Raw genomic sequence first — 55,119 nt, 5'->3', positions numbered from 1 at the left:
CCCGCCTGATTATCAGCGCTGGTCAGATAACTGCCCGTGCCAAAATAGACCATGACAGCGTTTTCCATCTTACCGTTGATGCCGAGTGTCGGTGTCGAAGTAATCGGCTGGACTGCACCGCTCGGGTCCCGGGCGATAAACAGCGGATAGCGGTCCTGCCCCTGCGTATAAGCCAGTCCCCAGTTGTTGCCCTCGAGATCGAACTTCCACATATTGCCGTACAGGTCGCCGGCGTAGGCCGAGGTTACTTCCCCGCTAGCGTCGGTGAGCAGAGCCGGCCCGGCCAAGCCATTAGCGGTGATGGTTTCTTCGGTCTCGATAGTCTCGATGTTGCTCGGATCGGCGAGGTCGACAACCACAAGTCGCGCCTGGCCACTGGTGGAGTTATAGCCATTGCCAAAAATGATTTTCCAGCCAGCACTCGTGGGCGCCACCAGCGGCTGCCCCATGACGTTGCCGATATAGTCGTTGGTGCCATCGAGCTCAAACAGCACACTCGGGGCGGCCGGATTGGTGACATCCAGGACAAAGAGTCCCTTGCCGCCGGCGCCATAGGTTCCAACGAGCACATTCACCCACTCATCGGTCCCGTCGCCATTTTTATCGAAAAAGGCATCCCCCACAAACAAAGGCCCATCGACGATGTACTCATGTGGATTTTCCGAAGTGCCGTAATCAAGTTGCGTCAGCTCTTTCAGCTTGGGGTAGGCCCCGGCGGGCACATAGGCGAAGAGCTCATTACCATTGCTCGCATCAATTGCATGTAGCATACCGTCATTGGCACTGACATAAAGCACTTCAGTCCGTGTTTTCTTTGCACTCGTATAGTACGCACTGTACGCGAGCCCGCCCAGCGCCTCTGACAGCCGTTCGAACCTGTAGTCCTTGCGCCCGGCGAACACCGGGCTCGCGTTGACGACATCACCGAGCAGCACCGAGCGCGTGCGCATCCCGTCGACGGCGTTCCCCCGAACCCAGTTGAGCCGCTGCTCTCCGACAGTGGCATTATCATCGCCAATCAGGGCTGCCTTCTGTAACGCAGTCAGGTTGGCCCACTGGAAATCGACTGTTGTCGAGCCGTTAAAGGTAATTACCTTGCGGTTGGTCGGTGAGATTTTCCCCGCATCCGATGTGCTCCACTTAACGGAGGTACTAAGTGTGCCGTCCGGCAGCATCGGGATGGCCTGAACTTCCCCGCTCCAGTCACCGGTCCTGAACAATGCCTGGTAGATAACTGTATCCGTGCCAAGGCGCGTGGAGTTCGCTGCTACCGAGGAAGCAGAACCGGTCTGGCGGTCGGAAATTTCTTCCAGAATATCCGCCAGCCCACTGGCGAATGCCTCGGAATTGGCAGCATTGAAGAAACCGCCGCGGCCGTTAACCGCAGCGTGCAGCAAGTCGTCGAGCTTGGCGGAATCCCCGCCCGTTCTCGGATTGGGCCAGTCCACGGTGGCCTGCGAGCCGATAGCGGCAAAGGCGTCCTCGGCGTTGATACTCCCGGTGACGCCATAGCCGACGCCGAAGGTCACCATATGCTGCCAGGTAGCCTTGTCGATCTCGTTGGTCTGGACACTGTTTGCCAGCGTTTCGTGCAGGTCATTTTCATAGTAATGCATGGCGATATCGCCGAGCGTATTACTGTACGCATCGCTGAATGGCGCCCCGTCGGTGCCATCGGCGTTGCCGATGGCATTATCCGCATAATCGTCGTAGTCGCTGCCGTAACCGTCAGTCATCAGGATGGTATAGCTGGCCCTGCAGGCGAGCTGGGAATCATCGCTACCCGGTCCCGGAAGCTTACTCCAGGGTCCCTTGTTATCCTCACGGCTGTAGTATTGCCCCGCGTTGTCGAGTGCTGCGAGCAACGGGGTACCGGCCTTGGGCACGTCGCGGTCGTAGAGATTGTCGAAGAAGTTTACGCGGTTGCTGCCACTGAAGGTGCGCACGCCACTGACAATCGTCTCGGTCGAGACGGAGTCGATATTCTCGGCGCCCTTATTCAGGGTGCCGAATCCCACTCGCATTCCCTCGCCCTGTGCGGCAAAGGCGCGGCCTACGCCGGCGCGCGCAAGCAGGAGCCGCGAGCGGTAGTAGCTGTACCAGTTGGCGAAGTTCTGGATTTCCTCCTGGTAGGTACAGGCCGTCGAATCGGCACAGTCTGTGCGCGCGGGCCCACCGGCGTAAGTCGTGCCGTTGTTCCGGATTTCCACCCGGGTATAGCTGGAAGCCAGTTTTACATCACCAGTACCTTTGTACTTGAAATAGGTAGCCGGATAAAAAGTCAGGCTCTTTGCCCTGGACCCGTCCTCACAGAGCTCCCAACCGTTCGTACCGTCATTGTCATAGGTTTCCGTGAAGGCTGTTGCCGTGTCCTTGATCCAGCAGGCGGTCTGGGTATTGTCCACCGTCAGGTTGCGGTAGCCTTTGCTCGTGATTGCGGGGTTGTGGTAGGCCTGGGTTGCAGTGGCATTGTCCCAGTAAGTGCCGTCCTCCTTGACCCACGGGCGGTAGCGCACCGTAGGATCATAATAGGTAGCATTATTGTGCGCGGAACGGAAGTAGGCTGCCCAGCGATTGTCGGCATCAAAGTGCGGCATCAGGTTGCCATACAGGAGATCACTGTCGGTAAGGTTTTGCTCCCAGTAGTCGCAACTACCGGAACCACTGCTTTCATAGATACAGTAATCCAGAGTGCCGCCATTCTCCGAGGTAAGCGCACTGTTGGGATACATATAGTAAACCGCACGGAAGGGGCGCTGGTCGGTGTAACTACCCACGAAGAGATCCACATTCTCCGCCGGTGTGACCTCGAAATGCATTGAGCCCGAGTCATCGAGGATAAACATGACGTTGGGGTCCGCACCGGTACGCAGGAATAGAGGTGTCTGCGACAGGCTCAGTGACATCGCACTGTGTGCCGTGCACAGGCTGAGCAGTGCCGCGGACAGTACGAGCCCGAATTTTGCCTTTCTTATTCTGCCAAACATATCGTGCTATCTCCCGCCCGTATCAACGCTTGAAAGTAGACTGGACTATGACTACGGAATTATTGGTACCACCCACACCCCGACTTGTGACCCGGTAGTAGATAATATCTTCGGACTTTAAGCTGCTGGCGAAATCGATACCACTACCGTCAGCGCCAGCATTGACGATGGTGCTGCTAACTTCCTCGATCACAAAGCGCGGCTGCTCAGCCACCCGGTCCAAGCCCATTTGGGTAAGCACCGATCCGGCCGCCCAGTTGTAAGTGCTCCAGAAGCCGGTGGCCTTCGAACCATTAATATCCTGGGCATAACCGACCTGCGAGCCGTCAAAGGCCGGCAGGGTCGCGCCGTTCAGGACCTGTTCCGCAGCGCGCAAGCCTGCTTCCGCTGACTGGAAGGCCAGGTTGCGATCGCGCATATTGCCCGCCATGAGTTCCTGCATGCCACTGCCGCGCATGGCAGCCAGGCCGATCAGGGTCATCAGCAACAGCATGACCAGGCCAACCAGCAGGGTGGCGCCACGCTGTCCGTGTAAACCTGAAGTTATCATCGTATTGGCTTGCATGGAGAACTCCTTTGGCTCAGGGCAGGCGGCTGCGAATGCCGACAGTACTGTTAAACACCTGGCGCAGCCGGCGGTCACCGGGGTTATTCACCGTGGTGCCGTTAAAGGTGTAGGCCTGGGCCTCCTGCAGCACATTGTCATCGGTGCTGGACACCAGCAGCTCTACACGTACGCTCAACACAGAATCCCAGTCGTTCGCGGTATTGAGCACGGCAGCGGTGACATAACTATCCGGGATGCTGTCGCCAGTGGTATCGCGCCCGTAAGTCAGTTGCATGTCCTCGACGCCCTCAAGCAATTCCAGCGGGTCCTGGGTGCCCACCCGCTGCCAGAGACTCGGGCGACCCGAAGTGCCATCAGCCACGTAGTAGCTCGTGGTCTGGATCTTGATGATCTGGGAGTCCGGGCCAAACTGCTCGGACGGATCACCGGAGGCACCGCCCCAGGAGCTGATCGCATTACCCGGCTCGAAGGTTCCTCCCGACGCGTTGCCGGAATGCACCACGTTGATGGAGATACCGCCGGTATCCTGTAAATTCGTCGCCTGGAAAATACGCGCTTTCATACAGTCCGCGACGACCAGGACATCACCGATGCAGAGGCCGCTCAGGCTCGGCTCACCGGCGCCGCAACCGTTCGGATCTGTACCGGTATCCTGGGCAAACAGCTGGGAACTGTCATTGTTCTGAGTGACACCAACACCCAGCCCGTTGGCGCTGCGCACGACAAGGATATCGGTCCCGATCCTGGCTGCCGGATAACCGGTGACTGCGCTCGCATAGTTGTCGAGTCCCTGAATACCCACATCGAAGCTGTATGCGAGGGCATTGGAGTTATTGAGGGTGTTGGTAAAGTTGAGATTCCGGCTCATGCAGCCCATATAGCCGGCCATGCGGATATCCCGGGACATGAACTCCATCGCCAGGCGGCCGGTCTCCTGGACCCGCGAGATGGCTTGTTGGGTGGTGAACGTCGCACGGCTGGAAAGGAACAGCTGCACCACACCTGTCATCAGGATGAGCCCTACGGTAATTGAGACCATCAGCTCGACAAGTGATATACCCCGCTGGTTACGCATAGCTGGACTCCCCCCTAGATCCGCGTGGAATATTGGAAGCGGCTCGCCTCCGTATCACCGTCAACGCCGACGCCATCCCGCTCCGCCCATTGGATGGTCACGGTACAGATCCGGGTTACGGCACTGCATTCAATCCCGCCGCTGCCCTCCGGCAACGCCGCTGCAAGGCTTTCCCGCCATTCACGCAAGTCGGTTGGCGCCAGCCCGGTGGCCGTCGGCGCATCATCGGTCGCGGCAAGGCTGTAGCTGGTGAGGTTTGCCCGATTAATTCGGGCCCTATCAAGAATGTCATAGGCCAGGATATTGGCCTGTGAACGCAGGTAGGCACTGTGGTTATACTGCAGCGAACGATTCTGCAAGGCCGCCAGCCCCAGGAGGGAGGTCGACAGGATCAGGACCGTTACCATTACCTCGATCAATCCCGCCCCGCGCTGAAAGGATATTGCGTTCATACTCCCCTCCCTAGCAGGCGCTGCGCGCCACATTAATCAAGCCTGCAGGGCCGATGGTAATTGTGCGTGCGGCATTGCCCGTGCAACCGCTCACGCTCGAAGTGACGGTCACCTGGTTAGCACGTCCGAGCGTGCCCAGCCGGGTATAGCGAACGAAGTTGGTGGCGGCGGTTTGGGTCACTGCGATCGCCGCGTCGCCCCCGGGCGCTTCCCAGCGCCGCAGTACCGCATTCACAACCGGCGTGGTCGCGATGTCAGTAGCGGCAGAATCGGTAAAGACTATCCAGCCCTGGCTCCAGGTCCCGGCCGCCGAACAGGTGGCGCCGTCACTGCTCGCACAGATCGAGACACGGTCGCCGCGCTTAACTGCTTCGCTGCGAGCATAATTGAACGCGCCGGCGAGCTCCTCACCAACAGCAGCTGATCGATTATTGTTGATCATGGAAGTAAAACTCGGCCCTGCAATACTGACGAGAATCGCGAGTACTGCGATGGTCACCATCAACTCGATCAGGGTGAAGCCCCGCTGCTCCCGTGCCATAACCGGGACTTTTCTCGCCTGGATGCACAGCATTATTTCTTATCCTTCCACGGCCAGCGCAGGCTGGCTTGTTTCACGTGTTCTCCCCCGCCAGAGCGGTAGATGCACAATCGATGCGGGGGTATAGTCGTCCGAAGCTTACCTAAACCGCCTCCTCAGGAACTAGAGGCATCCGACAGGCGGGCATAGAACCGGAGTGAGCGGTCGATGCTCTGATACTTTTCAGGGGGACCCAGGGAGGGGAATCATGTTGCAGCGTGGGATTACGCTGCTCGAGCTACTGGTCACGCTAGCGATACTGTCAATATTGCTTGCCCTCGGTGCGCCGGGATTTTCACGGCAGGTGCAGCAGACACGGGTAAGCGCGACGACGGAAGAACTGCAGTCTGCCATACAGTTGGCCCGCGCAACCGCCCTGTCCCGCAACCAGCGGGTGACGCTGCGAAGTCGCGGCAGCTGGGAAGCGGGATGGGAGGCATTTGCAGATATCAATAGTAACGGGCTGCGTGACGGTGCTGAGCTGCTGATATTCAGCGGACCCGCGCTGGAGTCGGTCAGCATCAGCTGGAACGACCCGGCCGGCAGCTATGTATCATTTATTGGCACCGGCGTGAGCCGCCGCGTGAACGGCGCGCTGCAGATGGGCACCTTCAGGATATGTCCGACCGAAGGCACTGGCGGCCGCGCCCTGACACTGGCACCAAGCGGGCGCCTGCGCTCGAGCAGGCTGGATGACTGTTAGCCGCCCTGTTCTCGCCGCCCATCATCAGCGTTACGCTACGGGCGTGTGGCAAGCGGGGCTATTCCTGCACGTTGGAGGTTAACGCAGCTCCCTGGGAAGGGAGAAACTGATGTTTTCCTCCCGCCCGCTCATCTCCTGCGGCAATTTCGCGCCCAGCTCCTGCAGCCGTGTTACCACGCCCTGCACCAGCACCTCGGGCGCCGATGCCCCGGCGGTAATGCCGATACGCTGCTTGCCCTCGATCCAGGCGGGATCGATATCCCCCGCGCCGTCCACCAGCTTGGCGGATGCGCCACAGCGCTCGGCCAGCTCCCGCAGGCGGTTGGAGTTGGAGCTGTTGGGGCTGCCAACTACCAGCACCAGGTCGCTCTCCAGCGCCAGCTGCCGGACGGCGTCCTGGCGGTTCTGGGTGGCATAACAGATGTCGTCCTTGCGCGGACCGCGGATTTCGGGGAATCGCACACGCAGGGCATCGATGACCTTGGCGGTGTCGTCCATGGACAGGGTCGTCTGGGTGACGAAACTCAGGTTGCTCTCGTCTTTCACCTGCAGGCGCGCCACGTCCTCTTCATCCTCGACCAGGTAGATGGCACCGCCGCCGCTGGTGTCATACTGGCCCATGGTGCCTTCCACTTCCGGGTGGCCGTTGTGGCCGATCAGGATGCACTCGCTGCCGTCGCGACTGAACTTGCTCACCTCCATGTGCACCTTGGTCACCAGCGGGCAGGTAGCGTCGAAGACCCTGAGGCCGCGCTGCTCCGCCTCGTGCTGCACCGCCCTGGAGACCCCGTGGGCACTGAAAATGACGATCACATCGTCGGGCACCTCGGACAATTCATCCACGAACACAGCGCCGCGCTCACGCAGGGTGTCGACCACGAACTTGTTGTGCACCACTTCGTGGCGCACGTAGATGGGAGCCCCGAACACGTCGAGGGCACGATTGACGATGTCGATGGCCCGGTCCACACCGGCACAGAAGCCGCGCGGATTGGCAAGGCGTATTTCAGTCATCAGTTCACCGATGCCACTTCAATGATTTTCACATGGAAGGTCAGGGTCTGCCCCGCCAGGGGATGATTGAAATCCACTTCCACCTCTTCGTCACCAACTTCCCGGATCACGCCGGGCAGTTCCCCGCTGCCGTTATCGAAGGACACCACCAGCCCGGGCTCCAGCTCAATGTCCGGGGAGAAGTGGTCCCGGCGCACTTTCTGGATATTGGCGGGGTTGCGCTGGCCAAAACCAGCCTCCGGCGGGATCTCGATTTCCGCCTCATCGCCGGCCTCCAGGCCGAACAGCGCTTTTTCGAAACCCGGCAGCAGGCTGCCGTCGCCGACCGAAAAAGAAGCGGGATCGCCCTTGAAAGTGGAATCCACTTCCGTGCCGTCATCCAGCTTCAGGCTAAAGTGCAGGGTGACGCGGCTGTGCTCGCCGATTACATTGTTACTCATGACTTCTGGGTTTCCGCGCTCTTCTTTGCGTCTTTACCGGGGTGGCCGGCCACTTGCTCGCCGTTTTCGTCGCTATCACTGAAGAACAGCAGCTCGATCACCAGCATGGCGGCACCGACACTGATTGCCATGTCGGCCACATTGAACACAGGGAAGCTCCAGGTGTTGTAGTAAACGGAAATAAAGTCCCGCACATAGCCCAACACCATCCGGTCCCAGAGATTGCCCAGCGCCCCGCCGAGGATCAGTCCGAGGGCGAAGGGCTCCCAGCGCTTGCTGGCAGGAAGCCGCCACAACCAGACGATCACCATAATACTGAAGCCTACCGCCACCACGCCGAAAAACCAGCGCTGCCAGCCGCCCGCATCGGCGAGAAAGCTGAACGCCGCACCGTAATTCTCCGCGTAAGTGAACTGGAGCAGGCCGGGAATGATCTGGAAGGGCGGCCCCGCCCGGAATTCGCCCACGGCCCAGACCTTGGTGGCAATATCCATCGCGATCACTGCCAGGGCCAGCCAGTACCAGCGCCAGGGATGGCCGGTGAGCTTATGCCCCGCGAACTTAGGCATAGTGACGCTCCTCACCGGCACCTTCCACATTCTCCACGCAGCGCCCGCAGATCTCCGGATGCCGGGGATCTGCACCCACGTCAGCGCGGTAGTGCCAGCAGCGCGCGCACTTCGGGTGCTCCACCTTGCGCACGTCGACCTTCAATCCCTCGAGTTCCGTCTCGTGGGCGCCGGCGGCGTCACTCAGGCGCTGCACCGAGGTGGAGGAACAGATCAGCACGAAACGCAGCTCGTCCTGCAGTTCCAGCAGCTTCTCGCGCAGCCCGTTGTCGGCGTAAAGGGTCACCGCTGCCTGCAGCGAGCCACCGATATTGCCCGTCCCGCGTTGCTCCTCGAGCACCTTGTTGACCGCCGTCTTCACCCGGGCAATGTCCGCCCAGTAATCCGCGCCCATCGCGGCATCCGCCGGCAGTTTCGGCAGCGGGTACCACTCCTCGGTGAACACGGTGTCGCCGCGCTCGCCCGGGATAAACTGCCACAGCTCGTCGGCGGTGAAACTCAGGATCGGGGCAATCCAGCGCACGAAGGCCTGGACGATATGGTAGAGCGCCGTCTGCGCCGAGCGGCGGGCGACACTATCTGCCCTGGTGGTGTACTGGCGATCCTTGATGATATCCAGGTAGAAACCGCCCATTTCCACCACGCAGAAGTTGTGCAGCTTCTGGTAGATCTGGTGGAACTGGTACTTGTCATAGGCCATGACGATCTCGTCCTGCAATCGCTCCGCCTTGTCCAGCGCCCAGCGGTCCAGCGCCAGCAGGTCTTCGGCCGGCAGCAGGTCATTTTCCGGGTTGAACCCAGCCAGGTTGGACAGGAAGAAACGCGCGGTATTGCGCAGGCGGCGGTAGGAGTCCGCGGTGCGCTTGAGGATCTCGTCGGAGACCGCCATCTCGCCGCTGAAATCCGTCGCTGCCACCCACAGTCGCAGCACATCGGCGCCGAGCTTGTTGATCACGTCCTGCGGCGCCACCGTGTTGCCGATGGACTTGGACATCTTGCGGCCCTGGGCGTCGACGGTGAAACCGTGGGTCAGTACCTGGCGGTAGGGCGCGCAGTCGTTGATGGCGATCGACGTCTTCAGGGACGACTGGAACCAGCCGCGGTGCTGGTCCGACCCTTCCAGGTATAGATCCGCAGGGAAGCGCAGGCCGTCGCGTCGCGCCAGCACCGCGAAATGGGTAACACCCGAGTCGAACCATACATCCAGGGTGTCAGTCACCTTCTGGTAGTGCGCGGCATCGTCACCGAGAAGCTCGGCCGGATCCAGCTCGAACCATACGTCCATCCCCTCCGCGTCCACGCGCTCCGCGACCTTTTCCATCAGCGCCGGGGTGTCCGGGTGAATCTCGTGGGTCTCCTTATGGACAAACAACGCGATGGGCACACCCCAGGTGCGCTGGCGGGAGATACACCAGTCCGGGCTGGCATCCAGCATCGCATCGATGCGCGCCTTGCCCCAGCCGGGGATCCACTCCACCGCGTCGGCGGCCTTCTGCGCATGGTCCAGCAGGTCGTTCTGTTGCATGCTGATAAACCACTGCGGAGTGGCGCGGTAGATCAGCGGCGTCTTGGTGCGCCAGCAGTGCGGATAGCTGTGGACCAGCTTGTCCTGGTGCAGCAGTACGCCCTTTTCCTTCAGCAGGTCGACGATTTTCTCGTCCACCTTGTAGACGTGGTCGCCAGCGAAGATGGGTACACTCTCGCGGAAGACGCCGTTGTCGTCCACGTAGTTCAGGGTTTCGATCCCGTAGTGCTTGCCCACCAGGAAATCGTCCGGGCCATGGTCCGGGGCGGTGTGTACGCAGCCGGTACCCGCGTCGGTGGTGACATGGTCTCCCAGCACGAGGGGCAGTTCCTTGTCGTAGAAGGGGTGCCTGACCTTCAGGTGCTCCAGGGCCGCGCCGCGGATATGCCCGACGACCTCGCCCTCGAGCCCCGCGCGACCGAGCACCGCATCTTTCAGGTCCTCGGCCACCAGCAGGCGGCGCTCGCCAACCTGCACCACCACGTACTCCAGCTCGGCATTGACCGACACCGCCTGGGAGGACGGCAGGGTCCAGGGGGTGGTGGTCCAGATCACCACCGACAGCGGGCCATCGCCGCCGTGGCCACCGGCGGCATCGGCGATCGCCAGTGCCGTCTCTTCGGTGACCGGGTAGCACACGTCGATGGAAAACGAGGTCTTGTCCTGGTACTCGACTTCGGCCTCGGCCAGGGCCGAGCCGCCCACCACGCTCCAGTAGACCGGCTTGAAGCCACGCGCCAGGTGGCCGTTTTTCACGATGCGGCCGAGGGCGCGGATGATATCGCCCTCGAACTGGTAATCCATGGTCCGGTAGGGGTTGTCCCACTCACCGAACACCCCCAGGCGGATGAAGTCTTTCTTCTGCCCCTCGACCTGTTTCGCGGCGTAATCACGGCATTTCTGCCGGAAAGTCTTGTGATCCACCTTGGCGCCGGCCTTGCCGACCTTCTTCTCCACCCGGTGCTCGATGGGCAGCCCGTGGCAGTCCCAGCCGGGCACATAGGGGGCATCGAAGCCGCTCAGGGTCTTCGACTTGACGATGATGTCCTTGAGGATCTTGTTGACCGAGTGGCCGATATGGATATCGCCATTGGCATAGGGCGGGCCGTCGTGCAGGATGAACTGCTCGCGCCCGGCGCGGGCCGCGCGGATCTTTTCGTAGAGCTTGCCCTCCTGCCACTTTTTGAGGGTTTGGGGCTCCCGCTGCGGCAGGTTGCCGCGCATGGGGAAATCCGTTGCCGGCAGGTTCAGAGTCGCTTTGTAATCGGTCATCGGGTATCTACTTCGGCTCCAGCCTTGAAAGTCGGTTGTATTGCGGTGGCGACAGCGCCACGGCCAGTGCCCATACCAGGGCAAATGGGCATATTGCAGCCCCTGTTATTCCAGCCCGCGGGGGTGCTCGGCAAACCAGGCGCGGGCATCGAGGATGTCCCGGGCTATCTGTTGTCGCAGCGCCTCCAGCGACTCGAATTTCTCCTCATCGCGCAACTTGTGGCAGAACTCCACTGCCAGCTCACGGCCATAGAGATCTCCCTCGAAATCGAACAGGTTGACCTCCAGCAGCGGCTGCGCGCCCTCGCCCTCCACGGTCGGGCGAAAGCCCACGTTGGCCACCCCGTCCAGGCGCCTGCGCCCGGGGGCGAGCTCGCCGCCATCGGTGGCAGACACCCGCACGGTGTAAACGCCCACTAACGGAGAGCGATACCGGTGCAGGCGCACATTGGCCGTCGGCGCCCCCAGCTGGCGCCCCAGCGCCCGCCCCCGCGCGACGCGCCCGGTGATCCGGTAGGGCTTGCCCAGCAAGGACTCGGCCAGGGCAAAATCCCCCTCCTGCAGCGCGCCACGGATGCGAGTGCTGCTGACCCGCTCCCCCTCGATCTCGAGTGTCGCGGTGTCTTCCACCGAGAACCCGTGCAGGGCGCCGGCCTGTTGCAGCAGCCTGTAATCGCCACTGCGATCACAGCCGAAGCGGAAATCATCGCCCACCACCAGGTGATCGATACCCAGGCCATCCACAAGAATACGCCGGATAAACGCTTCCGCGCTGAGACTGCGCAGTCGCTCGTTGAACTGCAGGCACAGGACCCGGTCCACACCGGCATCGAACAGTGCCAGCACCTTTTCCTTGAAGCGCATCAGCCGAGCCGGGGCCCTCTCACCGGAAAAGAACTCGTGCGGCTGCGGCTCGAAGATGATGGCCACCGACGGCAGGTTTCGCTCGCGCGCGCGCTGGCGCAGCTGCGCGATGATCGCCTGGTGCCCGCGGTGCACACCATCGAAAGACCCGATGGTGGCCACACAGCCCCGGTGGCGGGGAAGCAGGTTGTGCAACCCGCGGATCAGTTCGCGCTCGGCGGCCAATGCTCCACTCTCCATGGTCACAAAATCGAGCGCCGCAGTATACCGGATTCGCGGGGGCCGGTCAGTGGGCGCGGACGCCGCCAGCCGGGCCGGGATCAGTCGCTGATCGCGCGGAAGTGCCGCGGGCGCAGGCCGGACAGCAGCAGGATCACCCCGTAAGTACCGGCGCCGGCGCCGACCATGACCGCCATCCGCCAGCCCCGCTGCCACCAGCTCCAGTCTTCCCATTGCGGCCAGAAATAGAGGCCCACTGCCAGTACGGCAATCATGGCCAGGCTGGCCAGGGCCAGGCGCAGCAGGTAACCGCGCCAGCCCGGCTCCGGGCGGTAGAAATCACCCTGGCGCAGCCCCCGGTACAACAACCAGGCATTGATGGCGGCCTGGGCCGCGGTTGCCAGCGCCAGCCCCATATGACCGAGGCGGAAATAGTGATGCAGAGGCAACACGAAGGCGAGACTGAGCACCATCTTGGCACTGATCGCGATAAGGCCGAAACGCACCGGGGTGTAGGTGTCCTGGCGGGCGAAATAGCCCGGCGCCAGCACCTTGATTAACATGAAGGACAACAGGCCCAGGGCATAGGCGCGCAGCGACCAGGCCGCCATCTCCATGTCCCGCGGCTCCATGCGACCGTACTGGAAAAGCGTGGTCAGGAGCGGCTCGGCCAGCACCACAAGGGCCAGCGCCGCCGGCAGGGAGATCAGGGTGACACTGCGCAGCGCCCAGTCGAGCGTATGCCGGAACAGGCGCGGATCGCCGCCGGCATGGTGCCGCGACAACGCCGGCAGGATCACCGTCCCCACCGCCACGCCGAACACCCCCAGGGGCAACTCGGTCAGGCGATCGGAAAAATAGAGCCAGGACACGCTGCCGGTGGGCAGGAAAGAGGCCAGCACCGTATCCAGCACCAGGCTGATCTGGGTCACGGACACGCCGAATATGGCCGGGGCCATCAGCCGCAGGATCTTGCGCACCCCTGGGTAGTGCCAGTCCCAGCGCGGTCGCGGCAACAGCCCCTGCCGCGCAAGGAACGGCAGCTGGAACAGCAGCTGCACCACGCCGGCGGCCAGCACCCCCCAGGCCAGCGCCATAATGGGCGGCTCAAACCAGCCGCTCGCCACCGTGGCTGCCGCGATCAGCACCAGGTTCAGGAACACCGGCGTCAGCGCTGGCACCGCAAACCGGTCGAAACTGTTGAGAATGGCACCGGAGAAGCCGGCCAGCGAAATCAGCATCAGGTAGGGGAAAGTCACCCGCAGCATATCGCTGGCCAGGGCGAACTTTTCCCGCTCACTGCCGTCCCACCACCACCCGAACGCGAAAATCCCGGTGATCAGCGGGGCGCAGAGCACACCGAACAGGGTAAACAGCAGCAGCGCCCCGCCGAGCGCACCGGCCACGCGGTCGTTGAGCTCCCGCGCAGCAGCCAGCCCCCCCTTCTGGCGATACTCCGCCAGCACAGGCACGAACGCCTGGGCGAAGGCGCCCTCGGCGAACAGGCGGCGAAAGAAATTGGGGATCTTGAAAGCAACAAAAAAGGCATCGGCGGCGTCGCCGGCACCGGCGAACCTAGCCAGCACCATGTCGCGCGCCAGTCCCATGACCCGGGACAGCATGGTTGCACCGCCCACCACACTGCTGCCCCGCAACAGGCGGGCAGCGCCGGACTTGGGGGGCTGGTTATCGGTGCTGGACTGGGACAAGTGTCGGCTCCTGGCGTTGGCTGGGTGTCGTGGCCGGCAAGTCTACCGCAATTCATTGCGGCGCTGGGGCGGGTGGAATTGTCTGTATGTTACTACCCGTCCGGTGACGGCAAACTATACTCGAAGTGAGATTGTGGCGCGCTGCAAGGAAAAAACAGCGCGAGGAGATGACGGATGACGTTGAACGCCTTGATTATTGCTCTTGCGCTGGCAGTTTTGCTGTATGTCGCGGTAGTGCTTGGGCCCCGCCCTCCCCGCGTGCGCGTCCGCATCGAGACGCCGCGGGATCACCGCTACAAAAGACTGCATCGCTGATCCGCCGGCGCGGCCATAATTCGCCACAATTGCACCGCTATTGGCCACGTGACTGCCACGGCGGTGCCTCCTTGCGATAGTTCAATAAGTCTCGACCGGCCGCATACGGGCGCGGCCACAACCGAGACGAGACTGGACAATCGCAAGGAGAAAGGACAATGAAAAAGGCAATGATGGCTGTAACCCTGGCCTCCCTGATCGCCACTGGCGCACAGGGGCAGCCGCAGGCACCTGAGGGATCGAAGCTGACTCCGGCCAAGCAGGCCACTGTCTTTACCGGCGCCGCCGTGGCGGGCGCTGCAGTGGGCGGGCCGGTCGGGTTTATCGCCGGCGCGCTTGGCGGCGCCTGGCTCGGCGAACAGATAAGACAAGCAGAAGAGGCAGACATGCTGGCAACACAACTGAGCGCGAGCCGCGCCGAGCTGGGCGACCTGGCGCAACAACTGGACGCGGCACGAACGTCAGCCAATGACGCCAGCACGCTTGCCCTGGATTCGCTTCAATTCCAGCTGCTGTTCTCTACCGGTGAAGACCGGCTGCAGGAGAGCCAGCTGGCGCAGGTCGCCGCACTGGCTGACTTCCTGCGTCGCCACCCGGACCTGCAGGTCCAGCTCGAGGGACGTGCCGATCCCCGCGGCACGGACGGCTACAACAACGTACTGTCTGACCAGCGCGCCCTGAGCGTACAGCGGGCACTGCAGGAGCAGGGCATCGACCCGGCGCGCATCAGCCGGCGCGCCATGGGCTCGACTTACTCCCAGGCGACCCGGGGGGACACTGACGCCTACGCCATGGAGCGCCGGGTGGATATCTACTTCCAGCTGCCGGACGCCGTGGCAGGACACTTCTGAGGCCCGCGCCGCATCCGGCGCCCCGCCCTCCCGACCGACAAGCCTCTCCATACCTTGCGGGCCACGCGGCCCGCTTTTTTGGCATGTGCGCCGCTTTACGGCATGATCAGGGCCGCAACCACCATCAGCCAGCCAGCGAGCAGAAACCGCATGACAGCCACCATCGCCATTGTCGAAGACGAGCGGGCCATCGCGGAGAACTACCGCGATGCCCTGCGCCGGACCGGATACGCGGTCAACCTCTACAGCGCCCGCGCCGAGGCGATCGAGGCTTTCCGCCAGCGGCTTCCCGACCTGGCGGTGATCGACGTTGGCTTGGGACCTGAGATCGAGGGCGGCTTCGAGCTCTGCCGGGAGCTGCGCGCGATGGCGCCGACCCTGCCCATCCTGTTCCTCACTGCACGGGATTCGGAACTCGACATCATTTCGGGCCTGCGGCTGGGGGCGGACGATTACCTGACCAAGGATATATCCCTGCCGCACATGCAGGCCCGCATCAGCGCCCTGCTGCGGCGCGTCAGTGTGCTCCGCGACCAGGCCGACGAGGGCGAGCAGCTCAACCAGGGCGACCTGTCGCTGGATATTTCACGCCTGCAGTGCCACTGGAAGGGGGAGACCATCGACCTGACGGTGACCGAGTTCTGGATTATCCACGCGCTGGCCCGGCGCCCCGGCCATGTAAAGACACGCGGCCAGCTGATGGAGGCGGCCCGCGTGGTGCTCGACGACAACACCATCACTTCCCACGTCAAGCGCATCCGGCGCAAGTTCCAGGCCGTGGACCCGGCCTTTGATGCCATTGCCACCGCCTACGGCATGGGCTACCGCTGGCAGCCCTGAGCTGCTGAGCGCCCGCCACGACTGCCGCCACTGGAGCCCCGACTGTGAAACTGCGCCGCCAACTGCTGCTGGTCAGCCTGTTCGCCCTGGCACTGCCGTGGGCCGGCTGCCAGTACCTACGCCAGGTGGACAGCGCCCTGTCCCAGGGCCAGATGCAGGCCCTGGAGGCAACGGCCAGCGCCGTGGCCGCACGCCTCGCCAGCGCCCCCCGGCTGATCGCCCCGGATACCGCTCGTCCGGGCCGCCCGCCCGGGGCCCAGTTCTACCTGCACCCGCTGCCGCAGCCACCCCTGCTGGATGGGTACGGCGACGACTGGCGCGCGTGGCGACTGCCGCCGCGCGAGCTCAGCGGGGCAGACGGCCAGCCCCTGGCCCAGGTGACCATGGGCCGTGCCGGCGATCGCGTTTACCTGCTGCTCACCGTGGCCGATGACAGCCCTGCCTACCACGACCCCCGCACCGGCCTGGTAGCCAGTGGCGACGCCGTGGAGATCCATACCGGCGGGCGCCACTACACCCTGCCCGTGGCCAGCCAGGGTAACGCCAGCGCCGTGTGGCGCGACGCCCGTCGCGGGGCAGCCCGGCGCGATCTGCGCCTGCGCGGTCGCTGGACCACTTCTGCAGACGGCTACCAGCTGGAACTGGTCTTGCCCTACGGGCTCACCGACGGCGAATTCGCCATTGCCGTGATCGATCGCGCGACCAGTGACGGCGGGCCACCGGAGAGGCGCGCCAGCACGCTGCCGGCAGACGGCCGCCCGGGCCGCCTGGTGCAGCCGCTGCCCGCATTGCAGGAAGAGCTGGAACACTTCGCCCGGCCACACCTGCAGCTGGTGGTGGTCGACCAGGAGGGTTACCGCCTCGCCAGCACCGGCGCCCGGGACAGCGGCGAGGCGCTCGCGCGCCAGCACTGGCTGCGCAACTGGGTTCACCGGCAGTTGCTGGCCGGCAGCCCCCTGCCTAGCATACCTGCGGGCGGGCTGGGCCCAGCCCTGGCACGGGGCCGCGAGACCGTACAGCAGTGGTACCGCGGCCCGCGGGAGACCCGTATCGGCGCCGCCAGCGTGCCGGTAATTACCCGCGCCGACGCTATCGTCGAGCGCCCGTTACTGGGACGCGTCATCGCCCTGCAATCCGGCGATTCGCTGCAGGAACTGACACAGTCCGCCGCCTACCAGCTATGGCTGGTTTCCTCCGCCGCGGCCGGCGGCGCCCTGCTGCTGTTGCTGGGTTATGCGAGCTGGCTGTCGTGGCGGATTCGCCGCCTGCATCGCGCGGCCCGCAACGCGGTGGATGCCAGCGGACGGCTGCGGGGGGATTTCCCCAGGGCACGGATGAACGACGAGCTGGGCGCGCTGAACCGCGCCTTCGCCAGCCTGCTGCAGGAGCTGGACCAGTACCACCAGTACCTGCGCACCCTGGCCAGCAAGCTCTCGCACGAGCTGCGCACACCGCTGGCGGTGGTGCGCGGTTCGCTGGACAACCTCAGCGCCGGCGAGCTGGACCCCGACAGCCGGCGCTACGCCGAACGCGCGCTGGAGGGCAGCAGCCGGCTGTCCGGCATCCTCAACAGCCTCGCCGCCGCCAGCCACCTGGAGGCCAGCATCCGCCGTGCCGAGGAGGAGCCCGCCGAACGCAACCGGGAGGAATTCGACCTGGCGGACCTGCTGCAGGTACTGGCCGAGAGCTACCGCGACGCCCACCCGGGATACCGCTTCACCCTGGACCGCCCGCACGGGCCGCAAGCCTACTGTGGCGCACCGGAGCTGCTGGCCCAGTTGCTGGACAAGCTGGCGGACAACGCCGTCAGCTTTGCCCCCGAGGACAGCGAGATCCGGCTGCGGCTCGAACGGGTGGCGTCCGGCTATCGGATATCGGTGAGTAACGACGGCCCCCTGCTACCCCGGGGCTTCACCCACAAGCTTTTCGACTCACTGGTTTCAGTGCGGGAGGACGCTGGCCGGGCCGGACACCTGGGGCTGGGGCTACACATTGCACGGCTGATTGCCGACTTTCACGGTGGCCGGCTGGAGGCCGCCGATCGGCCCGATGGCAGCGGGGTGGTCTTTACCCTGCACCTGCCCGTGAATCCCGGCGGCGCCAGCGGCCGCCGGGAGGGGCAAAACAGCTGACGGCACAACACCCGCGGGTCGCGGAGAACCGGTTGACAAACAACCAACGGTGGGGATAATGTCGCGTCCCGATCGGGCCCCGGCCCGTTAGTAACAGATTTTCAGAGATTCCAACAGGAGCAACCGGTGGCCAACTCACCTCAAGCGAAGAAACGCGCGCGCCAGAACGACAAGCGCCGCAATCACAACGCCAGCCTGCGCTCCATGGTGCGCACCTACATCAAGAAGGTAGTTGCAGCCATCGATGCAGGTGATGCGGAAAAAGCCAAGACCGCCTACGCAGAAGCAGTGCCGGTCATCGACCGCATGGCCGACAAGGGCATTATTCACAAGAATAAGGCCGCTCGTCACAAGAGCCGCCTGAACGCCCAGATCAAGGCCCTGGCTGCCTGATCTCGCCTTCAGCGAATACAAAAAAGCCCCGCAATAGCGGGGCTTTTTTGTTTCCGGACCACACAGCCCCATGGCGACCCACCGCCGGGCAGGCCCCTACCGGCCCTGCAGGATAAGGTTGTCGCGATGAATGAGCTCATCGTCATCCCGATACCCCAGCAACTCGGCAAACCGCTCTGACGGCTGGCCGACTATCCTGGCCACCTCGGCACTGTCGTAGTTCACCAGCCCCCGCGCCACCTCTTCGCCCGCCCCATTGCGGCAGGCCACCAGCTCACCGCGATGGAAGCGCCCCTCCACGCCGGTTACCCCCACGGCCAACAGGCTCTTGCCCTGGTCCCGCAGGGCTCTCTCGGCCCCGGGGTCCAGGAACAGGCTGCCGCGCAGCTGCAGCTGGCCCGCCAGCCAGCGCTTGCGGGCAGTCATCGGGTCGGCGTCCGGCTGCAAAAGGGTACCCAGCTGCTCGCCGGCACAGACGCGCCGGATGACACCGTCCACAGCGCCGCCGGCAATGACCGTAGCCGCCCCGGAGCGGGCCGCCAGCTGTGCCGCGCGCACCTTGGTGCTCATGCCGCCGCGACCCAGGCCGCTACGGGAGCCCCCGGCCATGGCGGCCAGGGAGGGATCGGCGGCGGATGCCTCGTGGATCAGTGTCGCGGCCGGGTTATCGCGCGGATCCTCCGTGAAGAGGCCATCGGCATCGGTGAGGATCAGCAGCGCGTCCGCCTCCACCAGGTTGGCCACAAGCGCCGCCAGGGTGTCGTTGTCACCGAAGCGAATCTCGTCGGTGACCACAGTGTCGTTCTCATTGACGATGGGTACCGCCCCCAGGGAGAGCAGCGTGCGCAGGGTGCTGCGCGCATTGAGGTAGCGGGTGCGATTGGAGAGGTCGTCGTGATCGAGCAGGATCTGCGCCGTGGGGCAGCCGAAGTGGCCAAAGGCCTGCTCGTAAACCTGCACCAGGTGGCTCTGGCCGACGGCGGCGGCCGCCTGCAGCTGGTGGATGGACTCCGGCCGGCGGCGCCAGCCCAGACGATCCATGCCGGCGGCCACGGCGCCAGAGGACACCAGCAGGACCTCAATGCCCGCTTCGCGCAGCCCGGCCATCTCGGCGGCCCAGCGTGAAATTGCCTCGCGATTGACCCCACGGCCGTTGTCGGTCAACAGCGCGCTGCCTATCTTGATCACCCAGCGCCGGCTGGCGGCGAGCTTTTGCCGAGCTTGCACGGATTCCCCTCCCCCTGACACGGCCCGCAGGGGCCAGACACGCCGGTCCGGCCCAGCGGGCCGGCGAGAAGTTACAATGACCGGTGGAACCGGTCGCAGTGGTCAACGCCGGTATTCTATCTCGACGTCATGGTCATCGTCGTCCCAGTCGTCGTCATCGCCAGCCTGGCCTTTGTCGCCCCGCCGCCGCGCGCGCTGGGACTCGCGCACCTCCTCGATACGCGCACGCGCCTCGCGCTGCATCTGTCGCTGCGCCTCCAGCTCGGCCTCGGCCAGCTCCGGGTCCGCCTCCTCGGCCGCGCGACGCTCTTCCAGGTAGTCCATCAGGCGCCCGGCCAGCTCCGCAGTACCCTCGCCGCGGATGGCCGCCACCCGGAACACCGGCCCTTCCCAGCCCAGCGCATTCACAATCTCGCTACAGCGCTGCTCCAGCTCTCCTGCCGGCACCAGGTCGGTCTTGTTCAGCACCAGCCAGCGCTCGCGCCCGGCCAGGGTGGGACTGAAGGATGCCAGTTCGCCCTCGATCGCGCGGGCATTCTCCACCGGGTCGGAACCGTCAAACGGGGCCAGGTCCACCAGGTGCAGCAGCACCCGGCAACGGGTGAGGTGCTTGAGGAAGCGGATACCGAGCCCGGCCCCCTCTGCCGCACCCTCGATCAGGCCCGGGATGTCGGCGATGACGAAACTGCGGTGCTTCTGCACCTTCACCACTCCCAGGTTGGGAACCAGGGTGGTAAATGGATAGTTCGCCACCTTGGGTTTGGCAGCTGATACGGCGCGGATAAAAGTGGACTTGCCGGCATTCGGCAGGCCCAGCATGCCCACGTCCGCAAGCACCTTGAGCTCCAGCTTGAGGTTGCGCTCGTCGCCGGGGGTCCCCTTGGTGGTCTGGCGCGGCGCACGGTTGGTACTGGACTTGAAGCGGGTGTTGCCCAGGCCGTGCCAACCGCCCTGGGCCACCAGCAGGCGCTCACCAGCCGCAGTCATATCGCCCAGGGTCTCGCCGGTATCCACATCGATGATGGTTGTACCCACCGGCACCTTGAGCACCAGGTCCTCGCCCTTGGCGCCGGTACAGTTGCGGCCGCGCCCCGGCTCGCCGCTGCTCGCGCTGTAGCGGGGCTGGTAACGATAGTCCACCAGGGTATTGAGGGACTCGTCGGCCTCCAGGTAGACCGAACCGCCATCCCCGCCGTCACCGCCGTCGGGCCCGCCCTTTTCGACAAATTTTTCCCGCCGGAAACTCAGGCAGCCGTTGCCACCATTACCGGCCTTGACGTAGATGGGCGCCTCATCGACAAATTTCATGCTCTCTCCACCGCCGCAGCGGTTGCTTCTCTCAATCGCAGTGTAACCTGCGGGACGGGTTCCGGCGGCCCAGCGGCACGGGGAACCAGCCGTACAACGAAAAAGCCCCGCTCAGGGCGGGGCTTTTCGGATCGGGTCAGACAATCGCTCAGGCAGTTTCGATGGAAACGTACTTGCGGTTGTTGGGGCCCTTCACCTCGAACTTCACGACGCCGTCCGCGGTAGCGAACAGGGTGTGGTCCTTGCCCATGCCAACGTTGACACCGGCGTGGAACCTGGTGCCGCGCTGACGCACGATGATGTTGCCTGCCAGTACAGACTGGCCGCCAAAGCGCTTCACGCCCAGGCGTTTACTTTCGGAATCGCGACCGTTGCGCGTACTACCGCCAGCTTTCTTGTGTGCCATGAGTCGTTACTCCTCTGCTTATGCCTTGATGCCAGTGATTTTAACTTCGGTGTACCACTGACGGTGGCCCTGACGCTTCATGGAGTGCTTGCGACGGCGGAACTTGATGATCTTCACCTTTTCGCCGCGGCCGTGGTTTACCACTTCAGCAGTTACCTTGGCGCCGTCGACCAGCGGAGCGCCGATGTTGATGCTGTCACCGTCGACAACCATCAGCACCTTGTCAAAATCGATGGATTCGCCGGTGGCGACTTCCAGCTTCTCCAGGCGAAGAACTTCGCCCTCTTCCACGCGGTGCTGCTTACCACCGCTCTCAATAACAGCGTACATATCTCTATGCTCCGGGATGGACGACACGAAGCAGCGGGCTGACGTCCCGGATTGGTCGAAACCATCCGGTCACTGCCCCGCATTTCGGGAGCTTGCGCCGTGTATTCAATCTGAGTAAAACCTGTCCCGCCGCCGGCTACAGGGAGCCAGCCAAAGCGGGGCGCAGATTCTAATCAATTCGGGACATTGATACAATAGCTGCCCTCCTGCCGGCTGGCGGCCGCCCGCCCCTCCGGCCGGGACCTTGCGTCACCCAGACCGCCCAGCTCATTCAGAAGTATAAGGAAGCCTTGCATGTTGCCATTTCACCGGGTCGCCGCCGACGATTTCGCCGCGGTCAACCAGCGTATTCTCGACCAACTGCACTCGGACGTGCCCCTGGTGGAGAACATCGGCCACTACCTGGTCGAGGCCGGTGGCAAGCGCCTTCGCCCCCTGCTGGTCCTGCTCTGCGCCCGGGCGGCCGGCTACAGCGGTCGCGACCATATTGACCTGGCGGCGATCATCGAGTTCATCCATACCGCCACCCTGCTGCACGACGACGTGGTGGACACCTCGGAGCGGCGCCGGGGCCGGCTGACCGCCAACGCAAAGTGGGGCAATGCCCCGGCAGTACTGGTGGGAGACTTCCTGTACTCCCGCGCCTTCCAGATGATGGTCGCGCTGCAGGACATGGACATCATGGCAATCCTGTCGGAGACCACCAACACCATCGCCGAGGGTGAGGTGCAACAGCTGGTGAACGCGGGCGATCCGGCGGTCAGCGAGGAGAACTACCTGACCGTGATCCACAAGAAGACCGGCGCCCTGTTCGAGGCCGCCTGCGAGACAGCAGCGGTGCTTGCGCAGTGTGCACCGGCGGAGCGGACTGCCCTGAAACTCTACGGTCGCCACCTGGGCCTGGCCTTCCAGCTGGTGGACGACGCGCTGGATTACCGCGGCAATGCGGAGGAACTGGGCAAGAATGTCGGCGATGACCTGGCAGAGGGCAAGCCCACCCTGCCGCTGATCCACGCCATGGCCAACGGCACCGCCGGGCAGGCAGCACTGGTGCGCGGCGCTATCGAGCAACGCAGTGCAGAGCGCCTGGAGGAAATTGTGGCGGCAATCGAATCCTGCGGCTCCCTCGACTACACCATGGACCGCGCGCGCGCGGCCGTGGATGAGGCCCGCGAGCAACTGGCCTTCCTCCCGGAGGGCGAGCACAAGACCGCCCTGCAGCAACTGGCCAGTTTTGCCATCGAGCGCTCGGTCTAGGCAGGCGGGGCGGCTTCCGGGCACAAAAAAGCGGCGCACTGCGCCGCTTTTTTTATGGTCGCCCGCGGTTGTGGCAACCGGGAGGTCAGCCGCGAATCAGCTGCAACAGTTCTTCGGTCTTTTCCTGCATCAGGCCTGTGTCACCGCGGGATTCCACATTCAGCCGCACCACCGGCTCGGTATTGGACATGCGCAGGTTGAAGCGCCAGTCGGCAAAGGCAACGCTCAGGCCATCCACGTGCTCCACGCTCTCCGCGCCCGGGGCGTACTTCTCCTCGGCCGCTTCCAGCAGGACCGCCGGGTCGTCCACCCTGGAATTGATCTCGCCGGAGCAGGGGAAGGCGGCCATCCGCTCACCCACCAGCTGCGACAGGGGCTTGCCGCTGCGGCTGACCAGCTCCGCCACCAGCAGCCACGGGATCATGCCACTGTCGCAGTAGGCGAAATCGCGGAAATAGTGGTGCGCACTCATTTCCCCGCCATAAACGGCATCTTCCTTGCGCATGCGCTCCTTGATAAAGGCGTGGCCGGTCTTGCTCTGTACCGGTTCGCCACCGGCTGCCCGCACGATATCCACGGTATTCCAGGTCAGGCGCGGGTCGTGCACGATTTTTGTCTTCTCGCCGCCGGCAGCCTCCCCACGCTCTTTCAGGAGGAAGGCTTCCGCCAACAGGCCCACCACGTAGTAACCCTCGATGAATTCGCCATTCTCGTCAAAGAAGAAACAGCGATCGAAATCGCCGTCCCAGGCGATACCGAAATCCGCCCCGCTTTCCTTCACGGCACGGGATGTGGACTCCCGGTTTTCCGGCAACAGCGGATTCGGTATACCGTTGGGGAAGTTGCCATCCGGATCGTGGTGCACCCGCACGAACTCGAACGGCAGGTGAGGGGCCAGGGCATCCACGACTGCGCCCGCACCACCGTTGCCGGCATTGACCACCAGCTTGAGCGGCTTGAGCTCAGCGGTGTCAACATAGCCCAGCAGGTGCTTAACGAAGTCGGCGCGGTGCTCGTAGCGCTGCAGCTCGCCGCGACTGCCCGCCGGGGCAAAATCATTTTCCTCGGCCAGCCGCTTGATGTCCTTGAGACCGGTGTCACCGCTGATCGGGCGGCTGCCGGAGCGCACAAACTTCATGCCGTTGTAGTCCATGGGGTTGTGGCTGGCGGTGACACAGATACCACCGTCGAAGTCCCCGTGAAACGTGGCGAAGTACACCTCTTCGGTCCCACACTCGCCGATATGGAAGACATCGGCCCCGGCATCGCGCAGGCCGTTTGTGAGCGCGTCGGTAAGCTCGCCGCTGGTCAGGCGAATATCGTGCCCCACTACTACCCGGCGCGCACCGAGGAACTGCGCAAAGGCGCGCCCCACCCGGTAAGCCACATCGGTATTAAGCTCATCCGGCACACGGCCGCGCAAGTCGTAAGCCTTGAAGCAGGTCAGTTCGGTCATGGATAAATCTCTTACTGGTTAACTCTTGTTGTTCTTTGGGGGGGAATCACCCCTCATTTTCCTGCGCGGGCAGGTAAATGTGCTCGTATACGTGGTTAGTTGCCTCGACGAACCCGTCGACAGAACCGCAGTCAAAGCGACGCCCCTTGAAGCGATAGGCGAGCACACAGCCGCGCTGTGCCTGGGCGAGGAGGGCGTCGGTGATCTGGACTTCGCCATTCTTGCCCGGCGGTGTCTCGCGCAGCCGGTCGAAGATATCGGGAGTGAGGATATAGCGACCGATAATGGCCAGGTTGCTGGGGGCGTCTTCCGCCGCGGGCTTCTCGACCATATCCGTCACCTGGTACAGGCCGGGCTTGATCTCGTTACCGGCAATCACGCCGAACTTGTGGATCTGTTCCCGTGGCACCTCCTCCACGGCAATGATGCTGCAGCGAAACTGCTGGTACAGCTGCACCATCTGCCCCATCACACCGAGGTCGTCGTTCAGGCACAGGTCGTCCGCGAGAACCACGCCAAATGCTGCATCGCCGACCAGGCGTTCGCCCTGGAGAATGGCATCGCCCAGGCCGCGCATCTCGCCCTGGCGGGTATAGGAGAAGCTGGCCCGGTCGATCACGTTGCGCACCGAGTCCAGGTAGCGCTCCTTGCCAGTCCCGGCAACCTGGTGCTCCAGCTCGAAATTGGTATCGAAGTGATCCTCTATGGCCCGCTTTCCCCTGCCGGTCACAAAACCGATCTCGGTCAGGCCCGCCTCGATCGCCTCTTCCACGCCGTACTGGACCAGCGGCTTGTTGACCAGGGGCAGCATCTCCTTGGGCATTGCCTTGGTGGCCGGCAGAAACCGGGTGCCGTAACCGGCCACCGGGAAGAGACATTTTTTCAGCATCCTGACCCCAACTATCTGACCCCAAAGATGTGCTTGCTCTCACTCGCGTCCCCGCGCGGGGGGGCAAGTTACCATATTATGGTTACACACTTCACTCGCCAACCGCCGCCGTGAGACTGCCCCGGGCACCGCAGGGCCGGGCATTTGCGGCGTTCGCCCCCTGCAATCTAGTCAGCAACTCGAGCGATGGTCACAAAAAGACCACTGACTGACTGGACAACCTGTCCCCAGACTTTAGAATGCCCGCTCTTGCAAAAACGCTCACTCCGAGTGGCGTGAACACCCAAACACGGGGACCAAATGAGTAACTTCGTTCAGAAAAGCAGCTATTCCCGCGAAGAATTGCTGGCCTGCTCCCGCGGGGAGATGTTCGGCCCGGGCAACGCACAACTGCCCGCTCCCAACATGCTGATGCTCGATCGCATCACGCATATCTCCAAGGACGGCGGTGCCTACGGCAAGGGCGAGCTGATCGCCGAACTCGATATCCAGCCCGACCTGTGGTTTTTTGACTGCCACTTCCCCGGCGATCCCGTTATGCCGGGATGCCTCGGCCTGGATGCAATGTGGCAGCTGCTGGGCTATTTCCTCGCCTGGAAAGGCAATCCCGGCCGGGGCCGCGCACTGGGTTGTGGCGAGGTGAAGTTTACCGGCCAGATCCTGCCGACCGCCAAGAAAGTCACTTACCATATCGAGCTGAGCCGCCTGGTGGAGCGCAAGCTCGTGATGGGTATTGGCGACGGTTCCGTATCTGTGGACGGCCGGCAGATCTACACTGCCAAGGACCTTCGGGTCGGGCTGTTTACCCGCACGGACAATTTTTAAGTCCGGCCAGGACCAAACCGGACACCGATAACAGCGTACACTGCCGGAAAGTATTACTGGAGACCACTTATGCGACGGGTAGCCATCACCGGACTGGGCATCACTTCCTGCATCGGGACTGATCTCGAGTCAGTAACCGCCTCACTGAAGGCGGGCCGCAGCGGCATCCGTGCCAACGAGGAATACCGTGAACTGGGGCTGCGCAGCCAGGTAGCCGGGCCGGTGGATATCGACTTCAAGGATCATATCGACCGCAAGCACCTGCGCTTCATGGGCGACTCGGCGGCCTACGCCTACATCGCCATGCAGGAGGCGATCCGCACCTCGGGCCTCGAGGACAAGGATATTTCCAACCCGCGCACCGGTATCGTAATGGGCTCCGGCGGCACCTCCACGGCCGCGATTATCGACGCGGCGCAGACCCTCAAGGAGAAAGGGGTGCGCCGGGTCGGAGCATTCCGCGTGCCACAGGTGATGGGCAGCACGGTGTCCGCCTGCCTGGCGACCCCCTTCAAGATCAAGGGTGTCAACTACAGCATCTCCTCGGCCTGTGCCACCAGTGCGCACTGCATCGGCAACGGCGCTGAACTGATCCAGATGGGCAAGCAGGACATCGTCTTCGCCGGTGGGGGCGAGGAACTCGCCTGGAGCCTGACTCACCTGTTTGACGCCATGGGCGCCCTTTCCAGCAAGTACAACGACACTCCCGAGCGTGCGTCGCGCCCCTATGATGCCGATCGCGATGGTTTCGTGATCGCCGGCGGCGGCGGCTGCCTGGTGCTCGAGGAGATGGAACATGCGAAGGCTCGCGGTGCCACCATCTACGCGGAGCTGACCGGCTACGGCGCCACCTCCGATGGCTATGACATGGTCGCCCCCAGCGGCGAGGGCGCGGTGCGCTGCATGCAGCAGGCGCTGGGCGGCATGGACGGCAAGGGGCTGGAGGGCAAGGTCGACTACATCAATACCCACGGCACCTCCACCCCGGTCGGTGACGTCGCCGAACTGAGGGCCATGCGCGAAGTATTCGGGGAATCCGTACCGGCCTTCTCCTCCACCAAGTCCCTGACCGGCCACTCCCTCGGTGCTGCCGGAGTCCAGGAGGCGATCTACTGCCTGCTGATGATGCAGAACGACTTTATCGCCGCTTCCGCCAACGTGGAGAACCGCGATGAACAGGCCGAGGGCATGGATCTGGTCACGGAACTGCGCAATACCGGCTTGCAGCGCGTACTGTCCAACAGCTTCGGCTTCGGCGGCACCAACGCCAGCCTGATGTTCGACAAGGTCTGAGACCAAAGCAGTTCACCCCGCTCCGGCGGCCACAAAAAAGGGCGATCCACCGGATCGCCCTTTTTTGGTTGCCCGCCCGGCAGGCTGGCTGGCGCTATCGCCTCACTGTCCATTGCCCAGGCGCTCCAGCCAGAGTTCCACCTGGCGGGTGAGCCCCTGGCGCCAGCTGCGCTGCTGGATCCCGAACACATCCCGCAACTTGCCAGAGGCCAGCACCGCACTGCGGTTGCCACTGGGTTCCGGCAGGGGCTCGGGCTCCACCGGGCTGCCCTCATCGAGAAAGGACTGGGCCCGTTCAATTGCCTCCCGGGCAAACTCCAGTGCCGTGCAGCTGTCGGCGGCACCGTAATGGTAGGTACCGGCCGGCGGGGCCCCGCTGGCCAGCTGCTGCACCACCGCCACCATCACCCGCACCATATCGGCGACGGTTACCGGGCTGCCGCGGCTCTCGTCGTCCACCGCAATGGACTGTTGACTGAGCAGGGCCCGCAGTACGCGCGCCAGAAGGGCATTCTCGCTGCGATCCACCATCCAGCCAAAGCGCAGGATGGTAAGGTTCCTGCAGCCTGCCAGGGCCTCCTCGCAGGCCAGCCAGTGCCGGCCAGTGTCCGAATCGGCATTGGGCTCGTCGTCCTCGTCGTAGCGCTTGCGCGCTCCGCCGGCGAATACCTGATAAGAGGAAATATGCACCAGGTGGCTGTAATCGTCGCGAGCGGCCAGGTCCCGACAGACCTGGAGGGCCTGCGCCGCGGTATCACTGCCGGCACAGCAGGCTGCATTGATCACGATGGCGCCGGTGCGCAGCTGGTCGAGCTCAGAAGGTGCGAGCAGCTGTACGCGGAAACCGACCCGCTGCAGGCGTTTCTGCAGCGGCCCGTCGATGAAGTTCCCGGCACCGATAACCGCAACCGAGTCCGGCTGGTAACCCGTGTGATAGTCAGGCACGCAGGGCTCTCGGATCAGAAGGGAATATCGTCATCGAAACTGTTGTCGAATCCACCCGCCGGAGCCGGGCTTGAAGGCTGCTGGGCCGGCTGCTGGCTGGACGGCGCCATCGACGAGGGTGCGGAACGCCCCTGGTTGCCCTGGGCATAGGGATCGCCCCCCTGCTGGAAACCGCCACCCTGGTTCTGCTGGCCGTAACCGCCCTGGTTGCCCATGCCCTGGCCGCCCATACCCTGGCCATAGCCACCCTGGTCGCCACGGCCGTCCAGCATCTGCATCTCGTTCGCGACGATTTCGGTGGTATAGCGGTCCTGGCCGGTATTCTTGTCCTGCCACTTGCGGGTGCGCAGGGAGCCCTCGATATAAACCTTGGAGCCCTTGCGCAGGTATTCACCGGCGATCTCTGCCAGGCGGTTGAAGAACACCACCCGGTGCCACTCGGTGCGCTCCTGCTGCTGGCCGGTCTGCTTGTCTTTCCAGGTCTCGGAAGTCGCCAGGTTGACATTGGTGACCGCACCGCCACTCGGCATATAGCGGGTCTCCGGGTCTGCCCCCAGGTTGCCGATCAGAATTACTTTGTTGATACCCTTGGCCATGGCCCTCTCCTGTTTCGCCCGGCATTTCCCGGGCGGCAATCGTCAAATAATCAAAAATTTTTTAGCTTGTCCCAGCTCACTGCCCGGCGCCACCAGGGCGCAACGGATGGCCGCCCCGCGCAACCAGTGTATTTTTATCCAGCAGCATACAACAGTAGCTGCCGGGGGCCTAGCGCGAGGCCGGCAGCGCCCGCCCCTGCAGGAGCCACCACAGCAGGCCCCAGGCCACCACCACCGCCGCGCCCAGGGCGGCGACCCCGCCGGCACCGCCTGCGCCGTACAGGTACCCCCCCAGGCTGCCCCCGGCAAAGGCACCGAGGAATTGCAGGGTGGCATACAGGCCGCTGGCGGCGCCGCGAGCCCGCGCCGGGGCTGAGCGGGTCAGCTGCGCCGGCAACAGCGCCTCGAGCAGGTTGAACGCGATAAAGAACACTGCCAGCAGGGCCAGCAATCCCACCTCGCCCACCGGCAACACCAGGGCGGCGCTGCCGCAGGCGAGACCGGGAAGCGCCAGCGCCATCGCCCGCGACACCCGGTCGCGCCTCTCCGCCCAGCGCATCAGCGGCAACATCAGCAGGAAGCTGCCCAGCATCAGGGGGCCATACACCTTCCAGTGCTCGGCGCCCGGCATGCCCAGCTCCCGCACCATCACCAGCGGCAGGGGCACGAACAGCGCCGTAAGCAGCAGGTGGGAAAAGAATACCCCGGCCACCAGCCGCCAGGTGCCGGTATCGCCGACCAGCCGGCGGAACTCGCGGTTGTGCACCGCCGGACGCGCCGGCTCTGCCGGCGTCGGCACCAGGCGCCACAGCATCAGCATACCCAGCAGGGCCAGCCCGGCGGTCAGCCAGAAGATGGCCGCGAGGCCGCCGACACCGGCAAGGAGCGGCCCCAGCAACATCGCCAGCATGAACGAAAGGCCGATAGCTGCGCCGATGGCCGCCATCGCCTTGCCACGGTTCTCGTCGCGGGTCAGGTCCGCCATCAGCGCCATGGTGGCCGCAGCGATGGCACCGCAGCCCTGCAGTACCCGTCCGGCGATCAGCCCGTAGACTGAATCGGTCTGCGCGGCTACTGCGCTGCCCAGGGCAAAGACGCCGAGGCCGAGAAAAATCACCGGCTTGCGGCCCCAGCGATCCGACAGCATGCCCAGGGGGATCTGCAGCAGTGCCTGGCTGAGGCCGTAGGCCCCCAGCGCGATCCCCAGCAGGAACGGCGTACTGTGGCGATACTCGACCCCGTACACAGACAGCACCGGCAGCACCATAAACAAGCCGAGCATGCGGAATATGTACAAGGAGGCGAGTCCCGACAGGGCTCGTCTTTCAGTGGGGTCCATGGGGCGATCCGGGCGCACAGAAATTATGGGCGCGCATTGTAACAGCGCAGGGGGGGCGGTGGGGAAGCGGAACCCGGCCGTCGCGCTTCGACGACCGGGTTGTGTGACAGCAGGAAGGGGATCAGTTGCGTCCGTACTGGTCCTCGAACCGCACAATATCGTCCTCGCCCAGGTAGCTGCCCGACTGCACTTCTATCAGCTCGAGGGGGATAGAGCCGGGGTTTTCCAGCCGGTGAGTGACGCCCAGGGGAATATAGGTGGATTCATTTTCTGAAATCAGCAGCTCTTCCTCGCCCCGGGTGACGCGGGCAGTGCCGCGCACCACGATCCAGTGCTCGGCGCGATGGTGGTGCATCTGCAGCGACAGCTGCCGGCCCGGCTTGACCACGATACGCTTGACCTGGAAACGCGGCCCGGCATCGATAGAGTCGTAGTAGCCCCAGGGCCGGTAAACCTTGCGGTGGGCCCTGGCCTCGCCGCGGCCCCTCTCCTGCAGCCGCCCCACCAGTTTCTTGACCTCCTGCACGCGACCCTTGTCGGCGATGAGCACTGCGTCGTCGGTGTCGACCACTATCAGGTCGCGCACCCCCAGTAGGCTGACCAGCCGGCCATCCGCCCGCACCAGGCAGCCCGAGGAGCTCTCGGCCAGGACGTCGCCCTGCAGCATATTGTCGTTGGCATCCTTGTCAGCCAGCTCCCACAGGGCGGACCAGGAACCCACATCGCTCCAGCCGGCCGACATGGGTACCACCGCGGCCGCCTCGGTTTTCTCCATGACGGCGTAGTCGACCGACTCGCTGGCACAGCCGGCGAAGGCCCCGGCATCGACCCGGGTAAAATCCAGGTCGCGCCCAGCGCCGCCGTATGCCGCGCGGCAGGCATCGAGGATATCGGGGCGGTGCTGGCCCAGCTCTTCGAGGAAGCGCGAGGCGCGGAACAGGAACATACCGCTGTTCCAGCTGTAGTCGCCGCTGGCCACATAGGCCTCGGCAGTGGCCGCGTCCGGCTTCTCCACGAATTCGGCAACTTTCCAGGCGCCCTGCCACAGCTCCTCACCGCGGCGGATGTAACCATAGCCGGTCTCCGCCGATGTCGGCACGATACCGAAGGTGACCAGGTGCCCCTGTTCCGCCAGCTCCGCGGCATCGGCGACCGCATCCTGAAAGCCTGCCACGTCGGCCACGACATGATCCGCCGGCAATACCAGCAACAGTGGATCCTGGCCCTGTTCGCAGGCGGCCAGGGCCGCGAGCGCAATCGCCGGGGCCGTGTTACGGGCGCACGGTTCGAGCAGAATCGTCTGCGCTGCCTGCCCGATCTCCTGCAGCTGCTCCGCGGCAGCGAAACGGTGTTCTTCGTTACAGACCAGGATCGGCGGGGCCACCCCGGCCAGCCCGTCAAGGCGCTGTGCCGTGGCCTGCAGCATGGTCTCACTGCCCGCCAGGGGCAGGAACTGTTTCGGGTAGGCTTCGCGGGACAGCGGCCACAGACGCGAGCCGGTGCCGCCACAGAGGATGACAGGGATCATTGTTTTCCGTTGCATTCGTTGATTCGGCCGGGGATTTTGGCACAAGTACCTGGCAGATTATACTTGCCTGTTTTCCGGCCAAACCACAGGACACAGCGTGGATACGATTTATGTACGGGGTGCGCGCACCCACAACCTGAAGAATGTCGACCTGGACATTCCCCGCGACAAGCTGATCGTGATCACCGGCCTCTCCGGTTCCGGCAAGTCGTCGCTCGCATTCGACACGCTATACGCCGAAGGGCAGCGTCGCTACGTGGAGTCGCTGTCCACCTACGCCCGCCAGTTCCTGTCGATGATGGAAAAGCCCGATGTGGACACGGTGGAGGGGCTGTCCCCGGCCATCTCCATCGAGCAGAAATCCACTTCCCACAACCCGCGCTCAACCGTGGGCACCATTACCGAGATCTACGACTACCTGCGCCTGCTGTTTGCCCGCGTGGGCGAGCCCCGCTGTCCCGACCACGGCGCACCGCTGCAGGCACAGACCGTCAGCCAGATGGTGGACCAGGTACTGGCCCTGCCGGAGGGTACCAAGGTCATGTTGCTGGCACCGGTGGTCCGCGACCGCAAGGGTGAGCACCTGCATGTGTTCGAGCGCCTGCGCCGCGACGGTTTTGTGCGCGCGCGCATTGACGGCCTGGTCTGCGACCTGGACGACACCCCCAAGCTGGACAAGCGCCGCAAGCACACCATCGAGGTGGTGGTGGACCGCTTCAAGGTGCGCGACGACCTGCAGCTGCGCCTGTCCGAGTCATTCGAGACCGCGCTGCAGCTGACCGAGGGCATCGCCTCCATCAGTTTCATGGAGGGCGACGACGAGGACCGCCTGTTCTCCGCCCGCCACGCCTGCCCGGTATGCGACTACTCACTAAACGAGCTGGAGCCGCGGCTGTTCTCCTTCAACAACCCGGCCGGAGCCTGCCCCAGCTGTGACGGGCTGGGCGTGAAGCAGTTCTTCGACGAGGAGAAAGTGATCCTGGACGCGGAGAGCAGTATCTCCGAGGGCGCTATCCGCGGCTGGGACCGCCGCAACATCTATTACTACCATATGCTCGACTCCCTGGCCGAGCACTACGGGTTCGACCTCGACAAGCCGTGGAACAAGCTGCGCAAGGCCCATCGCGAGGTGATCCTCTACGGCAGCGGCGACGAGGTGATCGACTTCAGTTATGTCAACGACCGCGGTGACGTCACCGTGCGCCGCCACACCTTCGAGGGCATCATCCCCAACTTCCAGCGCCGCTACCGGGACACCGACTCGCAGTCGGTGCGCGACGAGCTGGCCAAGTACCTGAGCACCCAGAACTGCCCGGAGTGCAAGGGCACGCGCCTGCGCCGCGAGGCGCGCAACGTGTTTGTGGACGACCGGACCCTGGCCCAGATCACCGCGCTGCCGGTGGGCGAGGCCTTCGACTACTTCGCCCACCAGCTGCATTTCCGCGGCGCCCAGAAAGAGATTGCCGACAAAATCCTCAAGGAACTGCGCGACCGCTTCCGCTTCCTCGTGGATGTGGGGCTCAACTACCTGACGCTGAACCGCAGCGCCGAGACCCTGTCCGGCGGCGAGGCGCAGCGGATCCGCCTCGCCAGCCAGATCGGCGCCGGCCTTGTGGGCGTAATGTACATCCTCGACGAGCCGTCCATCGGCCTCCACCAGCGCGACAACGAGCGCCTGCTGGCCACCCTCACCCACCTGCGCGACCTGGGCAACACCGTGATCGTGGTGGAGCACGACGAGGATGCCATCCGCAGTGCCGACTTCATCGTCGATATCGGCCCGGGTGCCGGCGTGCACGGCGGCGAGGTGGTGGCCGCCGGCCCGGCCGAGGCCATCACCGCCTGCGAGCGCTCACTTACCGGCCAGTACCTGTCCGGCACCAAAAAGATTGCTGTGCCGGAGGAGCGCTATCTGCCCAACCCGGACTACCTGCTGCGTATCGAGGGCGCCACCGGCAACAACCTGCAGGATGTGGACCTGGAAATCCCGGTGGGCCTGTTCACCTGCGTGACCGGGGTTTCCGGCTCGGGCAAGTCGACCCTGATCAATACCACCCTGTATCCACTGGCGGCGACGGCGCTGAACAAGGCCACCACGCTCAAGGCCTCCCCATACAGGACGGTGCACGGCCTGGAGCATTTCGACAAGTGCGTGGATATCGACCAGAGCCCCATCGGCCGCACGCCGCGCTCCAACCCCGCCACCTATACCGGGATTTTCACCCCTATCCGCGAATTGTTTGCCGGCACCCAGGAGGCGCGTTCGCGCGGCTACAAGCCGGGCCGCTTCAGCTTCAACGTCAAGGGCGGGCGCTGCGAGGCCTGCCAGGGCGACGGCGTGATCAAGGTGGAGATGCACTTCCTGCCGGATATCTACGTGCCCTGTGACACCTGCAAGGGCAAGCGCTATAACCGCGAGACCCTCGAGGTGCATTACAAGGGCAAGAACATCAACGAGGTACTGGAAATGACCGTGGAGGAAGCGCGGGAATTCTTCGACCCGGTACCGGCCATCGCCAAGAAACTCCAGACCCTGATGGACGTGGGCCTCTCCTATATCAAGCTGGGCCAGGCCGCCACCACCCTGTCCGGCGGGGAGGCGCAGCGGGTGAAGCTGTCACGCGAGCTGTCCAAGCGGGATACCGGCCAGACCCTGTATATCCTCGACGAGCCCACCACCGGCCTGCACTTTGCCGATATCCAGCTGCTGCTGGACGTCCTGCACCGGCTGCGGGACCACGGCAACACGGTGGTGGTAATCGAGCACAACCTGGATGTCATCAAGACCGCCGACTGGATTGTGGACCTGGGCCCCGAGGGCGGTTCTGGCGGCGGCCAGATCATCGCCACCGGCAGCCCGGAGGAGGTGGCGGAGATGGAGGTATCCCATACCGGTCGCTTCCTGAAGCCGATGCTGCAGTAACGGGGCCATTAGCGGTGATAGAAACAGCCCGACTGCTGCTGCGAAAATTCACGCTGGACGATGCACCGGACTTCTATGCCCTCAGCGCGCACCCCGAGGTGGTCCGCTACACCGGCCAGGCGCCGTTCAGCTCAATGGCCGAGGCCACCGAGGCCCTGAAAAACAAGCCGTTGCGTGATTACCGCGAGCGGGGCTTCGGCCGCCTGGCCTGTATCGAGAAAGCCACGGGCAACCTGATTGGCTTCTGTGGCCTCAAGTTTGTACCGGAAATCGATGAGGTGGATATCGGCTACCGCTTCCCGCCGGCATACTGGGGGCGCGGACTGGCCACCGAATCGGCGCAGGCTGTGATGGCCTGCGGTCGCGGGGAGATGGGCCTGCGGCGGATTGTGGGGTTGGTCCAACCGGAAAATACCGGCTCTGCCCGGGTGCTGGAAAAACTGGGCATGCGGTTCGAGCGGGAAGTCGATTTGACCCCGGAGGAAACGGGGCTGCACCTCTACGCCAGATAAACACAGAACATAAAAATAATGAAAATCAGCAAGCACCTGAACATCGGCCCCGCCGCCATGGTGGCGGCCGCCTTCATCGGCCCCGGCACCGTGGTCACCGCCAGCCTGGCGGGCGCCCGCTTCGGCTACGCCCTCTTGTGGGCCCTGCTATTTGCCGTCATTGCCAGCGTGGTGCTGCAGGAGATGGCCGCTCGACTCGGCGTCGTCACCCAGCGGGGGCTGGGGGAAAATATCCGCGAGACCTTCCAGCAGCCGCTGGCCCGCTTCGCCGCCATCACCCTGGTGGCCAGCGCCATCCTGGTCGGGAACGCCGCCTACCAGGGGGGCAATATCGCCGGGGCCAGCCTGGGAATTCGCGCGCTTGCCGGCAATGCCGGCCTGCCCGGATGGGGTTTCAACCCCTGGGCGGTGGTGATCGCGCTGCTCGCCTTTGTCTTGCTGTGGAGTGGCAGTTACCGCCTGATCGAGAAATCGCTCGTGGCCCTGGTAGGCCTGATGAGCCTCGCGTTCCTGGCCACCTTTGCCATCAGCCGGCCCGATATCGGCGGCTTCCTGCAGGGATTACTGGTACCGCGTATACCTGAGGGGGCGGCGCTCACCGTAATCGCCCTGATCGGTACCACCGTGGTGCCCTACAACCTCTTCCTGCACAGCTCCAGCGCCAGCCAGAAATGGCGGGATGCGCGGGAGCTGCCGCTCGCGCGCGGCGACCTGCTTTTCTCCATTCCGCTGGGCGGACTGATTTCTATCGCCATCGTTGGCACCGCCGCCGCGGCCTTCTTCCGCCACCAGCTCGAGCTGCAGGGGGCCGGCGATATCGCGGCAACCATGCGGCCCCTGTTCGGCGACCTGGCCACCACCCTGATGGGCATCGGGCTCTTTGCCGCAGGGATTTCCTCGGCACTGACTGCGCCGCTGGCGGCCGCCTATGCGCTGTGCGGCATCCTGGGCCTGCGCCCGGACCTGCGCTCGAATGCGTTTCGCGCTATCTGGGTTGCGGTGCTGGTTACCGGCACGGGCGTGGCCGCGCTGGAACTGAAGCCGGTGAAAGTGATCTGGTTCGCGCAGGTTGCCAATGGTCTGCTGCTGCCGGTTATTACCGCCTTCCTGTTGTGGGAAATGAATACCTCCAGGCTGGGGGAATACCGCAACTCCCCCTGGCAAAACCTGGCCGGGCTGCTGGTGCTGCTGGTGACGGTCATGCTCGGCGGGCGCAGCCTGATGTCGGCGTTCGGGCTGCTGTAATTCCCCGACCAGCCGCCGGGCGGAACCCGCCTGCGTCGCCCCACCTGGCCCATTTATGGCTGCTGTGCCGGGCGATAGCGGCGCGAGACATGTGATTCCAGTGCCTCCCGGTAAAAGTACACTGGCCGCAGCTTTTCCGCGGCAAACAGCGGCGCCTGGTCCGCGAAGTGCGGCGACGTATCGTCCAGTGTCGCGGCGCCAAAGTTGTGCACCGCCCGGGAGTGCACGCGCCCCTCGGCGTCCCATTCCGCAAACATGATGTAACTGTCCCCGGCATGGTTCTCCAGCCGTCCGTCGCTGTTCAATGGCCCTCCGTATACCGCGCGCAGCGTGTCGGGGCCACCGTCGAGCGGCCAGTCCTGTGTGCCGCGGACATGGCGATTGACCTGGCCGTAGGGAACTGTGGCACTACCGTGGCTCGCAACCAGCTCGTCCACCGCCTCGCGGAATGCCCGGTCAATTGCGCTGTCGGGCACCCGCTCCCCCGCAGCGTCCTGTACAGGTTGCAATGTCAGGACGGCGAGGGCCGCCTCGCGGTTGTCGCGGGCGGTGGAAAGGTCCCATTGGCCCAGGGCAGCCAGTGCCGAGCGATAGGGCTCGCGCTGGAAGTCGGCGGGCTTTTCGCTGGCCAGCCACCGACGCAGCGCCCGGGCCTGAAACGCGTCCGGATGATAGTGGTGATCATATTTCAGCTGTTCGAAGTCAGCCGGAGAGATCTTGTCCCGGCTACCGTACAGGGTTTCTATCTGCAGGGCGCGATTGGTCAAGTGGGACTCTATGCCCATGGACCCGGGGTAATCGCCGGCCCGGGGCGCGTCATTACCATCGGTGGACTGAAAGGGAGGGTTGTTCGCATTGAACACCAGCCCGCTATCGGGATTGACGGTTTTCGGCATCATGGCGAAATCCCTGTAACCATCCCAGATCAGGTCGGAACGGTCTCCCGGCAGGTACTTTTGCCAATCCCAGCCCTCGATCCGCCGGGGAAACATGGCATTGTAATAGTGGGCGATATTGCCTTCCCGGTCGGCGTAAACATAGTTGATGCTCGGCATGGCCTGCATCTTCAGGGCAGCCTCGAACTCCTCGCGACTCTTCGCCTTGTTGAGGGCGAGCATGAAACCGAGCGTGCGTATTTCCCCCATACCGGCCCAGCGCACGGCGTAGGTGCCATGCTCCGTTTCCATCACCGGGCCGTGTGCTGCGATCCTGATCGGCCTGGTCACCGTCCAGTGCAGGGGCCCCCACAGTTTTACGGTGATATGCGCCTCGCGCGTTGCAAAGGTTCGCCATTCGCCGTCCAGCAGATACTGGTCCGGATTGTCCGGGTTGATAGTGAGGCGATAGATATCGGCCAGGTCCGGCTTGTTGACCGTGTTGGCCCACCCGAGGTATTCGTTGTGGCCGTGGATGATTACCGGCGCGCCGGGAAAGGTGGCACCGGCCATGTTCCAGCCCTCGCTCGAGTGCAGGCGGGCCTCGTACCAGGCTACTGGGCCGGTGAGTGGCTGGTGGGAATTGACCAGCAGGCGGGTGGCGCCGTCGCCGGAGCGATGCGGGGCCACCGCGATACCCTGGCTTCCAGTCGGCAATCTCCGCTCCGGCACCCAGGCGAGAGCATCCTGGCCGGACTTCGCCACTTCGTGCACCGCGTCCGGGTCGAGCAGCTCTCCCAGCACCCTGTCGAAGCCGTAGAACATCGGGGCCTTGAACGTGAAACCGGCAACAAGGTCTTCGCCGGTTACCGGTAGCAGGTAACGCGAAACGTCCCCGGGATTGCGGGCAGCGTAGAGATTCAGCCCGGTGGCATAGGCCTCGGCCACCGCCCGGGTATGTTGCGGCAGCTTCCTGTAGCCCTGCTCGATGGCAGGCCAGATCCCCATCCACTGCGCCAGGTAATCGGTTTTGGCGGCCCGCATGCCATTCTCCGCCGCCAGCTTGCCCCGGGTCGCCAGGATCACGTCCTGGATGGTGGCGAAATCGTCCTCGGCGTGGGCGTAGGCGAGGCCGAAAGCCACGTCCGTGTCGCTTTCACCGTAGATATGCGGCACACCCCAGTCGTCGCGGATGATCTCCACGTCGAAGTTGCGCGCGGCGGCGCTGAAATCATATTGCCGAAGCTGGCTGGCTGTCGAAGGCGGGAGGCTGAGGTAACCGATCGCCAGGGCCCCGCCCACAAGTAGGCAGACCGCGGCGGAAAGCCTTTGCGCAAGCTGCATGCTACATCCCTTTTATATTACTTATCACGCAAGTCTCCCCGACTTTCAGGCGGGGGTAAACCGGCAGGCACAGGCTGAATTACGTCGTTGGCGTGCCGCCCCAGGACTGGGGCAAAGAACCGGCCCGGCGTAGCGGTACGGCCGGCTGCAAAGGATGAGGGGCGGGAAAGGTAACGGGCACCGGGGGTTCGTCCCGGTGCCCGGGAGGTCATTTGCAGTAACGGTACGGGAGAGGCGGTGAGGCGTGGCCGGCTCAGCGCCAGTTCAGCGGTTGCTCTTCTTCCCGGTCACCACAGGCGGTGTTCTTGGGCGGGACATAGCCCACATGGGCGTCGCGGGGCAGGTTGCGCAGCTCCCAGGCCCTGACCGCCTCGGCGCACAGCATCTTCTGTTCGCTGGTCAGGGCCGCACCATTGGGCCATTTTCCCAGCTCGACAGCCCGCTTCAGGCTACCGACGATCTGCGGGTTCAGGTTGTCCAGCAATTGCTGCAGGTCCATGGGGGAAACTCCGGAGACTGTGATGGCGCGCCGGGGCGCCGACCGGGCAATTATACGTCAAACAGGCGAAAAAAAAGCCGGTCAGTGACCGGCTTTTCCGACAACGGCGTTGGCTCAGGCCTCGGCCGCCTCGGCGCTGTCCTCGTCAACCTGCGGGCGGTCGACCAGCTCGACGTAGGCCATGGGGGCCTTGTCGCCGGCGCGGAAGCCGCACTTCAGGATGCGAATGTAGCCACCTGGACGCGCCTCATAGCGCGGACCCAGCTCGTCGAACAGCTTCTTTACCGCATCCTTGTCACGGATACGGGCAAAAGCCAGGCGACGGTTGGCAACACTGTCCTTCTTGGCCAGGGTAATCAGCGGCTCGGCAACGCGGCGCAGCTCCTTGGCTTTCGGCAGTGTGGTTTTGATCAGTTCGTGTTCTACCAGTGACGCAGTCATGTTCTTGAACATGGCCTTGCGATGGGCACTGGTACGGCTGAATTTACGGCCACTATAGCGATGACGCATAACTCAATTCCTTACGACAGTTGCTGTCTCAGCAGGTCGTTCTGGAGCGGTGCCGCGAAGAGTCGGTGCCACCGCTCGGGTTCTTTCTATCAACTGCGCGGCCGGAGCCGCGCCCTACCAAATGCTTACAGGGGGCTAAGCTTGCTGTCACCCTTGAGGCTGGCCGGGGGCCAGTTCTCCAGGCGCATGCCCAGGGACAGACCGCGAGAGGCCAGGACGTCCTTGATTTCAGTCAGGGACTTCTTGCCCAGGTTCGGAGTCTTCAGCAGCTCTACCTCGGTGCGCTGGATCAGGTCACCGATGTAGTAGATGTTCTCTGCCTTCAGACAGTTGGCCGAACGTACGGTCAGCTCCAGGTCGTCCACCGGACGCAGCAGCACCGGATCGACTTCCGGCTCGTCCTGCTTCGGCTGGGACTCGTCGGGGCCTTCCAGGTCCACGAACACCGCCAGCTGCTGCTGCAGGATGGTGGCGGCGCGGCGAATGGCCTCTTCCGGATCCAGGGTACCATTGGTCTCCAGGTCCAGTACCAGCTTGTCCAGGTCGGTGCGCTGTTCTACACGCGCGGACTCCACGCTGTAGGACACCCGCCGAACCGGGCTGTAGGAAGCATCCAGCTGCAGACGGCCGATTGCACGGGTCTCTTCCTCTTCCTCATGACGGGCGTCGGCGGGCTGGTAGCCACGACCGCGCGCCACAGTGAGGCGCAGGCTGAGTTCCACGTCGCCGGTAATATTGGCGATCACGTGCTCGGGGTTGACGATCTCGATATCGTGATCAACCTGGATATCCCCGGCAGTCACCGCACCCGGGCCCTTCTTGCTCAGGCTCAGCACTGCCTGGTCCTTGCCGTGCATAATCACGGCAACGTCCTTCAGGTTAAGCAGGATTTCGATTACGTCTTCCTGCACACCTTCAATGGCGCTGTACTCGTGCTCGACACCGTCGATCTCGACTTCGGTGACGGCGCAGCCCGGCATGGAGGACAGCAGGATGCGACGCAGGGCGTTACCCAGAGTGTGGCCAAAGCCACGCTCCAGGGGCTCCAGTACCACTTTGGCGTGATTCTGGTTGTACTCGGTGACGTCAATACGACGCGGTGTCAAAAACTCGTTGACAGCAGTCTGCATAGCCATACCTGTTTACAGTTGCATTCCTTATAAGTGGACTAAATCTTACTTGGAGTAAAGTTCCACGATAAGGTTTTCATTGATCTCTGCCGGCAGATCGACACGATCCGGAACGCGCTTGAAAGTGCCTTCCAGTTTACTCGCGTTGACGTCTACCCACTCGACATCGCCACGCTGGGCGGCGAGGGAAACGGAACTCTGGATACGCATCTGCTTCTTGGCTTTCTCGCGGATGGAAATCACGTCACCAGCCTGTACCTGGTAGGACGGGATATTCACGGCGCTGCCGTTGACCAGAATCGCCTTGTGGGATACCAGCTGTCGCGCTTCCGCGCGCGTGGAGCCGAAGCCCATGCGGTAGACGACGTTGTCCAGGCGCTTCTCCAGCAGCTGCAGCAGGTTTTCACCGGTTGCACCCTTCAGGCGCGCCGCTTCCTTATAGTAGTTGCGGAACTGCTTTTCCAGTACGCCGTAGATGCGGCGAACCTTCTGCTTCTCACGCAGCTGTACACCGTAGTCGGACAGACGTCCACGACCAGCGCCATGCTGACCGGGCTTGGATTCTGCGCGACACTTGGAGTCGTGCGGACGAACACCACTCTTCAGCTGCAGGTCGGTACCTTCCCGGCGGGAAAGTTTACATTTTGGTCCAATATAACGTGCCATTTTGTCAGCCCCCTCTTACACGCGACGTTTCTTGGGCGGACGACAACCATTGTGCGGGATCGGCGTCACGTCGGTGATATTGGTAATCTTGAAGCCGCAGTTATTCAGGGCGCGAACCGCAGATTCGCGACCCGGGCCGGGGCCCTTAACTTCGACGTCGAGGTTCTTCAGGCCGTATTCCTGAGCGGCATTACCTGCGCGCTCGGCGGCCACCTGGGCTGCAAAAGGCGTGCTCTTGCGAGAACCACGGAAACCGGAACCACCGGCAGTGGCCCAGCTGAGGGTGTTACCCTGGCGATCAGTGATCGTCACGATCGTGTTATTGAACGATGCGTGGACGTGGGCAACACCGTCGACAACGGTCTTTTTGACCTTTTTGCGAACAGTAGTTTTTGGCTTAGCCATACCTGTATCCTAAATCCTGTATCAACTCCCCGGCCGCTCTCGCGCCGCGGGGCTTGTTAAACCGCGAAATCCGCTTATTTGCGAATCGGCTTGCGCGGACCCTTGCGGGTACGGGCGTTTGTCTTGGTGCGCTGGCCGCGCAGCGGCAGGCTGCGACGATGGCGCAGACCGCGGAAGCAACCCAGGTCCATCAAACGCTTGATGTTCATGGAAACTTCACGGCGCAGGTCGCCTTCAACGGTCAGTTTTGCAACTTCGCCGCGGATGGACTCGATCTGCTCTTCAGACAGTTCACGGATTTTGGTGGATTCAGCGATACCAACCGCTGCCAAAATAGACTTGGCCGTGGTCCGACCGACCCCGTAAATATGGGTCAGGGAGATCACGGCGTGCTTGTGGTCTGGTACATTGACACCAGCAATACGTGCCATAGAGGCATACTCCACGTATTGGGAGCCACGTGCTTTTCTCTTGAAAGCGTGGCTCTACTCTAGATTCGGCGCTGACAGCGACTAAAAAACCGGCGGCGCCACCAAAAAGGCGCGCAAGAATAGCTTTTAAGACACCAAATTGCAATAGCCCGCGCCCTTCCCGGTGTCCCGAGAAGGGAAACGGACGACAGTCAACGCCCCCAAGTTGGTAACAGCTGGCACCAGGCCCCTGCTACCCGATTCCGACCCAAGAGTCGGAATCGGCGCCGGTGGCGGGGAGGGGAATCCCCGCCACCGGGCTTGTCTCGATTAGCCCTGACGCTGCTTGTGGCGCGGATCGGTGCTGCAGATTACCCGCAGAACGCCCTTGCGACGCACGATTTTGCAGTTACGGCAGATCTTTTTTACAGAAGCACGTACTTTCATGACCTTACCTCAATTCACTCAAACTGCTGCCTGGTGTCGCAATCAGCGACGACCGTAGCCTTGCAGGTTGGCCTTTTTCATCAGCCCTTCGTACTGGTGGGACAACAGATGCGACTGCACCTGAGCCATGAAATCCATCACTACGACCACCACGATCAGCAGCGAGGTACCACCCAGATAGAAGGGTACGTTAAGCCCGACCACCAGAAACTGCGGCAGCAGGGATACCAGCGCGATGTATACCGCACCCACCAGGGTCAGACGGGTCAGCACGCTGTCGATATAACGCGCAGTCTGCTCTCCGGGACGGATGCCGGGCACATAGGCACCGGATTTCTTCAGGTTGTCTGCCACTTCATTGGGGTTGAACATCAACGCCGTATAGAAGAAGCAGAAGAAGCCGATCAGCAGCGCGAACAGGATGATGTTCAACGGCTGACCCGGCCCCAGTTGCAGCGCCATCCACTGCAGGATCTGTGCACCGATACCTTCGCCGCCCTGGCCGAACCACTGCGCGAGCGTGGCCGGGAACAGCAGGATGCTGCTGGCAAAGATTACCGGAATCACGCCGGCCATATTGACCTTCAGCGGCAGGTGGCTCGACTGCGCAGCCGGTGCCGCCGAGTAGCGGCCCGCCTGACGCCGGGCGTGGTTGATGGTAATGCGACGCTGGCCGCGCTCCATCACCACCACGAAGTACACAACTGCCACAGCTACGAAGCCGATCGCCAGCAGCATCAGGATATGCAGCTCACCCTGACGGGCCTGTTCGAAGGCCTGGCCGATTGCGCTGGGCAGGCCCGCGACAATACCGGCGAAGATCAGCATGGAAATACCGTTGCCGACACCGCGCTCGGTGATCTGCTCACCCAGCCACATCATGAAGACCGCACCGGTTACCAGTGACACGACGGCCACAAAGTAGAAACCGAAAGCGGGCTCGGCAGAATAGGCCAGGTTCTGGCCGGCAAGACCGAAGGTCATACCGATACCCTGGATCAGGGCCAGTACCACCGTCAGGTAACGGGTGTACTGGTTGATCTTGCGCCTGCCGGCGTCCCCCTCCTTCTTCAGCGCTTCCAGAGAGGGCGTCACCGCGGTCATCAACTGCATGATGATGGACGCGGAGATGTACGGCATGATCCCCAGTGCCAGAATACTCATGCGTTCCAATGCGCCGCCGGAGAACATGTTAAACAGACCCAGGATGGTGCCCTGGTTCTGGTTAAACAGGTTCGACAGCTTTTCCGGGTCAATGCCGGGCACCGGAATGTGGGTACCTACGCGATACACGAGTATCGCGAGGAACAGAAAACGAAGGCGAGCCCAAAGCTCGCCCAATCCCTTGCTGTTGCCCAGGGAGTTTACGCCGGATCCTGGTCGTGCCATTGGGGCCTCGATTAGTCTTCTACTTTACCGCCAGCAGCCTCGATTGCCGCTTTTGCGCCCTTGCTGACTGCCAGACCCTTGACGGTAACCGCCTTGGTCAGCTCGCCAGACAGGAACACTTTGGCGCGTTTTACGTGGCTGCCGATAATATCGGCATTCTTCAGCGCTGCCAAATCAATTACGTCGGCATCCACCTTGGCCAGCTCACCCAGGCGTACTTCCGCAGAGAAGCGGGAGCTGTACGCGGTGAAACCGTACTTCGGCAGGCGCTTCTGCAACGGCATCTGGCCGCCCTCGAAGCCCGGACGAACGGAACCGCCGGAACGTGATTTCTGGCCCTTGTGGCCGCGGCCACCGGTTTTACCCAGGCCGCTACCGATGCCACGGCCAACGCGCTTGGCGCTGTGCTTGTGGCCTTCTGCGGGAGACAGGTCGTTCAAACGCATGTTATTCCCCCTCCACCTTAACCAGATAGTTAACTTTATTGATCATGCCGCGCACGGAGGGAGTGTCTTCCACTTCCACAGTGTGACCGATGCGGCGCAGGCCCAGACCGGCAACGCACGCCTGATGGTTTTTCAGGCGTCCCGCGGTGCTTTTGATCTGGGTGACTTTAATGGTCTTCTTAGCCATGGTCTTAACCCACTAAATAACCTTGGTGTCCGAACCGCAATCAGTTCAGGATTTCTTCAACAGACTTGCCGCGCTTGGCCGCTACGTCTTCCGGGCTGCTCATCTGAGACAGCGCGTTGAAAGTAGCGCGCACTACGTTTACCGGATTGGTAGAGCCGTAGCACTTTGCCAGTACGTTGTGCACACCGACCATATCGAGGACGGAGCGCATGGCACCACCTGCGATAACACCGGTACCCGGCGAAGCCGGCTGCATGTACACCTTGGAACCGCCGTGGCGGCCATTGGTGGCGTACTGGATGGTGTCGCCATTCAGTTCAACCTGAATCATGTTGCGACGCGCAGCTTCCATCGCCTTCTGGATCGCTACCGGCACCTCGCGGGCCTTGCCGCGACCGAAGCCGACACGGCCGTTGCCATCACCCACAACTGTGAGCGCGGTGAAGGCAAAAATACGACCACCTTTTACAGTCTTGGCAACGCGATTGACCTGGACCAGCTTCTCCTGCAGGCCTTCGTCGTTGCTTTTGTCTTTCTCTCTAGCCATAACTCAACCCTTAGAATTTCAGACCGGCTTCGCGGGCGGCGTCAGCCAGGGCCTTAACGCGGCCGTGGTACTTGAAACCGCTGCGATCGAAGGCGACCTGCTCGACACCGGCGGCCTTGGCGCGCTCGGCGATCAGGGTGCCAACCGCGGTGGCGGCGTCGACGTTCCCGGTTTTTCCTGCGCGCAGGTCCTTGTCCAGGGTAGAGGCAGAAGCCAGTACCTTGTCGCCTTCGGCGGTCAGGATCTGTGCGTAAATGTGGCGCGGCGTACGGTTCACGGTCAGGCGAACAGCACCGAGCTCGCGGATCTTGGCGCGGGCACGGCGTGCACGACGCAAGCGAGATTGCTTCTTAACGTTCATTTCAATGCCCTACCTACTTCTTCTTGGCCTCTTTGCGGAATACGCGCTCGTCGGCGTAGCGGACACCCTTACCTTTGTAGGGCTCCGGCGGACGGAAAGCACGGATCTCTGCGGCCACTTGGCCCAGCAGCTGCTTGTCGCTGCTCTTCAGTACGATTTCAGTCTGGGACGGAGTTTCGGCGGTAACGCCCTCCGGCAGCTGATAGTCGATCGGGTGGGAGAAGCCCAGGGTCAGGTTCACGGTCTTGCCGGACGCCTTGGCACGGTAACCTACACCGTTCAGCTGCAGCCTTCTTTCGAAGCCCTGGCTGACACCTACCACCATATTGTTGACCAGAGCGCGTGTAGTACCCGCGAGCGCCTTGGCCTTTTTGGAACCATTGCGAGCGGTGAAAGTCAGCTGGCTGTCAGCCTCAGCCACTTCCACATCACCATGGATAACCATGTTCAGGTTCCCGTTACCGCCCTTGACAGCGATATCCTGGCCTTTCAGGTCAACGGTAACGCCTGCGGGGATTTTTACCGGATCATTTGCTACTCGAGACATACCAACCCCCGCTTAGAATACGGTGCAGAGCACTTCGCCACCGATACCGGCCTGGCGCGCTGCACGATCAGTCATCACACCCTTGGAGGTGGAGACGATGGCGACACCCAGACCACCGCGTACGGTAGGCAGAGCTTTCTTACCAAAGTAAGCGCGCAGGCCCGGACGGGACACGCGATCCAGCTCGGCGATGACCGGCTTGCCCTGGAAGTATTTCAGGTCAATGGTCAGCTCCGGCTTGGCGTTTTCGCTTACGGCGTAATCGCTGATGTAGCCCTCGTCCTTCAGGACTTTGGCCACAGCCACTTTCAGTTTGGATGAAGGCAGTGTGACCTCCGCCTTGCCGCGCGCCAGGGCGTTGCGGATGCGGGTCAGCATATCTGCCAACGGATCTTGCATACTCATTTTATGAGACTCCTCAAATCTGCCTTAGTCCGGCTGGACTTCTTACCAGCTGGACTTGACCAGGCCGGGGACATCACCACGCATTGCCGCTTCGCGCAGCTTGTTACGGCACAGGCCGAACTTGCGATAGACAGCGTGGGGGCGACCAGTAATACGGCAGCGACGTTGCTGGCGTACCGGGCTTGCATCGCGCGGCAGTTTCTGCAGCTTGAGTTGAGCCTCCCACTTCTCCTCTTCAGAAGCAGTGGTACTGGCGATGATCGCCTTCAGCTCTTGACGCTTCTCGGCGTACTTAGCTGCGGTTCGAGCGCGCTTGTTCTCACGCGCAATCATGGATTTCTTCGCCATGGAATCCTCTTAACCCTTGAACGGGAAGTTAAATGCTTTCAGCAGCGCACGACCTTGGTCGTCATTGGCCGCTGTGGTAGTGATGCAAATATCCAGGCCACGGAGCTTGTCTACCTTGTCGTAGTCAATTTCCGGGAAGATGATTTGCTCGGTCACGCCCATCGAGAAATTACCGCGGCCGTCAAACTGCTTCGGGCTGATGCCACGGAAGTCACGGATACGCGGAATCGCGATATCGATCAGGCGCTCAAGGAACTCATACATGCGCTCACCGCGCAGAGTTACCTTGCAGCCAATCGGCCAGCCGTCGCGAATCTTGAAGCCCGCAATGGACTTGCGCGCCTTGGTCACGATCGGCTTCTGGCCGGTAATTGCTGTCATGTCCTCGACAGCGTGATCCAGCACCTTCTTGTCACCAACAGCCTCACCAACACCCATGTTGATGGTGATCTTGGTGATGCGCGGTACAGCCATCACATTATCTACACCCAGCTCTTCCTTCAGCTTGGGCGCGAGTTCTTTTACGTAGAGCTCTTTAAGCTTTGCCATGATAGTTACCCAACCTGCTTATGCGTCGACGGCTTCGCCGCTGGATTTGAAGACGCGAATCTTAGTGCCGTCTTCCAGTACTTTGAAGCCTACACGGTCAGCTTTTTGGGTGGACGGGTTATAAATCGCCACATTGGAAGCCTGGATAGCGGCCTCCTTCTCAACGATCCCGCCGGCAACACCCAGCTGGGGATTCGGCTTCTGGTGTTTCTTGATCATCTGTACACCGGAAACGATCAGGCGACCATCGTTCAGCACCTTGCGTACGGTGCCTCGCTTGCCTTTGTCGCGACCGGCGATAACGACCACTTCATCGTCACGCTTGATCTTGCGCATAACTCTTCTCCGCTCCAGGCTTAGATAACTTCGGGAGCCAGTGAGATGATCTTCATGAACTTCTCACCGCGCAGCTCGCGAGTTACCGGGCCAAAAATACGGGTGCCGACCGGCGCATTTTGCTGGTTCAGCAGTACCGCTGCGTTTTCATCGAACTTGATCAGGGAACCGTCGGGGCGACGCACACCTTTCTTGGTGCGCACTACCACTGCGTTCATCACCTGACCTTTCTTAACTTTACCGCGGGGAATGGCTTCCTTAACGGTCACCTTGATAATGTCGCCCACGCCAGCATACCGACGATGGGAGCCGCCCAGCACCTTGATGCACATGACGCGGCGAGCCCCACTGTTGTCAGCTACTTCTAAGTAGGATTCCGCTTGAATCATCGTCTCTCTCCGAAACTCTTCAATGCGCTAGGGGTTAAACCTTCGCCGCACGCTCTACAATTTTCTGCAAAGCCCAGGCTTTGCTCTTGGACAGCGGACGAGACTCTTCGATGGTTACAACATCACCGATGTTGCAATCATTGTTCTCGTCGTGAGCCTTGAGCTTGGTGGACTTGCTCACGTATTTTCCGTAGATCGGGTGCTTCACACGGCGCTCGATCAAAACGGTGATGGTTTTGTCCATCTTGTCACTCACGACCTTACCGGTCAGAGTACGCTTCAGTTTTGCTTCAGCCATGATTAGTTACCTGCCTTCTCGGTCAACACAGTCTTAATGCGAGCAATGTCGCGACGAGTCTGCTTCAGCAGATGAGTCTGAGCCAGCTGACCGGTGGACTGTTGCATGCGAAGCTTGAACTGAGCTTCCAGTTGATTCAGCAGCTCCTGGTTCAACTCCTCAACTGACTTTTCGCGTAGATCTGCAGTCTTCATTACATCACCGAACGCTTAACGAAAGTTGTCTTAACAGGCAGCTTGGCTGCAGCGAGCTCGAAAGCCTCGCGAGCGAGATCCTCGGAAACACCCTCCATCTCGTAGAGGACCTTACCCGGCTGGATCTGGGCTACCCAGTATTCTACGTTACCCTTACCTTTACCCATCCGAACTTCGAGGGGCTTACTGGTAATGGGCTTGTCCGGAAACACACGAATCCAGATCTTGCCACCACGCTTAACGTGGCGGGTCATAGCGCGACGAGCTGCCTCGATCTGGCGGGCCGTAATACGGCCGCGACCGATGGCCTTCAGGCCGAACTCGCCAAAGCTCACTTTGGAGCCGCGCTGCGAAAGACCGCGGTTGCGACCCTTCTGTACCTTGCGGAATTTTGTACGCTTAGGTTGTAGCATCTGCGCACCCCTTACTTAGCAGCTTTCTTGCGGGTCTTCTTCGGCTGCTCATCGGGCATTTCGTCACCGATGACTTCGCCTTTGAAGATCCATACCTTGATACCGATGATGCCGTAAGTGGTCATCGCTTCGGCAGTGCCGTAGTCGATGTTGGCACGCAGGGTGTGCAGCGGCACACGACCTTCGCGGTACCACTCGGTACGGGCGATTTCAGCACCGCCCAGACGGCCACTTACCTGGATCTTGATGCCCTCGGCACCCTGGCGCATGGCGTTCTGAACCGCACGCTTCATGGCGCGACGGAACATCACCCGACGCTCCAGCTGCTGGGCAACGTTCTGGGCCACCAGGGTGGCGTCCAGGTCAGGCTTGCGCACTTCTTCGATGTCGATGTGCACCGGCACACCCATCTTGGCGCTCACCTCGTTGCGCAGACGCTCAACGTCTTCACCTTTTTTACCGATCACGATGCCCGGGCGAGCGGTGTGAATAGTCACACGCGCAGTGTTGGCCGGACGCTCGATCTCGATACGGCTCACGGAGGCGTGGGCCAGCTTCTTGCGAATGTAATCGCGAACTTTCAGATCCGTGTACAGCTTGTCTGCGTACTCGTCGCTGCCGGCATACCACACAGAGGTATGCTTTTTAACGATACCCAGACGAATGCCGGTAGGATTTACTTTTTGTCCCATGGTTTTCTCGCCTGCTCTCTTATTTCTCGGCCACTTTCACAGTGATGTGACAAGTACGCTTAAGAATACGGTCGGCACGACCCTTGGCGCGCGGCTTGATGCGCTTCATGGTCATACCTTCGTCCACGAAAATGGTGGACACCTTCAGCTCGTCAACGTCGGCACCTTCGTTGTGCTCGGCATTGGCAATGGCCGATTCCAGAACTTTCTTGACGATCGCCGCACCCTTCTTCTGGCTGAATGCCAGGATGTCCAGGGCCTCCTCGACACCTTTGCCGCGAATCTGATCAGCTACCAGACGCGCCTTTTGCGCCGACAGACGAGCGCCGCGTAATTTTGCTGCTACTTCCATCGTTATAACCTCGGCTTAGCGCTTCTTCGCTTTCTTGTCCGCAGCGTGACCGCGGTAGGTGCGGGTAGCGGCGAACTCGCCCAGCTTGTGGCCAACCATTTCTTCGTTGACCAGGACGGGCACGTGTTGACGACCGTTGTGCACGGCAATCGTTAGCCCAACCATTTCCGGCATAACCATGGAACGGCGGGACCAGGTTTTAATCGGTCGACGATCATTGGCTGCGATCGCCGCCTCCACCTTCTTGATCAGATGCAGATCAATAAAGGGACCTTTCTTTAATGAGCGTGGCACTGTCGATTCCTCTCTAGCTGCTCAGACGGCGCGCGGCTTACTTGCCGCGACGACGTACAATCATTTTATCGGTGCGCTTGTTCTTGCGCGTCTTCTTACCCTTGGTAGGTACGCCCCACGGGGTAACCGGGTGACGGCCACCAGAGGTACGACCTTCACCACCACCGTGCGGGTGATCTACCGGGTTCATCGCCACACCGCGAACGGTCGGGCGAACACCGCGCCAGCGCTTGGCACCGGCTTTACCCAGCTTGCGCAGGCTGTGCTCGGAGTTGCTCACTTCACCCAGGGTGGCGCGACACTCGGAGAGCACACGGCGCATTTCACCGGAACGCAGGCGAATGGTCGCGTACTGACCCTCGCGAGCTACCAGCTGTACAGAGGCACCGGCAGAGCGAGCCAGCTGGGCACCTTTGCCCGGCTTCAGCTCGATTCCGTGAATCACGGAGCCGACCGGGATGTTGCGCAGCGGCAGGGTATTACCCACGCTGATCGGCGCCGCATCACCAGACTGTACGGTTGCACCAGCCTTGAGGCCTTTCGGTGCGATGATGTAGCGACGCTCGCCGTCTGCATAGCAGACCAGGGCGATGTGCGCGCTGCGGTTCGGATCGTACTCCAGACGCTCAACCTTGGCCGGAATCCCGTCCTTGTTGCGCTTGAAGTCAATCTTGCGGTAGCTCTGCTTGTGACCACCACCGACGTGACGGGTGGTGATACGACCGGCGTTGTTCCGGCCACCGCTTTTGCTCTTGCTCTCTACCAGAGGCGCGTAGGGCGCACCCTTGTGCAGGTCGGGGTTAACAACCTTGACCAGGTGGCGACGGCCGGCAGAGGTCGGTTTACTTTTTACAATCGGCATTGCAACTGTCCCCTTTACTCAGCAGCTTCAAAGTTGATGTCGCTGCCTTCGGCCAGACGTACATAGGCTTTTTTCCAGTCGTTGCGCTGGCCCATGCCAAAACGCGTACGCTTGGTCTTGCCCTTGACGTTTACGGTGCGCACCTGCTCAACGGACACGTTGAACAGCTTCTCGACCGCAGCCTTGATCTCGGCTTTAGTGGCGTCGGTGGTAACCTTGAAAACCACCTGGTTGGCAGCATCCGCCAACACAGCAGCCTTTTCGGAAATTACCGGGCCCAGCAGTACTTTGTAGAGTCGCTCTTGGTTCATCCCAGCACCTCTTCAATTTTCTTGAGCGCAGAAACGGTAACCACGACCTTGTCAAAGCGGATCAGGCTAACCGGATCAATGCCCTGCACATCGCGAACATCGACCTTGTGCAGGTTGCGCGCGGCCAGGTAGAGGTTCTCGCTCACTTCTTCAGTGATGATCAGTGCGTCGGCCAGGTCGAACTGGGCCATCTTGCTGACCAGCTGCTTGGTCTTCGGCGCATCGACGTCGAAAGACTCGACCACCACCAGGCGCTCCTGGCGAGCCAGCTCGGACAGGATGCAGCGCAGGGCAGCGCGGTACATTTTCTTGTTGAGCTTCACGCTGTAATCGCGCGGCTCAGCAGCGAAAGTTACGCCACCGGTGCGCCACAGCGGGCTGCGGATAGTACCGGCGCGGGCACGGCCAGTACCCTTCTGACGCCAGGGCTTCTTGCCGCCACCGGAAACGTCAGCGCGGTTTTTCTGGGCCTTGGTTCCCTGACGGGCGCCGGCCATGTAGGCCACAACCGCCTGGTGCACCAGGTCCTGATTGAACTCACGTCCGAAAGTCACTTCAGAGACAGCTACAGTGCCTTTAGCGCCTTCGGGAGTAGCGATATTCAGTTCCATATCTAATTCCCCTCAGACTTAGGCTTTTACTGCCGGACGAACAATCACGTCACCGCCGGGCGCGCCGGGAACGGCACCTTTAACCAGCAGCAGGTTGCGTTCGGCGTCTACACGAACCACTTCCAGGTTCTGCACGGTTACACGCTCGGCACCCATGTGGCCGGCCATCTTCTTGCCCTTCCACACACGACCGGGAGTCTGGCACTGGCCGATGGAGCCGGGAGCGCGGTGAGACAGGGAGTTACCGTGAGTTGCGTCCTGGGTACGGAAATTCCAGCGCTTAACGCCACCCTGGAAACCTTTACCCTTGGAAGTGCCGGTCACATCGATCATCTGGCCAGCTTCAAAGCCGGAGACAGTGATTTCAGAACCGATTTCGAAAGCTTCGTCAGAACCGTCTGTGCGCAGTTCGAAGAGACGAGTACCAGCTTCTGCGCTGGCCTTGGCGAAGTGGCCCGCTTGGGGCTTGGAGACACGGGAAGCCTTACGGTTGCCGACAGTCACCTGGACTGCTGCATAGCCGTCAGTTTCCACGGTTTTCACCTGGGTGACGCGATTCGGAGCTACCTCAATAACAGTAACCGGAATGGACGCGCCATCTTCGGTGAAGATGCGAGTCATGCCGCTTTTGCGGCCGACAATACCTATAGTCATCGTTTTAACCTCTCAGTGCACGGGGCTTTAACCCACTGCGGCCGCCCAGTTTCAGAGCGTTACACTACCCAGACCTTTTTCGCCTGGGATTCGGTAGTTAATTTAAAGTGTTAGCCGAGACTGATCTGAACCTCTACACCGGCTGCCAGATCGAGCTTCATCAGCGCGTCGACAGTCTTCTCGGTGGGCTCAACGATATCCAGCAAACGCTTGTGAGTACGAATCTCGTACTGGTCGCGCGCGTCCTTGTTGACGTGCGGGGAGATCAGCACGGTGTACTTCTCCTTGCGAGTCGGCAGCGGAATGGGACCGCGAACCTGCGCACCGGTGCGCTTGGCCGTCTCGACGATCTCCTGAGTAGACGTATCGATCAGCTTGTGATCGAACGCCTTCAGGCGAATTCTAATGCGTTGACCCTGCATGGAATCAAACTCCAACTTAGTAACCTAAAGAGCGTCCTTTTACGCAGCCCCGAGGGCGGGCGAAAAGGAGCGCGAATTCTACGGGCGCTGGGACTGCCTGTCAACCACCTGCCGCCCCCCAATTACGGCGGCCGGCGCGAGCCCCCTCCCCCACCCGCCTGCGGTGCGGCTGTCGCGAAACTACACTTACCCTACCGGGCCGATACAGGAGGGCTTTACCATGACCATGGCATCCACAGTGAGTCAGTTTCTTGATGACCATTCGGTTTCGTACCGGGTCATTCCCCATGCGCACAGCGCCACCAGCCGCGAGAGCGCCCATGCCGCCAACGTGCGGGAGGACAGGGTGGCCAAGGCAATACTGCTGCGCGATTCCGAGGGGCCGGTGCTGGCCGTCATTCCGGCGAGCAGCAGCCTGGACCTGCGCGCAGTGCACGATGAGACAGGCCGTAACCAGCTGGAGATGGTGCCGGAAAGCGAGCTGGGCCGCACCTTCCCGGACTGCGAGCTCGGCGCCCTGCCGCCCGTGGGGCCGGCTTACGGCCTCACCACGCTGGTGGACAGCAGCCTGGGGCGTTGCGACACCGTGTACTTCGAGTCCGGCGACCATGAGGAACTGGTGGCCATGGACGGGCGCGACTTTGACCGCCTGTTCTCCGGCTGCCGCCACTCCGACCTGAGCAAGGACTGGCCATAACGCCTTAAGGGCACCCTGACTCGAGGCCCGGCCCCGTCACACGGACCGGGCCCTTTTCCCGCCCCGGAAGACTTCACAAGCCCCCTGTGGCGGGCGAGCCCGGGCGCACTGTAACACTCCTGCCACCAAAACTTCACCCGGCTTGGCCATCCCTGTCATCGGCACGGCTCTAGCGTATGGCCGCGCACTGGCCCTTTCGTCCTCACCGAGCGGACCGCGACCGGGGGCGGCACAGGGCACGGGCGCTGCCCCGAGGTGTACTCGCCGGATTACGACCCTCTGCAGCCAAACCTCCAGCCCGCCAAACCACGATGGCACGCCTGTGCCGCCCCGCACGGCCATACCATCAGCCTGAGCGCAACCATGAGCCCTCCCCCCCGATGAGGGGCCCAGCAGCGGGCGCCAGACCGCTCCTGGGGCAGCCGTGAGCCCCTCGCACGGTGACTGGCTGCTTGCGAATGTGGAGCCCCCCGGGCGTTACATTTGCGATCCGGGGACCTGAAGGCGACTGTCCGGCCCCACTGGCGGGAATAAAAAAAGCCGCAGCGTCTCCGCTGCGGCTTTTTCGTCAGATCAGGAGTAGCGATTACTCGATGATCTTGGATACCACGCCGGCACCAACGGTACGGCCACCTTCGCGGATCGCGAAGCGCAGGCCTTCTTCCATGGCGATCGGAGCGATCAGGGTAACAGTCATCTGTACGTTGTCGCCCGGCATTACCATCTCGGTACCTTCCGGCAGCTGTACGTCACCGGTTACGTCGGTGGTACGGAAGTAGAACTGCGGACGGTAGCCCTTGAAGAACGGGGTGTGACGACCACCTTCGTCCTTGGACAGAACGTAAACTTCTGACTCGAACTTGGTGTGCGGGGTGATGGAGCCCGGCTGCGCCAGGACCTGACCACGCTCAACCTCGTCACGCTTGGTGCCGCGCAGCAGCG

Annotated in this window: 64 protein-coding genes (1 of these 64 only partly in view); 12 read left to right on the top strand and 52 right to left on the bottom strand. The window is 62.5% G+C overall.

Translation table 11 applies throughout. The features are described from left to right. The 5 genes in view from BLT26_RS15880 to BLT26_RS15860 are tightly spaced (at most 22 nt apart) and all read right to left on the bottom strand, a layout consistent with a single transcriptional unit that may run on beyond the window. Positions 1-2,987: the 5' portion of a pilus assembly protein gene (locus BLT26_RS15880; RefSeq protein WP_091517055.1), read on the bottom strand. 520 nt of this gene lie to the left of the window's left edge; only the first 2,987 of its 3,507 coding nucleotides appear in the window; its start codon is at positions 2,985-2,987; its stop codon lies off the left edge, out of view. A 22-nt stretch (positions 2,988-3,009) separates the two neighbouring features. Continuing rightward, on the bottom strand, positions 3,010-3,552 hold the full coding sequence (locus tag BLT26_RS15875; protein WP_091517052.1) for a pilus assembly PilX family protein: 543 nt from the start codon (positions 3,550-3,552) through the stop codon (positions 3,010-3,012). Positions 3,553-3,568: 16 nt separating this feature from the next. Continuing rightward, complete coding sequence (locus BLT26_RS15870; protein WP_091517104.1) at positions 3,569-4,630, bottom strand: PilW family protein; 1,062 nt, start codon at positions 4,628-4,630, stop codon at positions 3,569-3,571. Between the two features lie 14 nt (positions 4,631-4,644). Beyond that, positions 4,645-5,082, bottom strand: coding sequence for a type IV pilus modification protein PilV (gene pilV / locus BLT26_RS15865; protein WP_091517101.1), 438 nt, complete (start codon positions 5,080-5,082; stop codon positions 4,645-4,647). Positions 5,083-5,092: 10 nt separating this feature from the next. Further along, on the bottom strand, positions 5,093-5,656 hold the full coding sequence (locus BLT26_RS15860) for a GspH/FimT family pseudopilin (RefSeq protein WP_091517098.1): 564 nt from the start codon (positions 5,654-5,656) through the stop codon (positions 5,093-5,095). Positions 5,657-5,870: 214 nt separating this feature from the next. Here BLT26_RS15860 and BLT26_RS15855 point away from each other — a divergent pair, with 214 nt between their 5' ends. After that, a complete protein-coding gene (locus BLT26_RS15855; protein WP_091517048.1) occupies positions 5,871-6,365 on the top strand; it encodes a GspH/FimT family pseudopilin in 495 nt (164 codons plus the stop codon). A gap of 78 nt (positions 6,366-6,443) precedes the next feature. On the opposite strand, the gene ispH is transcribed toward BLT26_RS15855, so the two are convergent. The 6 genes from ispH to murJ all read right to left on the bottom strand — a co-directional run bounded on the left by ispH (position 6,444) and on the right by murJ (position 13,977). After that, positions 6,444-7,379, bottom strand: a complete 936-nt coding sequence (gene ispH, locus BLT26_RS15850; RefSeq protein ID WP_091517045.1) for a 4-hydroxy-3-methylbut-2-enyl diphosphate reductase — start codon at positions 7,377-7,379, stop codon at positions 6,444-6,446. After that, complete coding sequence (locus tag BLT26_RS15845; protein WP_091517042.1) at positions 7,379-7,819, bottom strand: FKBP-type peptidyl-prolyl cis-trans isomerase; 441 nt, start codon at positions 7,817-7,819, stop codon at positions 7,379-7,381. Before BLT26_RS15845 ends, ispH begins: the two co-directional genes overlap by 1 nt. Continuing rightward, the gene (lspA, locus tag BLT26_RS15840; protein ID WP_091517038.1) at positions 7,816-8,388 is read right to left on the bottom strand and encodes a signal peptidase II; all 573 of its coding nucleotides are present in this window, start codon (positions 8,386-8,388) and stop codon (positions 7,816-7,818) included. The genes BLT26_RS15845 and lspA overlap by 4 nt, the downstream gene beginning before the upstream one ends. Further along, on the bottom strand, positions 8,381-11,185 hold the full coding sequence (gene ileS, locus BLT26_RS15835) for an isoleucine--tRNA ligase (RefSeq protein WP_091517033.1): 2,805 nt from the start codon (positions 11,183-11,185) through the stop codon (positions 8,381-8,383). Before ileS ends, lspA begins: the two co-directional genes overlap by 8 nt. Positions 11,186-11,290: 105 nt before the next feature. Further along, entirely contained in the window at positions 11,291-12,289 is a 999-nt protein-coding gene (gene ribF / locus BLT26_RS15830; RefSeq protein ID WP_091517028.1) for a bifunctional riboflavin kinase/FAD synthetase, read from the bottom strand. Between the two features lie 80 nt (positions 12,290-12,369). Beyond that, positions 12,370-13,977 carry a murein biosynthesis integral membrane protein MurJ gene (murJ, locus tag BLT26_RS15825; RefSeq protein ID WP_091517025.1) on the bottom strand — a complete coding sequence of 536 codons (1,608 nt, stop codon included), beginning with the start codon at positions 13,975-13,977 and terminating at the stop codon, positions 12,370-12,372. A gap of 473 nt (positions 13,978-14,450) precedes the next feature. Here murJ and BLT26_RS15820 point away from each other — a divergent pair, with 473 nt between their 5' ends. The 4 genes from BLT26_RS15820 (at position 14,451) to rpsT (ending at position 18,508) form a co-directional block, all read left to right on the top strand. After that, positions 14,451-15,143 carry an OmpA family protein gene (locus tag BLT26_RS15820; RefSeq protein ID WP_091517022.1) on the top strand — a complete coding sequence of 231 codons (693 nt, stop codon included), beginning with the start codon at positions 14,451-14,453 and terminating at the stop codon, positions 15,141-15,143. Between the two features lie 150 nt (positions 15,144-15,293). Continuing rightward, on the top strand, positions 15,294-15,983 hold the full coding sequence (gene pdsR, locus BLT26_RS15815; protein ID WP_091517019.1) for a proteobacterial dedicated sortase system response regulator: 690 nt from the start codon (positions 15,294-15,296) through the stop codon (positions 15,981-15,983). Positions 15,984-16,027: 44 nt separating this feature from the next. Continuing rightward, the gene (locus BLT26_RS15810) at positions 16,028-18,115 is read left to right on the top strand and encodes an ATP-binding protein (RefSeq protein ID WP_091517011.1); all 2,088 of its coding nucleotides are present in this window, start codon (positions 16,028-16,030) and stop codon (positions 18,113-18,115) included. A gap of 126 nt (positions 18,116-18,241) precedes the next feature. Further along, positions 18,242-18,508 carry a 30S ribosomal protein S20 gene (rpsT, locus tag BLT26_RS15805; protein ID WP_091517007.1) on the top strand — a complete coding sequence of 89 codons (267 nt, stop codon included), beginning with the start codon at positions 18,242-18,244 and terminating at the stop codon, positions 18,506-18,508. Positions 18,509-18,604: 96 nt separating this feature from the next. On the opposite strand, the gene proB is transcribed toward rpsT, so the two are convergent. The 4 genes from proB to rplU form a co-directional block, all read right to left on the bottom strand. Next, positions 18,605-19,735, bottom strand: a complete 1,131-nt coding sequence (proB, locus tag BLT26_RS15800) for a glutamate 5-kinase (protein WP_091517003.1) — start codon at positions 19,733-19,735, stop codon at positions 18,605-18,607. 102 nt (positions 19,736-19,837) lie between these two features. Next, positions 19,838-21,043 (bottom strand): Obg family GTPase CgtA, encoded by a 1,206-nt coding sequence (gene cgtA, locus BLT26_RS15795; protein ID WP_091517000.1) that lies wholly within the window; start codon positions 21,041-21,043, stop codon positions 19,838-19,840. 148 nt (positions 21,044-21,191) lie between these two features. Then, entirely contained in the window at positions 21,192-21,449 is a 258-nt protein-coding gene (gene rpmA, locus BLT26_RS15790) for a 50S ribosomal protein L27 (RefSeq protein WP_091516997.1), read from the bottom strand. 18 nt (positions 21,450-21,467) lie between these two features. Beyond that, positions 21,468-21,779 (bottom strand): 50S ribosomal protein L21, encoded by a 312-nt coding sequence (gene rplU, locus BLT26_RS15785; protein WP_091516993.1) that lies wholly within the window; start codon positions 21,777-21,779, stop codon positions 21,468-21,470. Positions 21,780-22,073: 294 nt separating this feature from the next. On the opposite strand from rplU, the gene ispB reads away from it, so the two are divergent. Further along, positions 22,074-23,036: an octaprenyl diphosphate synthase gene (ispB, locus tag BLT26_RS15780; RefSeq protein WP_091516990.1), complete on the top strand. Its 963-nt coding sequence runs from the start codon at positions 22,074-22,076 to the stop codon at positions 23,034-23,036. Positions 23,037-23,121: 85 nt separating this feature from the next. Here ispB and BLT26_RS15775 read toward each other — a convergent pair whose 3' ends face one another. After that, complete coding sequence (locus BLT26_RS15775) at positions 23,122-24,492, bottom strand: phosphohexomutase domain-containing protein (RefSeq protein WP_091516986.1); 1,371 nt, start codon at positions 24,490-24,492, stop codon at positions 23,122-23,124. Between the two features lie 46 nt (positions 24,493-24,538). Next, a complete protein-coding gene (gene galU / locus BLT26_RS15770; protein ID WP_091516983.1) occupies positions 24,539-25,381 on the bottom strand; it encodes a UTP--glucose-1-phosphate uridylyltransferase GalU in 843 nt (280 codons plus the stop codon). A gap of 300 nt (positions 25,382-25,681) precedes the next feature. Here galU and fabA point away from each other — a divergent pair, with 300 nt between their 5' ends. Both fabA and fabB read left to right on the top strand, forming a co-directional pair. Next, the gene (fabA, locus tag BLT26_RS15765) at positions 25,682-26,206 is read left to right on the top strand and encodes a 3-hydroxyacyl-[acyl-carrier-protein] dehydratase FabA (protein ID WP_091516980.1); all 525 of its coding nucleotides are present in this window, start codon (positions 25,682-25,684) and stop codon (positions 26,204-26,206) included. Positions 26,207-26,275: 69 nt separating this feature from the next. Then, a complete protein-coding gene (gene fabB, locus BLT26_RS15760; RefSeq protein WP_091516976.1) occupies positions 26,276-27,499 on the top strand; it encodes a beta-ketoacyl-ACP synthase I in 1,224 nt (407 codons plus the stop codon). A 102-nt stretch (positions 27,500-27,601) separates the two neighbouring features. Here fabB and BLT26_RS15755 read toward each other — a convergent pair whose 3' ends face one another. From BLT26_RS15755 to BLT26_RS15740, 4 genes are all read right to left on the bottom strand, one after another. Next, positions 27,602-28,444, bottom strand: a complete 843-nt coding sequence (locus BLT26_RS15755; RefSeq protein ID WP_091516973.1) for a sugar nucleotide-binding protein — start codon at positions 28,442-28,444, stop codon at positions 27,602-27,604. A 14-nt stretch (positions 28,445-28,458) separates the two neighbouring features. Beyond that, positions 28,459-29,040 (bottom strand): single-stranded DNA-binding protein, encoded by a 582-nt coding sequence (gene ssb, locus BLT26_RS15750; protein WP_091516969.1) that lies wholly within the window; start codon positions 29,038-29,040, stop codon positions 28,459-28,461. Between the two features lie 169 nt (positions 29,041-29,209). Beyond that, a complete protein-coding gene (locus BLT26_RS15745; RefSeq protein WP_091516966.1) occupies positions 29,210-30,379 on the bottom strand; it encodes an MFS transporter in 1,170 nt (389 codons plus the stop codon). Between the two features lie 121 nt (positions 30,380-30,500). Beyond that, on the bottom strand, positions 30,501-31,922 hold the full coding sequence (locus BLT26_RS15740; protein WP_175453155.1) for a mannose-1-phosphate guanylyltransferase/mannose-6-phosphate isomerase: 1,422 nt from the start codon (positions 31,920-31,922) through the stop codon (positions 30,501-30,503). Positions 31,923-32,004: 82 nt separating this feature from the next. Between BLT26_RS15740 and uvrA the strand changes: the two genes are divergently transcribed. The 3 genes from uvrA to BLT26_RS15725 are packed head-to-tail and all read left to right on the top strand — an operon-like array spanning position 32,005 to position 36,587. Continuing rightward, positions 32,005-34,830: an excinuclease ABC subunit UvrA gene (uvrA, locus tag BLT26_RS15735; RefSeq protein ID WP_091516959.1), complete on the top strand. Its 2,826-nt coding sequence runs from the start codon at positions 32,005-32,007 to the stop codon at positions 34,828-34,830. A gap of 14 nt (positions 34,831-34,844) precedes the next feature. Then, positions 34,845-35,342, top strand: coding sequence for a GNAT family N-acetyltransferase (locus BLT26_RS15730; protein WP_175453154.1), 498 nt, complete (start codon positions 34,845-34,847; stop codon positions 35,340-35,342). An 18-nt stretch (positions 35,343-35,360) separates the two neighbouring features. Continuing rightward, positions 35,361-36,587 (top strand): Nramp family divalent metal transporter, encoded by a 1,227-nt coding sequence (locus BLT26_RS15725; protein WP_175453153.1) that lies wholly within the window; start codon positions 35,361-35,363, stop codon positions 36,585-36,587. Positions 36,588-36,640: 53 nt separating this feature from the next. On the opposite strand, the gene BLT26_RS15720 is transcribed toward BLT26_RS15725, so the two are convergent. From BLT26_RS15720 to rpsJ, 30 genes are all read right to left on the bottom strand, one after another. Next, on the bottom strand, positions 36,641-38,806 hold the full coding sequence (locus BLT26_RS15720; protein WP_091516947.1) for a penicillin acylase family protein: 2,166 nt from the start codon (positions 38,804-38,806) through the stop codon (positions 36,641-36,643). Between the two features lie 253 nt (positions 38,807-39,059). Next, the gene (locus BLT26_RS15715; protein WP_091516944.1) at positions 39,060-39,305 is read right to left on the bottom strand and encodes a YeaC family protein; all 246 of its coding nucleotides are present in this window, start codon (positions 39,303-39,305) and stop codon (positions 39,060-39,062) included. A 114-nt stretch (positions 39,306-39,419) separates the two neighbouring features. After that, on the bottom strand, positions 39,420-39,815 hold the full coding sequence (rplQ, locus tag BLT26_RS15710; protein ID WP_091516942.1) for a 50S ribosomal protein L17: 396 nt from the start codon (positions 39,813-39,815) through the stop codon (positions 39,420-39,422). A 125-nt stretch (positions 39,816-39,940) separates the two neighbouring features. Further along, on the bottom strand, positions 39,941-40,945 hold the full coding sequence (locus BLT26_RS15705; protein WP_091516939.1) for a DNA-directed RNA polymerase subunit alpha: 1,005 nt from the start codon (positions 40,943-40,945) through the stop codon (positions 39,941-39,943). Between the two features lie 45 nt (positions 40,946-40,990). Continuing rightward, positions 40,991-41,611 carry a 30S ribosomal protein S4 gene (rpsD, locus tag BLT26_RS15700; RefSeq protein ID WP_091516936.1) on the bottom strand — a complete coding sequence of 207 codons (621 nt, stop codon included), beginning with the start codon at positions 41,609-41,611 and terminating at the stop codon, positions 40,991-40,993. A 15-nt stretch (positions 41,612-41,626) separates the two neighbouring features. Next, entirely contained in the window at positions 41,627-42,016 is a 390-nt protein-coding gene (gene rpsK / locus BLT26_RS15695; RefSeq protein WP_091516932.1) for a 30S ribosomal protein S11, read from the bottom strand. Between the two features lie 74 nt (positions 42,017-42,090). Next, entirely contained in the window at positions 42,091-42,447 is a 357-nt protein-coding gene (gene rpsM, locus BLT26_RS15690) for a 30S ribosomal protein S13 (RefSeq protein WP_091516928.1), read from the bottom strand. A gap of 309 nt (positions 42,448-42,756) precedes the next feature. Next, positions 42,757-42,873 (bottom strand): 50S ribosomal protein L36, encoded by a 117-nt coding sequence (rpmJ, locus tag BLT26_RS15685; protein ID WP_091516926.1) that lies wholly within the window; start codon positions 42,871-42,873, stop codon positions 42,757-42,759. 42 nt (positions 42,874-42,915) lie between these two features. Beyond that, positions 42,916-44,262, bottom strand: a complete 1,347-nt coding sequence (secY, locus tag BLT26_RS15680; RefSeq protein WP_091516923.1) for a preprotein translocase subunit SecY — start codon at positions 44,260-44,262, stop codon at positions 42,916-42,918. A gap of 11 nt (positions 44,263-44,273) precedes the next feature. Continuing rightward, positions 44,274-44,708: a 50S ribosomal protein L15 gene (gene rplO, locus BLT26_RS15675; protein ID WP_091516921.1), complete on the bottom strand. Its 435-nt coding sequence runs from the start codon at positions 44,706-44,708 to the stop codon at positions 44,274-44,276. Position 44,709: 1 nt separating this feature from the next. Beyond that, complete coding sequence (gene rpmD / locus BLT26_RS15670; RefSeq protein ID WP_091516917.1) at positions 44,710-44,895, bottom strand: 50S ribosomal protein L30; 186 nt, start codon at positions 44,893-44,895, stop codon at positions 44,710-44,712. 40 nt (positions 44,896-44,935) lie between these two features. Then, positions 44,936-45,442, bottom strand: coding sequence for a 30S ribosomal protein S5 (gene rpsE / locus BLT26_RS15665; protein WP_091516913.1), 507 nt, complete (start codon positions 45,440-45,442; stop codon positions 44,936-44,938). A gap of 10 nt (positions 45,443-45,452) precedes the next feature. Next, a complete protein-coding gene (gene rplR, locus BLT26_RS15660) occupies positions 45,453-45,803 on the bottom strand; it encodes a 50S ribosomal protein L18 (protein ID WP_091516909.1) in 351 nt (116 codons plus the stop codon). Positions 45,804-45,816: 13 nt separating this feature from the next. After that, entirely contained in the window at positions 45,817-46,350 is a 534-nt protein-coding gene (gene rplF, locus BLT26_RS15655; RefSeq protein ID WP_091516906.1) for a 50S ribosomal protein L6, read from the bottom strand. Between the two features lie 12 nt (positions 46,351-46,362). Next, positions 46,363-46,755, bottom strand: a complete 393-nt coding sequence (gene rpsH / locus BLT26_RS15650; RefSeq protein WP_091516902.1) for a 30S ribosomal protein S8 — start codon at positions 46,753-46,755, stop codon at positions 46,363-46,365. A 42-nt stretch (positions 46,756-46,797) separates the two neighbouring features. Next, positions 46,798-47,103, bottom strand: a complete 306-nt coding sequence (gene rpsN / locus BLT26_RS15645) for a 30S ribosomal protein S14 (RefSeq protein ID WP_091516899.1) — start codon at positions 47,101-47,103, stop codon at positions 46,798-46,800. 9 nt (positions 47,104-47,112) lie between these two features. Next, positions 47,113-47,652, bottom strand: a complete 540-nt coding sequence (gene rplE / locus BLT26_RS15640; RefSeq protein ID WP_091516896.1) for a 50S ribosomal protein L5 — start codon at positions 47,650-47,652, stop codon at positions 47,113-47,115. Positions 47,653-47,670: 18 nt separating this feature from the next. Beyond that, entirely contained in the window at positions 47,671-47,988 is a 318-nt protein-coding gene (rplX, locus tag BLT26_RS15635) for a 50S ribosomal protein L24 (RefSeq protein ID WP_091516893.1), read from the bottom strand. Positions 47,989-48,008: 20 nt separating this feature from the next. Continuing rightward, positions 48,009-48,377, bottom strand: a complete 369-nt coding sequence (rplN, locus tag BLT26_RS15630) for a 50S ribosomal protein L14 (protein WP_091516889.1) — start codon at positions 48,375-48,377, stop codon at positions 48,009-48,011. Between the two features lie 34 nt (positions 48,378-48,411). Then, on the bottom strand, positions 48,412-48,675 hold the full coding sequence (gene rpsQ / locus BLT26_RS15625; RefSeq protein ID WP_091516887.1) for a 30S ribosomal protein S17: 264 nt from the start codon (positions 48,673-48,675) through the stop codon (positions 48,412-48,414). Positions 48,676-48,677: 2 nt separating this feature from the next. Further along, positions 48,678-48,869, bottom strand: a complete 192-nt coding sequence (gene rpmC, locus BLT26_RS15620) for a 50S ribosomal protein L29 (RefSeq protein ID WP_091516884.1) — start codon at positions 48,867-48,869, stop codon at positions 48,678-48,680. Beyond that, positions 48,869-49,282: a 50S ribosomal protein L16 gene (gene rplP, locus BLT26_RS15615; RefSeq protein ID WP_091516881.1), complete on the bottom strand. Its 414-nt coding sequence runs from the start codon at positions 49,280-49,282 to the stop codon at positions 48,869-48,871. Before rplP ends, rpmC begins: the two co-directional genes overlap by 1 nt. Positions 49,283-49,293: 11 nt before the next feature. After that, entirely contained in the window at positions 49,294-49,974 is a 681-nt protein-coding gene (rpsC, locus tag BLT26_RS15610; RefSeq protein ID WP_091516879.1) for a 30S ribosomal protein S3, read from the bottom strand. A gap of 19 nt (positions 49,975-49,993) precedes the next feature. Next, positions 49,994-50,326: a 50S ribosomal protein L22 gene (gene rplV / locus BLT26_RS15605; protein ID WP_069946925.1), complete on the bottom strand. Its 333-nt coding sequence runs from the start codon at positions 50,324-50,326 to the stop codon at positions 49,994-49,996. A 15-nt stretch (positions 50,327-50,341) separates the two neighbouring features. Continuing rightward, the gene (gene rpsS, locus BLT26_RS15600) at positions 50,342-50,620 is read right to left on the bottom strand and encodes a 30S ribosomal protein S19 (RefSeq protein WP_067087044.1); all 279 of its coding nucleotides are present in this window, start codon (positions 50,618-50,620) and stop codon (positions 50,342-50,344) included. A gap of 37 nt (positions 50,621-50,657) precedes the next feature. Further along, positions 50,658-51,482, bottom strand: a complete 825-nt coding sequence (rplB, locus tag BLT26_RS15595) for a 50S ribosomal protein L2 (protein ID WP_091516875.1) — start codon at positions 51,480-51,482, stop codon at positions 50,658-50,660. Positions 51,483-51,496: 14 nt separating this feature from the next. Then, positions 51,497-51,793, bottom strand: a complete 297-nt coding sequence (gene rplW, locus BLT26_RS15590; protein ID WP_091516871.1) for a 50S ribosomal protein L23 — start codon at positions 51,791-51,793, stop codon at positions 51,497-51,499. Next, complete coding sequence (gene rplD, locus BLT26_RS15585) at positions 51,790-52,404, bottom strand: 50S ribosomal protein L4 (protein WP_091516868.1); 615 nt, start codon at positions 52,402-52,404, stop codon at positions 51,790-51,792. Before rplD ends, rplW begins: the two co-directional genes overlap by 4 nt. 18 nt (positions 52,405-52,422) lie before the next feature. Continuing rightward, the gene (gene rplC / locus BLT26_RS15580; RefSeq protein ID WP_091516862.1) at positions 52,423-53,058 is read right to left on the bottom strand and encodes a 50S ribosomal protein L3; all 636 of its coding nucleotides are present in this window, start codon (positions 53,056-53,058) and stop codon (positions 52,423-52,425) included. A gap of 110 nt (positions 53,059-53,168) precedes the next feature. Continuing rightward, a complete protein-coding gene (rpsJ, locus tag BLT26_RS15575; protein ID WP_066967210.1) occupies positions 53,169-53,480 on the bottom strand; it encodes a 30S ribosomal protein S10 in 312 nt (103 codons plus the stop codon). Between the two features lie 220 nt (positions 53,481-53,700). Here rpsJ and BLT26_RS15570 point away from each other — a divergent pair, with 220 nt between their 5' ends. Beyond that, positions 53,701-54,177, top strand: a complete 477-nt coding sequence (locus tag BLT26_RS15570) for an aminoacyl-tRNA deacylase (RefSeq protein ID WP_091516858.1) — start codon at positions 53,701-53,703, stop codon at positions 54,175-54,177. A gap of 586 nt (positions 54,178-54,763) precedes the next feature. On the opposite strand, the gene BLT26_RS15565 is transcribed toward BLT26_RS15570, so the two are convergent. Then, the coding region (locus tag BLT26_RS15565) for an elongation factor Tu (RefSeq protein WP_483869223.1) at positions 54,764-55,119 on the bottom strand (356 nt) is incomplete at its 5' end.

This window comes from Microbulbifer yueqingensis, assembly GCF_900100355.1.
Lineage (GTDB): Bacteria > Pseudomonadota > Gammaproteobacteria > Pseudomonadales > Cellvibrionaceae > Microbulbifer > Microbulbifer yueqingensis.
This window is presented reverse-complemented; position numbering and strand designations above follow the sequence as displayed.

Bases quoted from the DNA above. Each gene is read 5' to 3' on its own strand.
- galU (WP_091516983.1), bottom strand. From the start codon at position 25,381: ATGCTGAAAAAATGTCTCTTCCCGGTGGCCGGTTACGGCACCCGGTTT.
- rpsE (WP_091516913.1), bottom strand. From the start codon at position 45,442: ATGGCTAGAGAGAAAGACAAAAGCAACGACGAAGGCCTGCAGGAGAAG.
- BLT26_RS15705 (WP_091516939.1), bottom strand. From the start codon at position 40,945: ATGCAGACTGCTGTCAACGAGTTTTTGACACCGCGTCGTATTGACGTC.
- rpsK (WP_091516932.1), bottom strand. From the start codon at position 42,016: ATGGCTAAGCCAAAAACTACTGTTCGCAAAAAGGTCAAAAAGACCGTT.
- BLT26_RS15870 (WP_091517104.1), bottom strand. From the start codon at position 4,630: ATGCGTAACCAGCGGGGTATATCACTTGTCGAGCTGATGGTCTCAATT.
- BLT26_RS15745 (WP_091516966.1), bottom strand. From the start codon at position 30,379: ATGGACCCCACTGAAAGACGAGCCCTGTCGGGACTCGCCTCCTTGTAC.
- rpsJ (WP_066967210.1), bottom strand. From the start codon at position 53,480: ATGCAGGGTCAACGCATTAGAATTCGCCTGAAGGCGTTCGATCACAAG.
- rpsD (WP_091516936.1), bottom strand. From the start codon at position 41,611: ATGGCACGTTATATTGGACCAAAATGTAAACTTTCCCGCCGGGAAGGT.
- BLT26_RS15875 (WP_091517052.1), bottom strand. From the start codon at position 3,552: ATGCAAGCCAATACGATGATAACTTCAGGTTTACACGGACAGCGTGGC.
- rpsM (WP_091516928.1), bottom strand. From the start codon at position 42,447: ATGGCACGTATTGCTGGTGTCAATGTACCAGACCACAAGCACGCCGTG.
- rpsQ (WP_091516887.1), bottom strand. From the start codon at position 48,675: ATGGCTGAAGCAAAACTGAAGCGTACTCTGACCGGTAAGGTCGTGAGT.
- ileS (WP_091517033.1), bottom strand. From the start codon at position 11,185: ATGACCGATTACAAAGCGACTCTGAACCTGCCGGCAACGGATTTCCCC.
- rplC (WP_091516862.1), bottom strand. From the start codon at position 53,058: ATGACTATAGGTATTGTCGGCCGCAAAAGCGGCATGACTCGCATCTTC.
- rpmC (WP_091516884.1), bottom strand. From the start codon at position 48,869: ATGAAGACTGCAGATCTACGCGAAAAGTCAGTTGAGGAGTTGAACCAG.
- BLT26_RS15855 (WP_091517048.1), top strand. From the start codon at position 5,871: ATGTTGCAGCGTGGGATTACGCTGCTCGAGCTACTGGTCACGCTAGCG.
- rplF (WP_091516906.1), bottom strand. From the start codon at position 46,350: ATGTCTCGAGTAGCAAATGATCCGGTAAAAATCCCCGCAGGCGTTACC.
- rpmD (WP_091516917.1), bottom strand. From the start codon at position 44,895: ATGGCTAAGAAGACCATTAAAGTCACCCAGATCAAAAGCACCGCGGGA.
- rplX (WP_091516893.1), bottom strand. From the start codon at position 47,988: ATGCGCAAGATCAAGCGTGACGATGAAGTGGTCGTTATCGCCGGTCGC.
- cgtA (WP_091517000.1), bottom strand. From the start codon at position 21,043: ATGAAATTTGTCGATGAGGCGCCCATCTACGTCAAGGCCGGTAATGGT.
- rplW (WP_091516871.1), bottom strand. From the start codon at position 51,793: ATGAACCAAGAGCGACTCTACAAAGTACTGCTGGGCCCGGTAATTTCC.
- rplB (WP_091516875.1), bottom strand. From the start codon at position 51,482: ATGCCGATTGTAAAAAGTAAACCGACCTCTGCCGGCCGTCGCCACCTG.
- lspA (WP_091517038.1), bottom strand. From the start codon at position 8,388: ATGCCTAAGTTCGCGGGGCATAAGCTCACCGGCCATCCCTGGCGCTGG.
- fabA (WP_091516980.1), top strand. From the start codon at position 25,682: ATGAGTAACTTCGTTCAGAAAAGCAGCTATTCCCGCGAAGAATTGCTG.
- BLT26_RS15820 (WP_091517022.1), top strand. From the start codon at position 14,451: ATGAAAAAGGCAATGATGGCTGTAACCCTGGCCTCCCTGATCGCCACT.
- rpmA (WP_091516997.1), bottom strand. From the start codon at position 21,449: ATGGCACACAAGAAAGCTGGCGGTAGTACGCGCAACGGTCGCGATTCC.
- rplQ (WP_091516942.1), bottom strand. From the start codon at position 39,815: ATGCGTCATCGCTATAGTGGCCGTAAATTCAGCCGTACCAGTGCCCAT.
- BLT26_RS15725 (WP_175453153.1), top strand. From the start codon at position 35,361: ATGAAAATCAGCAAGCACCTGAACATCGGCCCCGCCGCCATGGTGGCG.
- BLT26_RS15720 (WP_091516947.1), bottom strand. From the start codon at position 38,806: ATGCAGCTTGCGCAAAGGCTTTCCGCCGCGGTCTGCCTACTTGTGGGC.
- rplE (WP_091516896.1), bottom strand. From the start codon at position 47,652: ATGGCAAAGCTTAAAGAGCTCTACGTAAAAGAACTCGCGCCCAAGCTG.
- rpsN (WP_091516899.1), bottom strand. From the start codon at position 47,103: ATGGCGAAGAAATCCATGATTGCGCGTGAGAACAAGCGCGCTCGAACC.
- rplR (WP_091516909.1), bottom strand. From the start codon at position 45,803: ATGAACGTTAAGAAGCAATCTCGCTTGCGTCGTGCACGCCGTGCCCGC.
- ssb (WP_091516969.1), bottom strand. From the start codon at position 29,040: ATGGCCAAGGGTATCAACAAAGTAATTCTGATCGGCAACCTGGGGGCA.
- pdsR (WP_091517019.1), top strand. From the start codon at position 15,294: ATGACAGCCACCATCGCCATTGTCGAAGACGAGCGGGCCATCGCGGAG.
- BLT26_RS15860 (WP_091517098.1), bottom strand. From the start codon at position 5,656: ATGCTGTGCATCCAGGCGAGAAAAGTCCCGGTTATGGCACGGGAGCAG.
- rpmJ (WP_091516926.1), bottom strand. From the start codon at position 42,873: ATGAAAGTACGTGCTTCTGTAAAAAAGATCTGCCGTAACTGCAAAATC.
- ribF (WP_091517028.1), bottom strand. From the start codon at position 12,289: ATGGAGAGTGGAGCATTGGCCGCCGAGCGCGAACTGATCCGCGGGTTG.
- secY (WP_091516923.1), bottom strand. From the start codon at position 44,262: ATGGCACGACCAGGATCCGGCGTAAACTCCCTGGGCAACAGCAAGGGA.
- rplP (WP_091516881.1), bottom strand. From the start codon at position 49,282: ATGCTACAACCTAAGCGTACAAAATTCCGCAAGGTACAGAAGGGTCGC.
- BLT26_RS15845 (WP_091517042.1), bottom strand. From the start codon at position 7,819: ATGAGTAACAATGTAATCGGCGAGCACAGCCGCGTCACCCTGCACTTT.
- rplN (WP_091516889.1), bottom strand. From the start codon at position 48,377: ATGATTCAAGCGGAATCCTACTTAGAAGTAGCTGACAACAGTGGGGCT.
- BLT26_RS15570 (WP_091516858.1), top strand. From the start codon at position 53,701: ATGACCATGGCATCCACAGTGAGTCAGTTTCTTGATGACCATTCGGTT.
- rplV (WP_069946925.1), bottom strand. From the start codon at position 50,326: ATGGAAGTAGCAGCAAAATTACGCGGCGCTCGTCTGTCGGCGCAAAAG.
- ispB (WP_091516990.1), top strand. From the start codon at position 22,074: ATGTTGCCATTTCACCGGGTCGCCGCCGACGATTTCGCCGCGGTCAAC.
- BLT26_RS15775 (WP_091516986.1), bottom strand. From the start codon at position 24,492: ATGACCGAACTGACCTGCTTCAAGGCTTACGACTTGCGCGGCCGTGTG.
- fabB (WP_091516976.1), top strand. From the start codon at position 26,276: ATGCGACGGGTAGCCATCACCGGACTGGGCATCACTTCCTGCATCGGG.
- ispH (WP_091517045.1), bottom strand. From the start codon at position 7,379: ATGACTGAAATACGCCTTGCCAATCCGCGCGGCTTCTGTGCCGGTGTG.
- pilV (WP_091517101.1), bottom strand. From the start codon at position 5,082: ATGAACGCAATATCCTTTCAGCGCGGGGCGGGATTGATCGAGGTAATG.
- BLT26_RS15740 (WP_175453155.1), bottom strand. From the start codon at position 31,922: ATGCAACGGAAAACAATGATCCCTGTCATCCTCTGTGGCGGCACCGGC.
- rplO (WP_091516921.1), bottom strand. From the start codon at position 44,708: ATGCGTTTGAACGACCTGTCTCCCGCAGAAGGCCACAAGCACAGCGCC.
- rplD (WP_091516868.1), bottom strand. From the start codon at position 52,404: ATGGAACTGAATATCGCTACTCCCGAAGGCGCTAAAGGCACTGTAGCT.
- rpsC (WP_091516879.1), bottom strand. From the start codon at position 49,974: ATGGGACAAAAAGTAAATCCTACCGGCATTCGTCTGGGTATCGTTAAA.
- BLT26_RS15715 (WP_091516944.1), bottom strand. From the start codon at position 39,305: ATGGACCTGCAGCAATTGCTGGACAACCTGAACCCGCAGATCGTCGGT.
- rplU (WP_091516993.1), bottom strand. From the start codon at position 21,779: ATGTACGCTGTTATTGAGAGCGGTGGTAAGCAGCACCGCGTGGAAGAG.
- rpsH (WP_091516902.1), bottom strand. From the start codon at position 46,755: ATGAGTATGCAAGATCCGTTGGCAGATATGCTGACCCGCATCCGCAAC.